The sequence below is a fragment of the Bradyrhizobium sp. Ken51 genome (genome assembly GCF_055807435.1).
Genome location: NZ_JBVVPB010000033.1, coordinates 1 through 55573, shown reverse-complemented (window position 1 = coordinate 55573; position 55573 = coordinate 1). Strand labels below are relative to the sequence as shown.

The window sequence follows — 55573 nt, the reverse complement described above, 5'->3', positions numbered from 1 at the left end:
CGCTCGACGGCAAGGCCGGTCACCCAGGAGACGAGATGCAGATTGCCGTCGCCGATATGGCCGTAATAGACGCTCTCGCATCCCTCGATGCCATCCGCGAGCGCCGCCTTGCAGCGCGTGACGAACTCGTCCATCCGCGCCACGGCGAGGCCGATGTCGTAGGAGATGTGCGGCCCCAGCACCTGGCCGAACTCGGCGCAGATGTCGCGCACGCGCCAGAAGCTTTGCGTTTGCGCCAGCGATTGCGCCACGGCGGCGTCGGCGAGCAGCCCGCGCTCCATCAGCTCTTCGAGCCAGCTTTGGAAGCGCGGCGCGTCGAGGCTCTCGTCGGTGCCCTGCGCTTCGACCAGTACGTAGAGGCCGTGGCCTGCGGCGACCGGCGGCTTGACGCCGGCGCGTTTCGTGATCACGTCCCAGTAATCCGGCCACATCACCTCGAACGCCGACAGCAGCGGGCCGAGCCCGCTTCGCGCGGCGCCGAGCAGCACAATCACCGCGGCATAGTCCTCGAGCGCGCAGAGCGCGGCCATGGTCGAGCGCGGTTTTGGAAACAGCCGCAGCACCACGCGGGTGATGATGCCGAGCGTGCCCTCCGAGCCGATGAACAGATGCTTCAGATCATAGCCGGCATTGTTCTTCATCAGCTTGTTGAGGCTGGTGATGATGGTGCCGTCGGGCAGCACCACTTCGAGCCCGAGCACCAGTTCGCGCGTCATGCCGTAGCGGATCACGCGGTTGCCGCCGGCATTGGTCGAGAGGTTGCCGCCGATCGCGCAGGATCCGCGCGAGCCGAGATCGAGCGGGAAGAAGAATCCGGCTTCGTCGGCCGCCTGCTGGATCGTCTGAAGCGGCGTGCCTGCTTTCACCGTCATCGTCATCGAGGCATGATCGATCTCCTCGATGCCGCTCATGCGCTCCAGCGAGATCGCGACCCAGCCTGCTTCAGGCGATGCGCCGCGGCACAGCCCGGTCAATCCGCCCTGCGGCACGAACGGCAGCTGCGCCTGCCGGCAGGTCAGAATCGCGTCTGCCACGCCTTGCGCGTCGACCGGACGGATCACCGCAAGCGGCGTTTGCGGCAGGCTCGCGCTCCAGTCGTTGCAATTGCGCGCGGGCACGTCGGTGCCAACAAGCACGGCAGCCGCGCCGAGCCTGTCGCGCAAGGCGCCAAGCAACTGGGTCGGCCGTTCAATGGGGGTCACCATGTTCATGCGAGACCTCCTCGGAATCTGGCTGCGTGTCATGCGCGCCATGACGACGGAAAGGATTTGCGCCTTTGTTGTATGTAAGGTACAACGCGAAAAGTAAAGCAAAAACAACGCTTCGGGAAGCCCCCCTCAGATCGTCCGAGATCAGAGGCTTGGTCCGGAGCCACAGCAACGGATGGTGTGATGACGGAGGCGATTCGCGGGTTCTGGGTGGCGTCGGCGACGCCGCTCGCGACGGACGGCAGCGTGGACTCCGCAAAGCTCGCAGCCCACGCCAAGCAACTCTTTGGCAAGGGCGTCGACGGTGTCGTGCTGTTCGGCACCACCGGCGAGGGCACCTCCTTCAATGTCACCGAACGCGTCGCGACCATCGAGGCCGTGCTCAAGGCTGGCGTTGCGCCGGAGCGAATTGGAATCGGCGGCGGCTTCCCCGCGATCAGCGACAGCATCGCATTGACGCGTGCCGTGCTCGGCCTCGGCCTGCGTCACGTGCTGTGTCTGCCGCCTTACTTCGACCGCAGCGTCACCCCTGAAGGCATCGAGGATGCGTTTGCGGTGATCCTCGACGGCGTCGCCGACGATCGCCTGCGGGCCTACCTCTATCATATCCCGCAGATCTCGGGTGTCGCGATCCCGACGAGCGTCGCCGCGAATTTGCGCAAGCGCTACGGCAAGGTCGTTGCAGGCCTGAAAGACTCCAGCGGCGACTTCAAGCAGTTCCAGGCGTTCCGCGCCGCCGCGCCCGAGCTCGCCATCACTGTCGGCAACGAGGTTGACATCACCCGCGCGATCGCCGCCGGCGGTGCCGGCACCATCTGCGGCATGGCCAACATCGCGCCGGAGCTGGTCAAGGCAATGATCGACGGCAAGGATGTCGAAGCACGAATGCAGGCTGCCGTGGACATCGTGGTGAAATCGCCATCCTTCCTCACGACGCTGAAAGCCATCCTCGCGGCACAGACGGGCGATGCGAGCTGGCTGCGCGTGCGGCCGCCGCTCCGGGCCTTGTCCGACGGCACCGCGCTCAAGCGGAAGCTCGACGAATTGATGGTGCCCGCCATCGCGTGAGATCGCGCAAAACCGCCACAGGTGCTGTGAATTCGCGCGCTGCGTGTCGCGCTCGCTGCGCAATCAATCGAGGATTGCCGAATAGCGCGATCGGAATCTAGAACCATTCAACACTAGAGCGATTCAAGGCCGCCTACGGTTCTCTTCGCGTAGCACGACTGTTAGACGCGCCAGCTTCTGCGTCTGACCTGGAAGTGAATCGAAAGTGCGTGTCTATCTGGACGGCCAGCGCGTCAGCGGCCGTCGAACGCTTGCCGGCGATAGCCGCGCGGGTCTTCTCATCGGCGCGGCCGTGCTGCTCGCTGAATGTCCCTCCAGCTCGGCGACCGCGCAGGCCCAATCCGCACTGCCGCCGGTGACGGTGGAGGCGCCGGCACCGCGGCCGAAAGCGGCGCGTGCATCGGAGCAGTCTCCACGCCGTACGCAAGCCGCAGCGCGCCAGCGCAATCGCAATCCAGCCCCCGCAGCGCCGACGCTCTCGGAACGCGCCGCCGCGGAAGCCGCCGCGCAACAAGCCGCAAAGCTCGGCTACCGCGCGATGCCGAGCGCAACCACGTTGCGCAGCGGCGCCTCGCCGCTCGACACCTCGCAGGCCGTCAACATCGTGCCCGCGCAGGTGTTGAAGGACCAGCTCCCGCGCAACATCGACGACGCGCTGATCAACGTTTCCGGCATCACCCAGACCAACACGCTCGCCGGCAGCCAGGACGCAGTGATCCGCCGCGGCTTCGGCGACAACCGCGACGGCTCGATCATGCGCAACGGCATGCCGCTGGTGCAGGGGCGCAGCTTCAATCCCGCAGTCCAGAGCGTCGAAGTGCTGAAGGGACCGGCCTCGCTGCTCTACGGCATCATGGACCCCGGGGGCATCGTCAACACTATCAGCAAGCGGCCGGAGCTGTACCAGCATGGCTCGGTCACGCTGCTCGGCTCGGCCTTCAATGCCTCGAGAACTGGCGCTGACGGCTTGCTCGACATCACCGGTCCGATTGGTGACCAGGGCCTCGCCTATCGCTTCATCGGCTACGGCGTCAGCGAGGATTACTGGCGTAATTTCGGCCGGCATCGCGAGATGCTGGTTGCGCCGTCGCTGGCCTGGTACGGTCAGGACACCACGGTGCAGCTCAACTACGAGCATCGCGAGTTCATCTATCCGTTCGATCGCGGCACGGCGTTCAATCCGGTGACGAAGGCGCCGCTGGCGGTGCCCACGACGCGCCGGCTCGACGAGCCATTCAATAACACATGGGGTACGTCGGACCTGATCCAGGCGTCGGTCGAGCACCGCTTCAATCAGGACTGGAAGCTCTACGCTGGCTACAGCTACAACACGGAAACCTTCAGCGCCAACCAGCTCCGCATCTCCACGCTCAACTTCACGACGGGCGCCGAGACCCGCAGCAACGACGGCACACGGGGCTCGCTCAGCAACGCCAGCTACGGAACGTCCTACATGTCCGGCGGCTTTTGGCTCGGCGACATGCGCAATGATGTGGTGTTCGGTGGCGACGGCCAGTATCGCACGATCTACCGGGACAATCTGATCCGGCAGGCAACTCCCGCCTTCAATGTCTACAATCCCGTTTACGGTCTGATCGGACCGGGAACGACGGTGTCCAATCCAGACAGTGCGCAGACCGACAAGCTCGGCCAATGGTCGATGTTCGTCCAGGACACGCTGCATCTGACAGAGCGGTTCGCGTTGGTCGGCGGCGTGCGGTACATGGATTACGACCAGATCGCCGGGCGCGGGAAGCCGTTCGTCACCAACACCAATGTATCTCAGGACAAGGTGCTCCCGCTTAGCGGCGCCATTTTCAAGCTGACCGACCAGATCTCTCTCTATGCGAGCTACACCGAATCGCTGAAGCCGAATTCGACCATTGCGCCGATCGGCGTCACGATCGGCTCCAATGTCGCGCCGGAAGAAGGCGTGTCATACGAGACCGGCGTGAAGTTCGATTTGAACAAGCGTATCTCCGGAACGCTGGCGCTCTACGATCTCGACAAGAAGAACGTGCAGACGACGAAGACGAACAGCGCCGGCGTGGTGGAACTCCACACCGTGGGCCGTGCGCACTCGCGCGGCGTCGAGTTGGATGTCACCGGCAGGCTCACCGACAGCTGGGCCTTGATCGGCAGTTATGGCTACACCGACGCCCGCGTGACGGCATCCGAGGATTTGACGTTGCTCGGCAAGAAGCTGCAAAACGTCGCCTTGAACACCACCTCGCTCTATCTGGTCTATGACTTCGGCACAGCCCTACCGGGTCAGCTCCGCCTCGGCGGCGGCGCGCGCTATGTTGGGGACCGCCCCGGCGATTCCATCAACACTTTCTTCCTGCCGTCTTATGTGGTCGCCGATATTTTCGCGACGTATGAGACGAAACACCAGAACACGCCGGTGATCTACCAGTTCAACGTCAAGAACCTGTTCGACACCGTCTACTATCCCTCCGCCGTCAATAATTTGAACGTCGCCATCGGCGACGCGCGGCGGGTGTCGCTGTCGGCGACGGTGAAGTTTTAGCGATGGGCATGTCGCGCAGGGACGCTCGCCTGATGACCGCGCCGAGCGGGAAGGCCCGTGCCAATGCGTGACCCCTGGCGCGCGATCAAGGCGACCCTGCTTCGGGTCCATTCCATCGCGGGCCTCGTGCTCGCGTTGCTGCTCGCTGTGATCGCGCTGTCCGGTATGATCATGAGTTTCGAGGACGAGATCGGCGACTATCTGAACAGCGGCATCATGCAGGTCGCGCCGCGCCAGGCAGCGGCGCTGATGCCGGACGAGCTGGTTGCGCGCCTGACCGCGGGGCAGAATGTCGGCAAGGTCTCCGCCGTGACGCTAGCGAGTGATCCGTCCGCCCCGGTGCATGTCCGCTTTGCCCGCGACGAACAGGGCGCGCGGCCGTCCTCGCTCTATGTCGATCCCTATGACGCGCGCGTGCTGGGTGCGCCGCGCGGCGAGGGATTCTTTGCGACCGTGCGCAAGCTGCATCGCTGGCTGTTGATTCCCGGTGACGCCAAGGGCTGGGGGCGCCAGATCACGGGCATCGCGGCGCTCGGCCTCATCGTGATGCTGGTTTCGGGTCTCGTGCTGCGCTGGCCGCGGCGTGCAGGCAGCGTGAAGATGTGGCTGAAGCCAAATCTCGGGCTCAGCGGGCGCGGGTTGCATCGCTCGCTGCATGCGGTGATCGGCACCTGGGTCCTGCCGGTCTATCTGGTGATGACGCTCACCGGGCTCTGGTACTCGTTCGACTGGTACAAGGACGGAGTCGTCTGGCTGCTGTCGCGGCCGCAAGTCGCCGCCGCTAAGATGCAGCTCAGGATGCCTGCAAAGGCGTCGCGTTCGGCCGCCGGCGCCAGCGAGACGGCACAGCCGATCGGCTTTGATCGCGCGTGGGCCGCCTTCCAGCGCGAGGAGGGGAGCCGCTTCTCCAAGGCGTTGCTGACGCTGCCCGCCGGTGCGGGGACGGCGATCCGGATCCGCTCACGGGGGAAAGACTCCACGCTCGATACCACGCGCGACGAATTCCGCATCGACGCCGTCACCGGTCAGCTGGTCTCCGCGGAACGCTACGCCGACAAGACGTTCGGCGAGAAGATCATCGCGAACGTGCTCGACATCCACCGCGGCGCGATTCTGGGTTGGCCCGGCAAGCTCGCGTTCATGGTGGCCGCGGCGCTCATGCCGCTGTTCGCGGTCACCGGCGTCCTGCTCTATCTCTCGCGCCGCAAGCTGCGACGCCCCGCGCAGCCACCGCTCGGCCGGCTCGTGCCGGGCGAGTGATCGCGTCGACTGCCGTTCGGCGATCGCCGAATAGCAGTGACAACGAATCGCGTTGGCGCTGCGGACAAGAAGCACTTGTCGGAGCCTTCGCAAAATGGTTCGATTGGTGAGGTGCATCCTGAAGTGGTGGTTATCTGATGGCGTTGTCCGAACGCGACGAGATCGAAGAGACTGCGCTGCCTGCCGTACTGGTGAGACGCAGTGACCTGCCAGTGCCGCTCGCGCACCCAGCGCGGAGTTTCTTCGGCGGGCTTCCCAGGCTGCCTCCGCAGTTCGAGTGGCCGACGGCGGAGGTCAGAGCGAACCAAACCTTGGAGACCGTCGCGCTCACCTTCGTCGCTCAGATCGACCTGGCCGAAGTCCCGGGCTCCGGTTGGTCGCCGCTGCCGAAGCGAGGCACGCTCTATTTCTTCTGCAGCTCCGTGTTCGTGGGCGAAGGACGTCCGCCTTGCCGTATTCTCTACGGTACTGCTGCGGGTGACGCATATCCCGACCGCGCGCCACCGGCCGATCTAATGCCGCTGGCGGGGACCAATGGTGACGCCCAGGTCAAATGGCTCGATCCGGCGATCGATTTTCATTCCAAGGTCGAATTCAAATATCCACTTTCTTTCCACGTATTCCGGGACTTCTATTTCCATGAGGACGCCGTCGGAGGCGAACTCTTGATCGCAGAATTATGCAAGGCATTGGGTCCCGGGGAGCCGCGAGGACCTGATTTGGTGCAATTCAGAATGGCGTCCGAATACGAGAAGGACGATCATTGGCCATTCAACTGGCTCCTGATCAATCATGTGGTTCGGTCTGTGCTGTCGCACGTCGTTCGCGACCTGACACCCGGATACTCCTACAAGCCGCTCAACGACGAGGGAGCCGCGGAATTGAAGCGCCTTCGCGCTGGCGCAATCGGATGGCTCGAGCGCTGTCGGGCGCTGACTCCAATGGATAACGTGGATGCGGACACAAGAGCGACCTTTCGGGCCTGGTGGACCGACGTCGTGCACACCTACGAGAATGTCCGACAATACGTCTATACGTATTCGTCCACAATCGCGTCGGATCTCGGCAATGCCATCAATCATACGATCCGATGCATGGCGGAGCAGGATGTTAAAGCTCTCGACGACGTGCCTCTCAGCTATCTTACGAATTTCGCGCGTCGAAATCATTGGAAGACCCCGACCGCAAGAGACGGCCAATACCGCCGTTTTAACACCGCCCTGCATCAGATGCTGGGATATGGCAGTGGCCCGCAGAATGCGACGGAGCAGCACTTGGAAGATATATTATTGCTCCAGATGCAAGGTGATCGCGCGTTTCTTGACTGGCACGCCAACATCGGATGCACGCTTCATTTCTGGATCGACCGCGATGCTCTCGATCAGCTCGACTTCGCGAAAGTGGTCGCTACATACGAATGTGATTGAGGTGACGCCGACGCGGTGAACTCGCGACCGTCGAGAGGCGTTCGCGCGCAGGATCTTCCTCCTCGACCATGATGTGTCTGACAAGGGCTATTGAATTTGATTGTGCGCGGCATGGCTAGCCAATGCCGCAACAATGGTTCAAAAGCTCATGGCCACTTCCCAGAGTTCATGCCATGAAGCTCACCACCGTCACCCCCGCCGATATCCGCCGCGCGTTGCTGTTGCGCGAGGAGATCGCGCTGCTCGATCTCAGGCACGAGGCTGGCTTCGCGACCGGTCATCCGCTGTTCGCCGCCAATTTGGCCGCCGATCGGATTGCGATCGAAGCCGAGGTCAGGCTGCCGCGCAAAGATGTGCCGATCGTGCTCTATGATGATGGCGAAGAACTGGTCACTGCCGGCGCCGAGCGCATCGCGGGTCTGGGCTACACGAACATCCGCGCGCTCGACGGCGGGCTGAAGGCCTGGCGCGACGCGGGCTATCAAATCTTCGAGGACGTCAACTCCTACTCAAAAGCCTTTGGCGAGCTGGTCGAGTCGCGCCGGCACACGCCCTCGTTCAGTGCCGACGAGGTGGCAAAACTCATCGCGGACAAGGCTAACATCGCCATCCTCGACGTCCGCCGCTTCGACGAATACGCCACCATGAACATCCCGGGCTCGGTCAGCGTGCCCGGCGCGGAGCTGGTGCTGCGGGCAGGGCAGGCGGCACCCGATGCCGACACCACCATCATCGTCAATTGCGCCGGCCGCACCCGCTCGATCATCGGCACCCAATCGCTGATCAATGCCGGCGTGCCGAACAAGGTCCGGGCGCTGCGCAACGGCACCATCGGCTGGACGCTGGCGCGGCATACGCTCGACCATGGTGCCGACCGGCGTGGTGCGATCGGGTCGTTCGAGGGCGGCCCGGCCAATGCCCGCGACGTCGCCTATCGCGCCGGTGTGCGCCACATCGGCGCGAGCGAGATGGCTGCGCTTGTCGCGCAGACCGATCGCACGCTCTATCGCTTCGATGTGCGTGACGCCGAGGAATATGCGGCCGGCCACCTCCCGGGCTTCCGCCACTATCCCGGCGGCCAGCTCGTGCAGGAAACCGACATGGCCGCACCGGTGCGCGGCGCGCGCATCGTGCTGACCGACGACAAGTGCGTCCGCGCCGACATGACGGCGTCCTGGCTCGCGCAGATGGGTTGGGAGGTCTATGTGCGCGAAGGCGGCTATGACGGCGCGCTCGAAGTCGGTCCGCCGCACGTCCTGCCCAGGCCCGACCCCGCCCACCGCTACCGCCGCCCCTATGAAGGCACCGGCGTCGACGAGCGCGCGATGCAGGCCTATCTCGACTGGGAATATGGTCTGGTCGAACAATTGCGTCTGGACGGAACGCACGGGTTTTACGTGATCTGACGACCGCCCCGCCATCTTCTCCCCGTATCCGAACCCTATTGTGCTGCGCATCCCCCGCGGTCTATGAGCTGCGGCGAAGCTGTGACCCACGGAGATTTCATGCCAGCCCCAGGCCAAAGCCCTGAGCGGAACGCGAAGGCGCTGCTGCTCGAAGGCGTCAACGACAGCGCCGTGGACCTGTTCAGAACTGCGGGTTTCACCAATGTCGAGCGCCTGACCAAGGCGCTGGACGGCGAGGATCTGCGGCGGGCGCTCAAGGGCGTGTCATTGCTCGGCATCCGCTCGCGGACCCAGATTACCGATGAGGTGCTGGAAGCGGCCGACCAGCTTCTCGCCGTCGGCTGCTTCAGCGTCGGCACCAATCAGGTCGATCTGCTGGCGGCGCGCAAGCGCGGTATTCCCGTGTTTAATGCGCCGTTCTCCAACACGCGTAGCGTCGCCGAGCTCGTGATCGGCGAGATCGTGATGCTGCTGCGGCGCATCTTTCCGCGCTCGGTGTCAGCCCATGAGGGCGGCTGGGACAAGTCGGCGACCGGCAGTCGCGAGGTGCGCGGCCGCACCCTCGGCATCATCGGCTACGGCAATATCGGCTCGCAGCTCTCGACGCTGGCGGAGGCGATCGGCATGCGCGTGATCTATTTCGACCGCACCGACAAGCTCCGCCACGGTAACACCGAGCCGGTCGAGAAATTGGAAGAGCTGCTGGCGCAGAGCGACGTCGTCAGCCTGCACGTGCCGGAGACGCCGGAGACCGCCGGGATGATCGGCGAGAAAGAGCTGCGGGCGATGAAGCCCGGCTCCCTCCTGATCAACAACAGCCGCGGCACCGTCGTCGATCTCGACGCGCTGGCGCGGGCTCTGCGCGACGGCCATCTCGCGGGTGCCGCCATCGACGTGTTTCCGGTCGAGCCGTCCTCGAATTCCGACCGCTTCAAGAGCCCGGTGCAGGGCCTCGGCAACGTCATCCTCACGCCGCATATCGGCGGCTCGACCGAGGAGGCGCAGGAGCGCATCGGCGGCGAGGTGGCGCGCAAGCTGGTCGATTTTTTCATCACCGGCTCGACCACGGGGGCAGTGAATTTCCCGGAGGTGCAGTTGCATCTGCGTCCCTCCGGCGCGCGCTTCAGCCACGTCCATCGCAACGTGCCCGGCATGCTGCGCCGGCTCAACGAGGTCTTCCTGCAGCGCGACATCAATATCGCCGCGCAATATCTGGAGACCTCCGGCGATCTCGGTTACGTCGTGCTCGATGCCGACCTCGGCGGCCAGGATTCAGGCGCGCTGCTTGCGCAGATCCGCAGCCTCGAGGGCACCGTCGGCGCGCGGCTGGTGTTCGAGCACTAGCGTCATTGACGGGCGGCCGCAGGTCGCCTTGAATGCGGCCTGCTGGCGGAACGAACAGAAACTCAGGGGGAAACGATGGCGCAAATCCATGTGAAGCTGTGCGCATTGCTGGTGGGCGCAGCGGGCGCGCTGGGCGCGAATTCCGCTTCAGCGGTGACGCTGACTGAGGATGCGGACACCGTCTGCAAGGGCCTCGTCGGCGGCGCTGACGCCGTGAAGATCGATTCGGCGACGTTGCTGGCGCCGTCGCAACTGGCCGTGGCCGAACGCGGCCCGACGCCGTCGGGGCGCGTCACGCCCGCCAATCCCGGCTTCTGCAAGCTGCTCGGCCATATCGATCCCACCGATCCCAAGGCGCCCCCGATCAAGTTTCAGGTCAATTTGCCCGTCGAATGGAACGGCCGCTCGCTGCAATATGGCGGCGGCGGATTCAATGGCGTGCTGATCACGGGCCTGGCGCTGCCGCCGGCCTATCCCTTCGACAAGCCGTCGCCGCTCGCGCGCGGCTTCGTCACCTACGGCACCGATTCCGGTCATGAGTCCAAGCCGGGCGAGCCGCCGCAGCTGTTCGCACTCAACGACGAAGCCTTCGAGAATTTTGCCCATCGCGCCTACAAGAGGGTCCGCGATACCGCAGTCGCGCTGATGCAGCGCGCTTACGGCAAGAGACCTGAGAAGATGTACTTCATGGGTTCTTCCGAAGGCGGCCGCGAAGGCCTCACCATGTCACAGCGCTATCCCGATGATTTCGACGGCATCTTTGCCCGCGTGCCCGTCATCAACTGGGTTGGCCTGCAGCATGCCGGCACGCGCTCGGGGCTCGCGACCATGGGTGAGGGCTGGATCAATCCGGCGCAGGTGAAGCTCGTGGGCGATGCCGTGCGGGCCGCTTGCGACAAGGCCGATGGCTCCGATGACGCGCTGGTGCAAGATCCCGTGTCCTGCAAGGCGGCCTTCAAGGCGGAGACGCTGCGTTGCGCCAGCGGCAAGTCGGGCGATCAGTGCCTCACCGACGCACAGATCAAGGCGATCGACACGTTGCATGCGACCTACAAATTCCCGTTCCCGCTCGCCAACGGTCTCGACGATTATCCGGGCTGGGGCGTGTCGGGCGAGGACACGCCGGCGGTTGGCCCGACCGGCGGCTGGGTCGCGTGGTGGCTCGGCACGGCGCCTCCCGCGCAACCGCCTGCGCCCAATAACGGCATCGCCTGGATCTACGGCGCCGGCGGCATCCAATACGTGTTCGCGCGCGATCCCAAGCTCGACGTGACGACGTATAAGCCCGAACAGCACAAGGCGCGGCTGCTCGAGGTCTCCAGCCTGATGGATTCCACCGACCCCGATCTCAGCCGCTTCCGCGCCCGCGGCGGCCGACTGATCATGCTCGAACACATGGCCGACTACGCGCAGAGCCCCTATGCCGGCATCCGCTATTTCGAGAGCGTCGAACGCAAGCTCGGCAAGGCCGAGACGGCCGAGTTCGCGCGGCTCTACACCGCGCCCGGGGTCGACCACGTCGGCTCCGGCGCGCCGGCCAATGTCGACATGCTGAGCGTGCTGGTCGATTGGGTCGAAAAGGGCAAGGCGCCCGGCGATTTGGAAGTCACCGAGCAGAAGGTGGAAGCGCCGTCCTTTGCGACGCTTCGCGCGCTGCCGCTGTGCCGCTGGCCGGCGTGGCCGCACTACAAGAGCGGCCCGGTGACAGAGGCGGCGAGCTTCACCTGCGCGCCCTAGCAGGCGCGCCACTTCGGAGCGTCACCCCGCCGCCATCGCCTGGGCGCCGCCGAGCAGCTGCGCATTGAGCCGGCCGCCAGAGAACAGCATGTCGTCAAGCGCCTCGTCGATATCGGCGGAGATCACGGTGTTGCCGCCGTCCCGCGCGATGCTTCCTTGCGCCAGCCGCCGCATCAGCTCCCTGATGAAGGCGCAACTCGTGCCTTCGCTGCGACGGGCCGCTTCGGCGATGACCGCGTCCTCGATTGGCAGTCCTTTGCCGTAGAGCCGGACCAGCTTGCCGCGGCCAGTCTCGTCGGGCAGCGGCACTTCGATAGCTTGATCGATGCGGCCGGGGCGACCCGCGAGAGCTCCCTCGAGGTCCTCCGGCCGGTTGGTGGTCAGGACGAACAGGATGTCGGCGTCTTCCTTCAGGCCGTCCATCTCGTTGAGCAGCTTGTTCAGCATGGATTCCTCACACGGCCCCATGTCATCGCGGTCACGGGCGATGAGATCGACATCCTCGATCACCACCATCGACGGCTGGAGCAGCCGTGCCAAGCTCATATAGGCGCCGAGTAGACCGATTTGTTCGGCCGTGATGATCAGCGTCGTATGCCCGGGCAAATGCGTTGCGAGATAGCGGATCGTGTGGGTCTTGCCGGTGCCCGGCGGCCCGTACAGCAAGATGCCTTTGCGTGTCGATTGACCCAGCCGGCGCAGTTGGTCTCGGGTGTTGACGAAGGTCAGAACGTTGCGATCGAGCAGCCGCAGAGTCTGCTCCGGCAGGATCACCTCGTCGCGGGCGACCTGCGGCAAGCGATGCACCGTGATGCCGCGCGAGCGACCGCGATAGTCGGAGTCGGCATCGAGCGACAGGATCTTGCCGCGATAGGTCCGCGCAGCCTGTACGGCTTCTTCCAATTCACTGAAGCATTGCTGGACCAGAGCCGCGCCTGCGGAACCTGCGGGCACGAGAATCTCGATTCGAATTCCGGGCTCGCGACTGTATTCGCGGTGTGCGCAGAGCAAAACCGCATAGCGGAGATTATCCTGCTCACACAGCCACAATCCGTTATCCAGACACTTGACCGGGCTCTTCTCGCCTACGTCGACGTCGGAATATTGCAGTGGGGCAATCGCGATCGCATAGCGGCCCTCCTTGAGCAGTCGTGGAATCGACAGCGTTTCGTAGCGCTGCTCCTCGTTCAATCCCACCAGCCGGATGGCCTTGCCGAAGAGCCGGTCGACCGCGGCCTGGAGATCGACCCGCATGTGGCCGGGAAATTGGCGGATCGTGGTCACGAGCTTGCTGCGCGCCGTGGTGGCAAGGTGCCAGTCGAGAACGTCGCAAGCAAAGTCGAAATCTTCCTCTTGTTCGTTCGAGGGCTCATCCGCCGCACGCATGCAGTCGCTGCACAGCCAGACCGTGCGGCTGCCGATACGCACGTCCATCTGTCCCTCCGGCTTGCCGCAGAGTTCGCAAGGAGTCGTGACCGCCTCAAGCGTGACCTGCAGTTGATGGCCGGCCAGGCCGATGGATTGTTGCGCAGATTTGAAAAGGGCTTCGGCGACGGATTGGGGGTAAGGTCCGCAAACCGCCCTTTCCTTCTGCTCGATCTGGGTGATCAGCGCGGTCGCTTCACGGTCTGATTTGCCGAAAACCTGCCGAAGCAGATCCATCACGAATTGGTCCGGCGTATCATCGTCATTATGAATTACGAGCTGGGTCGGCTGGTTCGGGCCACGCATACTGTTCATCACGAAAGTCTCCGGGACAATCTATGATTGAATAGAACGAATAGGGAACACAAAACGAGGCAACCGTCAAGCGTTGCGGCGGCACCTAATTGCGATTGGTGGGTGAGGTCCTGGTGCGCCGGTGCGGCCTGTTGCTCGACGACTGCCGCGGTACATCGATCCACCTGCCGTCCTTTGACATTCCGAGCCGCTTCGATTATCTATTTCGCATGCGAAATAAGGAGGCCGGCGCGGGGCATCATCGGCTGATCTACCTGCTGAGCGTTGCACAGCGGCGCTTGCAGCGCTGGATGGCGGCGCAGCCTTCGAGCGAGGTCACGCCGGCGCAGGCAGGGCTTCTGTTCATTCTCGGCAAGCAGGACGGCGTGCTCATGGGTGAGGCGGGCACGGCGCTCGATCTGGGGCCGGCCGGCATCTCCGGCCTCGTCGACCGCACGGCAGCTGCAAAGCTGATCGAGCGGCGGGCCGATCGGGAGGACGGGCGCGCCTGGCGCGTCTGGCTGACGCCGAAGGGCCGTGCAGCGCTCGCACAGGCAAAGGCCAACGCGGCACAGGTTAACGCCGCGTTGACGGACGGATTCACCAGTGCGGAGATCGATATCGTCGCGCGCTGGCTGACCAGCATTCAGGACAAATTTCCAAGAGAGCTTTCAAGAGAACTTCCAACAGAGCTTTCGCGAGATCCAGAGGAATAGAGGAGAGACCCATGACCGAGCACGTCCGGATCGAGAACAGCGGCGGAATTCTCACACTCACGCTGGCGCGCCCCGACAAGAAGAACGCGCTGACGGATGCGATGTACGGCAAGCTCGCCGATGCCATCGAATCCGCCGAGTCCGATACATCGGCCCGCGTGATCCTGATCCGTGGCGAAGGCGACATGTTCACTGCCGGCAACGACGTCGGCGAATTCGCCGCGGTCGCAGCGGGCAAGTCGGAAGGAAGCCGCAACGTCGTGCGCTTCATCCAGTCGCTGGCGCGGTGCACCCGGCCTTTGGTCGCCGCGGTGCAGGGCCGCGCCGTCGGCGTCGGCACCACGATGCTGCTGCATTGCGATCTCGTCGTGCTTGCCGACAACGCGCAATTGTCGACGCCCTTCGTCAGCCTAGCGCTGGTGCCGGAAGCCGCCTCCAGCCTGCTGATGCCCGCGCGCATCGGTTACGCACGGGCCTACGAGATGTTCGCGCTCGGCGAGACCGTGCCGGCCAAGTCCGCGCTGGAATGGGGGCTCGCCAACCGCGTGGTGCCGCTCGACAAACTCGATACCGAAGCGCTCGCGCTGGCGCAGCGTCTTGCCCGTCAGCCGGCCGGCGCGCTCACCGCCACCAAGAAGCTGATGCGCAATGGCGAGGCGCTGGTCGCGCAGATGAATGCCGAAGGCGAGCAGTTCGGACTGCGCCTGCGCACCGCCGAGGCGCGCGAGGCCTTCACGGCGTTTGCGGAACGCCGTCCGCCGGATTTCACCAAGGTTGCGTGAGATCCGGGGCTGCAGGAAGGCTTGTCGGGTCGGAAACTCACGCCAATTCGATTAAAACCTTAACGGAACATTGGCATGTCGCGGGCAAGGTGACGCTAGAAAGCGTAGGCCCCGACACCATGGCAATGTTTAAGAAATCGGTAAGTTCGCTCCTGCTGACCTTGATGGCCCTGCTGGCCGCGGGTGCGCTGGCGTCTACGGCGATCCAGATGGTCGGAGCGTTCGGCCGCTACAGCGACAGCCTCGAGACCGCGCGGCTTGCCGCCGCCGACAAGGCGATCTTCCATGGCGTGCTGGCGCTGCGCAACAATCGCGGCGATGCCCAGAGCGCGATCCTCGGCGAGGATGATCCGCGTGCCAAACTCGAGGCGGCGGAGAAGGCCGAGCAGGGCGGCTATGACGCGATCGGCGCCGCGCTTGCCACCGTCGACTTCGCCCGCCGCGACGAACTCTCTGGCACATTGAAGCAAGGCTGGAGCGCCGCCTCCCCGCAATTCCAGCTGTTCTACGATGAAGCCAAGCGCCCGCGCGCCGAACGCAAGATCGAGCGGACCAATTCCTGGTACGATGCCGTCACCAAGGTGATCGAAACGGCCAACCTCGCCTCCACCGCGGTGTCGAACCGTGCCTGGATGGACGACCCCTTCATCGCCCGCATGATCCAGGTCCGGCGCTTCGCCTGGCAGGTGCGCGATCGTTATGGAATCCATTGTTCGTCCCTTCGCTCCAACGTCAACAGCAGCAAGCCGCTCGACGACGCTCAGAAGCGATCAGTGGCGCAATGGGATGGCACGATCACCTCCGGCTGGGCGGGCATGGCCGAGTTGCTGGCTGCGCCCGGCGTGGCGGCAGAGCTGGTGACGGCCGCGACGGACGCGAAGGCCAAGACCGATGGTGCGCTCAAGCAGATCGGCGAGCTCACCAAGAATTTCGACGGCAGCGGCAAGCCCGCGATGCCCGCCGCGGAATGGAATACGCTGTGTCAGTCACCCTTCGCGTCCATCGTCGCGGTGGCGAACAAGGCGCTCGACCAGTCGATCGCGCGGGCGGAGACGGTGCAGGCCAAGGCGCTCACCAATCTCGTCGTGCAGTCGCTCGCGTTCCTGCTCGCGCTGGCCGTGACCCTGGCCGGCATCTACGTGGTGCGCAACCGCCTCATGCACCCGGTGCGCGCCATCCTGGATGCGATCGCCAAGATCAGCGCCCGCGATCACGCGACGCCCGTTCCGCAATCCAGACATCCCGACGAGTTCGGCACCATGGCCGCCGCGCTCGAAAGCCTGCGCGAGAGTGCCGCGACCGCGGAACGCCTGGGTCGGGAGCGCGAAGCGCAGCAGGCGCTGCAGCTCGCCCGCTCCGGCACCGTCGATGCGGCTTGCCGCAGTTTCGACGACACCGTGCAAGCCGTCATTCACAGCGTTGCCGCGTCGACGAAGGAGCTCGATGCCACCGCGACCGACGTGCGCTCGCTGGTTTCGGAATCGAGCAGCCAGACCGCGGCGGTCTCGTCCTCCGCCGAACAGGCCACCAACAATCTCGAGACCATCGCGGCCGCGACCGAAGAGCTCTCGGCGTCCGTCGGCGAGATCTCGGCGCAGGTGCAGGCCAGTGCCCGCGAGGCCCGCGAAGCCGTGTCGCAGGCAGCGCAGACCAATGCGACGGTTGAGATCCTCGATCAGACCGCTGGCCGCATCGGCGAGGTTGTGAAGATGATCAACGCCATCGCAGGGCAGACCAATCTTCTGGCGCTGAACGCCACCATCGAAGCCGCGCGCGCGGGCGAGGCCGGCCGCGGCTTCGCCGTGGTCGCCGGCGAGGTCAAGAGCCTCGCCTCGCAGACGGCGACCGCGACGGAAGAGATCTCCCGCCAGGTCGCGGAGATCCAGGGCGCGACGGGCCAGGCGGTCACTGCCATCCGCGCGATCGGCGGCGCGATCAGCGGCATCGACGAGAAGATGACGGCGATCGCGGCCGCGGTCGAACAGCAGCGCGCGGCCACCACCGAGATCTCCCGCAACTTCCAGCAGGCCGCGCAGGGAACCCGCGAGGTCACCGACACCATCGGCAGCGTCGCCAGACTCAATCAGGAGACGGGCAATGCCGGTTCGGTCCTGTCGGTATCCGTGACGAAAATGTCCGCCGACGCCGATCGTCTCCGCGTAGCGGTCGAGGGCTTTTTGGGCGCGGTGAGGACCGCATAACTTCGACAATCTTCCGTCCCACCGTCGCGCGATCGGCATTGCCGCCGATGCACGCGGCGGGTACATCTGTGAAGCTGCGCGAGCGTCGCGGCAGATGTAAGAGATATCAGGGATGGAGAGTTCGATGCCGGTCACGCCCCAACACAAGGCCCAGCGCCCCTATCGCGGCGTGTTCCCGGTCGCACCCACCATCTTCGACGCGCGCGGCGAGCTCGACCTCGAGGGACAGCGCCGCTGCATCGATTTCATGATCGACGCGGGCTCGAACGGTCTATGCATTCTCGCCAATTTTTCCGAGCAGTTCGTGCTCACGGATGCCGAGCGCGAGACCGTGATGCATGCGGTGCTGGAGCATGTCGCGGGCCGCGTTCCCGTGATCGTCACCACCACGCATTTCAGCTCGGCCGTCTCCGCCGCGCGCAGCCAGCAGGCCGAGGCGGCCGGTGCCGCCATGGTGATGGTCATGCCGCCCTATCACGGCGCAACCTTCCGCGTACCCGAGAAAGGCGTCGTCGAATTCTTCAAGGTGCTGTCGGGCGCGATCAATATTCCGGTCATGATCCAGGATGCGCCTGTCGCCGGTACGCCGCTGTCGGTCGAGTTGCTCGCGCGGCTGGCGCGCGACTTCTCCAACATCCGCTATTTCAAGATCGAGGTGCCGGGCGCCGCGTCAAAGCTGCGCAGCCTGATCGAGGCCGGCGGCAGCGATATTGAGGGTCCCTGGGACGGCGAGGAAGCGATCACGCTGCTCGCCGATCTCGACGCCGGCGCCACCGGCGCGATGACCGGCGGCGGCTACCCCGACGGCATCCGCCAGATCGTCGATCCCTATTTCGCCGGCAAACGCCAAGAGGCGAAAGCCGCCTACGAACGCTGGCTGCCGCTGATCAACTACGAAAACCGCCAGTGCGGCCTGATCGCCTGCAAGGCGATGATGCAGGCCGGCGGCGTGATCAAGTCGGACACGGTGCGGCATCCGTTGCAACCGCTGCATCCGGCGACGCGGGCAGGGCTGCTGGAGCTGGCCAAGGAGCGCGATGCGCTGGCGTTGAGGTGGGGGAAGTAGCCTCTGCCGGCGTCCTGGACAAGCGCGCCCGAAGGTTATGTGTCCCGCCTCCCGTGCGCGATTGCGCACTAGGCCGGGACGACACTGAGTGTGATGCACGGTGTGAGGTGCGCGCCCTGGCCTGATCCCGCCAGCTTCCATCCGGCTGAAAGCGTCGAATTAACGCGGTTCGGGCGGTTTCGCGCAGCCCGGCGATGACATATTGTACGCTCGCCAACCAGGCCCGCGGAGCATATCGAGACATCGCGCAACAACTCTTCATTATGCCGCTATTCCGAAGCAGGTTGGTGCGAACCAACGAAACAGGGAGGCAGTGCCATGACGATGAGGCCGGATCCCACCTTTCACGCATCGCCCAAGCTTGCGATGGAAGCAGCTGCCGAGAACTTTGCCTACACGTTGCTGCTCAGTCCGGATTTTTCAAAACCGGATGCTCTCGCGGTCATCGACGTCAAGCCGGGATCGCCGACCTACAGCCAGATCGTCCACACCGTGACGATGCCCAACAAGGGCGATGAGTTTCATCACTTCGGCTGGAATGCCTGCTCCTCCGCCTTGTCGCCGCTCACTGGGCATGCCTTCATCGAGCGGCGCTATCTCATCATCCCCGGGCTGCGCTCGTCGCGGATTTACATCATCGATACCAAGCCCGATCCGACCAAAGCCAAAATCCACAAGATCATCGAGCCCGAGGAAGTCTTCAAAAAGACCGGCTATTCGCGGCCGCACACCATCCATTGCGGGCCGGACGGCGTCTATGTGAGCACGCTCGGCGGCGGCGGCAAGGACGGCACCAACGGGCCTCCAGGCGTCTTCATCATGGATTGCGAGACGTTCGAGGTCCTTGGACGATGGGAGATCGACCGCGGTCCGCAGACGCTGCACTATGATTTCTGGTGGAACCTGCCGCGCGACTACATGGTGACGAGTGAATGGGCGTTGCCGCCGCAGTTCGAGAACGGGATCGTCGCGGAAGATCTGCTGGCGAACAAATATGGCCATCGTCTCCACTTCTGGGATCTTAGCGCCCGTCGCAACGTGCAGACTATCGACCTCGGCGCCAATCATCAGATGGCGCTGGAGGTACGGCCGGCGCACGATCCGGTTCGCGAATACGGCTTCGTAGGCGTTGTGGTCGACACCACGAATCTCGAAGCATCGATCTGGACTTGGTGGCGCGAAGGCGGAAAATTCCATGCGGAGAAGACGGCGACGATCCCTCCCGAGCCTGCGCCAAAGGAGAAGCTCCCGCCGCTGCTTCAGGGCTTTGGCGCCGTGCCGCCGCTGGTGACCGACATCGATCTGTCGATGGATGATCGTTTTCTCTATGTCTCGTGCTGGGGCACGGGTGAAATGCGCCAGTACGACGTGAGTGATCCGCGAAAGCCGAAGCTTGCGGGCTCGGTTCACATCGGCGGCATCGCGCGCCGCACCCCCCATCCGAACGGCAAGGCATTTGCGGCCGGTCCGCAGATGGTCGAGATCAGCCGGGACGGCAGGCGGGTGTACTGGACCAATTCGCTCTATTCCACCTGGGATGACCAGTTCTATCCCGATGGCGTTCCGGGTGTGGAAGTCATGGCCAATGTCGGTCACAATGGTGGCCTCGAGCTCGACAAGAACTACTTCGTGAGCTTCCCCGACGGATATCGTGCGCACCAGATCAGGCTGGAGGGCGGCGATTGTTCGACGGACTCCTTTTGCTACCCGTCGGCCTAGATTGGGCACACGCGAGCCAGGGCTGGCTGTGGCTCGCTCTTGTTGCGAGCGGTCTCTATCACGGGGTCAATCCGGGAATGGGCTGGCCGCTCGCCGTTTCGGTCGGGCTCATGGACAAGAGCCCGCGCGCGCTCTTTCGTGCGTTGTGGGCTCTGGCGGCCGGACATCTCCTGGCAACACTTCTCGTACTGCTGCCATTCGCGCTCCTGCTCGTGCTGGCCGAGTGGCAGCGCTCGATCCAGCTCGGCGCGAGCCTTCTCCTCATCGGCTTCGGCGTCTATCGGCTGGTCGAGCGGCGCCATCCGCGCGCGCTGGCACGAATTCCGCCGACGCAATTGGCGCTCTGGTCATTTGCCGTTGCCATTGCTCATGGCGCCGCCTTGATGCTCGTGCCGATCTATCTCGGGCTCTGCCAGGCCTTCGAACTCGATGCCGGCCATGAGGCCGCTGGCGCGTTGATGAAGGCGAGTCTCGGGATGGCGGTGCTGGTGTCTTTGGTGCACGTTGCCGCCATGGTCAGCGCCGGCGGATGCCTGGCATGGCTGGTCTACCGCCATCTGGGATTGAGGTTCGTCTCGCGAAGCTGGTTCAATCTGGATGTAATCTGGGCGACCAGCCTCATTCTGGTTGGCGTTGTGGCGCTCGGTTTCAATCTCGCGAGCTGGCACTGACGCTTACTGCGTCAAGGCCCACTCGCCGATGATGCGGAAGCGAGCTTTGGCGTCATCCTGCTTGAACAGCGCGACGCGATCGATCGCAAGCGTCTTGAGACCGAGAGCAGCAAACCTTCCCCGCAGCATGTCCAGAATCGGGCCGCGGCGCTCCGCCTCGAGCCGCCCCGTCAGTGTCATGTGGAAACGGAATTCCTCCATCACGTAAGGGTAGCCCCAGCGATCGAGATAGTCGCGCTGCCGCTCGCTGAGCTTCTCGGGCTTGCGACGCGCGCGATCCTCCGCCGTCAGGGCGGTGCGAAAGCCGTCGAACGCGCGGACGCAATCGGCGGCGAGCTCTTGGAGCGCACCGACCGGATCAGCCGGAATGACCGCAATAAAACCACTGATGGAATCGACGATAGGGCGAATCACCGGGATCGTCCGCGCCTCGCCGGCGAAGGCCGCGCAGGCCGCCAAGAGCTCCGCCTCTGTCCTGTCCGGCGCGAGCGCCATCGGCGCCTTCAGCGTGCCGTGAAAACCGTACTTGCGGGGATCGGCGGTGATGTCGCGCCAGTCCGGCGCGGGACGCGATGCGTCAGCGGGAAAGGGCAGCTCGTTGCCGGTATAGGCATCGTAGCCGAGCAACTCCGCGCCGAAGCGGGTGAGGGCGCTGTCGACGCCTGCGGCAAAATAGATCGCGTAGCGGGGGAAACTTGTCATCGTCCGAGCATAGCGGGTTTATGCCGCGACGACAGCTTCGCGCGGGGTAGCTGCCATGCCGAGCAACCGCGTCGCGTCGGTGAGATGCACGAGCTTGCCGCCTGATATCACGGCGATCAGCCGCGGCCGCAGCGGCACGCTGTCGTCGACCAGCAGGATGTCCGCGCGTCGGCCTTCCGCGAGCACGCCGCGATCGGCAAGGCCGGCCGCGCGCGCGGGCGCGGCGGAGACCAGGTTCCAGGCCTTGGTCAGCGGCAGCACGCCATCGGCGGCGAGGCGGAACGCAGCGAGCAGCTGCGCGGGATAGTAATAGTCCGAGGCCAGCACTGAGCAGAGCCCTTTGGCAATCATGTCGGATGCCTTGGTCCAGCCGGTGTGGCTGCCGCCGCGCACGACGTTCGGCGCGCCGTAGACGATGGCGTCGCCGTGGCTTGCCGCCTCCCGCGCCGTCTCCTCGTTGATCGGAAACTCTGCGATCGCCACGCCCATGGCGCGAAAGCCCTGGCGCATCACCGGCGTCGCATCGTCATGCGAGAGCATCCGCACGTCGGCGGCGCGTGCCGCCGCGGCCAACCGTGACACGGAAGCCGGCACTTCACTGGCGCGGGAGAGCACACGCCCGACGAGGCGGTCGAACTCCTCGCTCGACAGTCCGGTGCGCTCCACCATGCGATTGCGCTTGCGGGGCTTGGCCATGTCCCCGACCGTGCCGTCCATGTGGTCGTTGAAGGCGAACAGGTCGACGCGGCCCTCGCTGAGCCACTGGCTGATCTCGGTTTCGGCGTCGAGATTGTAGGTCTCGTGGCGCAGATGAAAGCGGGTGTCGGCGGCGAATTGCGGGCGCTGCCGTTCGATCGCCTCCATCAGGCCGCGCGCATTGTCGGCGCTGCGCAGGCCCGGCTCCCACGAACAGGTCGTGGCGTGAAACACCGTGGTGATGCCGTTGCTGATCGCCTGGCGGTCGCTGTCGGCGAGCGCCACGTCGATCGGAAAGTCGACCCCGGCGCGCGGCATCATCTGCCGCTCGAAGGCATCGCCATGCAGATCGACGATGCCCGGCAGGACCAGCAGATCGCGCGCGTCGATCGCAAGCCGGGCCCGGCCGCGCGAGGCATCGATCTCTGCAATGTCCGTTCCGGACACGAGAAGCGACGTTTCGGCGAACTCGGAGCCGATCAGGGCCCGCCCGCCCTCTAGGAATATGTCTGTCACGCGACCGCGCTTCGTTTGCTGGCAGAAGAGGGTGCCCCTGCTTCGTATGCCGTGAGGAAATCCTCAATCCCGAGCTTGCGGAAATTGGGCAGGGCTTCACGCAACTTGTCGTGATCCCAATCCCACCAGGCGAGCCTCGCAAGCCGCCCCGCAACCTCTTCCGAGAACCGCCGCCGAACGATGCGCGCCGGATTGCCGGCAACGATGGTGTAGGCCGGAACGTCCCTGGTGACGATGGCGCCGGCCGCGATCACCGCGCCGGTGCCGATGTTGCGGCCCGGCAGCACGATCGCGCCATGGCCGATCCAGACGTCGTGGCCGATATGGACGTGGTGCTGGCGCCGCCAGTCGAAGAATTCCGTGTCGTCGCTCTCGCCTTCGAAGTAGGCGCTCGAACGATAGGTGAAGTGCGCCTGCGTGGCGCGGTGCATCGGGTGATTGCCCGGATTGATTCGCGTCATCGCCGCGATCGAGCAGAATTTTCCGATGGTCGTGTAGGTGATCTGGGCGTCGTTCACGACATAGGAGTAATCGCCCATCGTCACCTCGTGCAGCATCGTGCGCGCGCCGACCTCGGTGTAGGCCCCAAGCCTGGTGTCGTGCAGCGTCGCCGAGGGATCGATGGTCGGCTGGACCGAAAGAGCTTTGGCGGCCATGTTGCTATCCGAACGAGTGGGCGGGCGTTTCTCTTCGAGTGGCTTGATGACAATGTCATGACGACACGATGACAGCGGATGAGGTGTGGATGAGGTGTGTAGGATCGCCGCACCGCAATGTCCGTGTCACACAAGTGTCAAGCGCCGGCGTTAGCGGTGGGTCCCAGCTACTCTGGAGCCCTGCATGCTGGTGGTTGAAGGTCTGACGTGTCGCTTCGGCATGAAAGCCGCGGTGGACGATGCCTCGTTTCAAGTTTCTCCCGGCGGTTTCGTCGGCGTGATCGGACGGTCCGGCGCCGGCAAGTCGACCCTGCTGCGGACCATCAACCGTCTCGCGACCCCTTCGCAGGGCCGCATCCTGTTCGACGGCCTCGACGTCACGGCGCTGCGCGGCAAGGAGCTGCGGCAGTGGCGGGCGCGCTCGGCGATGATCTTTCAGCAGTTCAATCTGGTCGGCCGGCTCGATGTCCTCACCAACGTCCTGATGGGACGGCTTGCGACGATGCCGGCCTGGCGCTCGCTGTCGCAGACCTGGCCCGAGCAGGATAAGGCGCTGGCGATGTCCGCGCTCGAACAGTTCGACATCGCCCCGCTCGCGGCCCAGCGCGCCGATCAGCTCTCCGGCGGCCAGCAGCAGCGCGTCGCGATCGCCCGGGCGCTGGTGCAGCAGCCCGACATCATCCTCGCCGACGAGCCGATTGCCTCGCTCGATCCGCGCAACACCAAGATCGTGATGGATGCGCTACTGCGCATCAACAAGCACTTCGGCATCACCGTGCTCTGCAATCTGCATTCGCTCGACCTGGCGCGCAGCTTTTGCGACCGCCTGATCGGCATGGCGCAGGGGCGCGTGGTGTTCGACGGCGCGCCGGCGGAGTTGACCGAGCACGTTGCGCGCGAGCTCTACGATCTCGAAGCCGCCGATGTCATGGGCAGCACGCCTGCGCCGGTGCGAGAGGGCATTCCAGCGCTTGGAACGGCGGCCGCCGCCTGAGCCGCGCCGCATCAACAGTCACCAGTTTTGCGTCAACCGACCCCAACCGATGAAGAGGGTATCATGATCACTCGCAGATTGATTCTTGCCGGCGCCGCCGCGCTCGCGTTCACGACTTCAGCCTCCGCCGAGGACTGGAAGGCCAAATATCCCGAACTGACCTTCGCGGTCATTCCGGCGGAAAACGCCTCGGGCGTGACCGAGCGCTGGGCGCCGTTCATGAACTATCTCTCCAAGGAACTGGGCGTGAAGGTCACGCTGCGCATCGCCAACGACTACGCGGCCGTGATCGAAGGCCAGCGCGCCGGCAACATCCACATCGCGAGCTACGGCTCGGCGTCGTTCGCCCGAGCCCGCCTCACCGGCGTCAAAACCGACGCCTTCGCCAACGACATCAACGCCGACGGCTCCACTGGTTATTACTCGGCGTTCTTCGTCAAGGCGAGCAGCCCCTACAAGAGCATCGACCAGCTCAAGGGCAAGAACCTCGGCCTCGTCGACCCGAACTCGACCTCCGGCAACAACGTGCCGCGCTTCGAGCTCGACAAGTTGGGCATCGCGGACGCCGACACCTATTTCAGCAAGGTCGTCTTCACCGGCAGCCATGAGAACGCGATCCTGGCGCTGGCGCAGGGCACGGTCGACGTTGCCGCCAACCAGTGGACCAGCGACGACGATTCGACGCTGGCGCAGATGCTGACCAAGGGCATGCTGAAGAATGCCGACGGCTCGGCGATGAAGAAGGACGATTTCCGCATCATCCACAAGTCGGCGCCGATCATCAACGGTCCCTATGCCTACAATTCCGATCTGCCGGAAGAGGCCAAGGCCGCGATCGCGAAGGCGTTCTTCGACGCGCCGGCCAAGGACAAGGCTGCGTTCGATCGCCTCCAGGACGGCCAGAAGAAGGGTTTTCATCCCGCGACCACCAAGGATTGGGATGGCACGATCGAGCTGATCAAGTTCGTCGATGCGCTGCGTAAGAAGAAGGCGTCCTGAGTTTCGGGACGACGCACTGGAGCCGGGTCGATGGACCCGGCTCTTTCTCTTTGATTGACCATTTTTCCTGGCCAAGATGACCGTCGCGGTTTCGATCCTTCCCGAGCAGCAGCTCGCCGTGCTCAACGCCGCCTATCGCCAGGCGGTCGCGCGCAAGCGGCTCCGACTCCTCTTTGGAGCCGTGATCTTCGCCGCAGCACTGCTTCTCGCGGCGATCGGCGCGGAAGTGAATCTGCGCACGCTGTTCGCCCATTACGGCAATTTCATCAGCTATTTCGACCGCATCCTCACACTCGACACCGGCCAGCGGGTCTGGACCGATGTCGGCGAATGGCTCTGGGGCTGGCGCAAATGGTTGAAGATGCTGGGCGAGACCCTGCTGATCTCCTATGTCGGCACACTGATCGGCGCGACTTTTGCTTTTTGCCTGAACTTCTTCGCGGCTGAAAACACCTCGCCCGCGCCCTGGGTGCGTTTCGTGGTGCGGCGTCTGCTCGAATTCGCGCGCACGGTGCCCGGCATCGTGTTTGCGCTGATCTTCGTGATCGCGTTCGGCCTCGGACCGATGGCGGGCGTGCTGGCAATCGCGATTCACTCCACCGGCGCGCTCGGAAAGCTGTTCTCGGAGATCGTCGAGAACGCCGACATGAAACCGGTCGAAGGCGTCCGCTCGACCGGCGCGAGCTGGCTCTCCTGCATGCGCTTCGCCATCCTGCCGCAGGTCACGGCAGGCTATGCCAGCTACGCGCTGCTGCGTTTCGAGATCAATGTCCGCGAGGCCTCCGTGATGGGCTTCGTCGGTGCCGGTGGCATCGGCCAGGAGCTCGTCGTCGCCATCCGCAAGTTCTATTACTCGGACGTCAGCGCGATCCTGCTCACCATCATCGTCACGGTCTTCATCATCGACATCAGCACCGGCTGGCTGCGCGGCTGCCTGTTCGGCAAGGAGGCGCGGACGTGACGGGGCCGCAGCAGATCGACACGCGAGAGCTTCGCGCGCGCTACCCTGATGTGTTCGACCGGCCGGCCTCGGCGCGGCTCGCCATGCCGGCGATGATCGTCGCGGCGCTCGCGATCCTGGTCTATGGCTTGGTCGATCTCGATTTCTCGCCCTCGCGCTTCGTCGCGGGGCTCAGCCAGCTCGGCTGGATCAGCCTGATGATGATCCCGCCGGATCCCGGCTCGTCGCTGCCGATCTATCTGAAGGCGCTGGGCGAGACGCTGTCGATCGCGCTGCTCGGCACGACGCTGGCCGCACTGTTCGCGCTGCCGGTCAGCCTTCTTGCCGCGCGTAACGTCGTGCCGTCGAGCATTTTGCGCTTCCCGATTCGACGTTTCCTGGATTCGATCCGCGGCGTCGACACGCTGATCTGGGCGCTGGTGTGGATCAACGTGGTCGGGCTCGGCCCGTTTGCCGGCGTGCTCGCCATCGCCGTGTCGGATTTCGGTGCCTTCGGAAAACTGTTCTCGGAGGCGATCGAGGGCGCCGACCAGAAGCAGGTCGAGGGCATCCGCGCCTCCGGCGGCAGTGCGCTGCACGAGATACGCTTCGGTCTGCTGCCGCAGGTCCTGCCTGTGATCGCCGGTCAGGTGCTCTATTTCATCGAGTCGAACACGCGCTCCGCCACCATCATCGGCATCGTCGGCGCCGGCGGCATCGGCCTCCAGCTCGCCGAGCAGATTCGCGTGCTGGAATGGCAGAAGGTGTCGTTCCTGATCCTGATGATCCTGGTCGCGGTCGCCGCGATCGATTTCGTCTCGGGCAAACTCCGCTTTGCGATCATCGGCCGAAGGGCGGTGGCCTGATCATCGATCTCGTAGGGTGGGCAAAGCGAAGCGTGCCCACCACTTCAATCGCAGCGTTGGATAGATGGTGGGCACGGCGCAAGCGCGCCTTTGCCCACCCTACGACTCCACCAGAAACTCCACCCGCTCCGCGGCAAAGCGCGAATGCTTGGTCACCAGCGGCTTACCGTCGAGATCTTGGTCGGTGGCGTCGACCACCAGGATCGGCCGTCCCAGCGCCAGATCGAGCCGTGCGGCGTCGGTTGCATCGACAATGCCGGCGGTGATCCGGGTCGCGCCGCGGCGATAGTCGCGGACGCCGTAATGCTCGAGCAATTTCGTCATCGACCGGGTCGCGGCAAAGATCTCGCCCGCACCCGGGAACAGCTGTGCCGACAGCCACGTCGTGGAGACGCAGATCGGCGTGCGGTCGGCGAGGCGCATCGCCTCGATCCGCACCAGCGGTGCGCCGGCCTTCAATCCAAGTTCGCGCGCGAGTTCGCGGGTCGCGACATCATCCGACGCCTCGATCAACCGGCCATGCGGTTCGCGGCCGTCCGCGCCGACGATCTCGGAGAAACGCGTCCGCGAGCGCAGCGGATAAGCGAGCTTCTGCGCCTCGACATAGGTTCCGCTGCCGCGCTCGGCCCGCACGATGCCGCGCTCGGCCAGCGCAGCCAGCGCACGTCGCACCGTGTGGCGGTTCACGCGATAGGTTTCGGCGATCTCGACCTCGCCCGGCAGCTTGTCGCCGGCGGCAAAGCGGCCGTCGGCGATGCCGCGCTCGATGCCGTCGGCAACGAGGCGCCACAACGCGACGCCGGAGGAGGCTGTGTCCTGCATGCTCATGTGGCCGGGAAGCTACTCCAGAAATCACGCCTTTGTCACGAAACAGTCATGGCGCTCCGGTATCAAGTTGTCTAGTATCATAGACAACTTGGATTCGGCAAGTTCTTCAGAAAAGGTCGGTGGAATTGGTGACCCAGCACAACAATCAGCAAGCCCAGCGCCAGGCCGCAATGGCCGTGCTGGCGCACGCGGAGGCGGGCGAGATCGCCGCTCGCCTCCGCGCTCTCGCCCTGCCGGCGCATCAGGATCTGCGTGCGCCGGAAAACGGCCTCGTCATGCTGCGTGGCCGCGTCGGTGGCGACGGTGCGCCGTTCAATCTCGGCGAAGCCACGGTGTCGCGCGCTGCGGTGCGGCTTGCGAGTGGCGAGGTCGGCTTCGGTTACACGCTCGGTCGCGACGGTGAGAAGGCGCGGCTGATCGCGCTGTGCGATGCGCTGGTGCAGTCCAGTGATTTCAGTGGCGCGGTTGAGCGGGAAATCATCGCGCCATTGCGTGAGCAGCTGATGATCAGGCGCAAGCAGGTGGCGGCCGAGACCGCTGCGACGAAGGTTGATTTCTACACCATGGTGCGCGGTGAAGGGTGAGATCATGACCACGATTGCGGAACTGCCGCCGGGGTTCGCCGACAAGGTGCTGTCGGCGCAATCGACCTTTCGCTCGGTCATGGACGCGATGGCGCGGCCGGGCTCGGTCCAGCGCATCGTGCCGACATCAGGAGCGCCTCAGACGATGATGCGCGGCACGGCCGCGATCGCGCTGACGCTGTTCGATCACGACACGCCGCTCTGGCTCGATGCGCGCATGTCGGAAAGCACCGACCTCGTGAAATGGCTGAAATTCCACACCGGCGCGCCGGTGGTGCAGGATTCCTCGATCGCAAGCTTCGCGCTGATCAGCGACGGCGGGGCGCTGCCTTCGCTCGAGCGCTTCGCGCTGGGCACCAGCGAATATCCGGATCGGTCGACCACGCTGATTCTTCAGGTCGAGAGCCTGGATTCGGGGCGCGGCTTCGCGCTGCGCGGCCCCGGCATCGACGGTGTCGCGACGCTTCAGGCGTCGATCAAGCCGTTCGACCTGTTCGAGCGCCTGCGCGTCAACGAAGCGCTGTTTCCGCGCGGCGTTGATGTGGTGCTGGTCGCCGATAACGCCGTGGTTGCGATCCCGCGCACCACGCGCGTCGTGAGCAAGGGAAGCTAAGCATGTATGTCGCAGTCAAAGGCGGCGAGCGCGCCATCGAGAACGCCCATCGCCTGCTCGCCAGTGCGCGGCGCGGCGATCAAAGCGTGCCGGAAATCTCCCTCGACCAGATTTCGGAGCAGCTCGGCCTCGCCGTGGACCGCGTCATGAGCGAAGGCTCGCTCTACGACCGCGAGCTTGCGGCGCTCGCCATCAAGCAGGCGCGCGGCGATCTGATCGAGGCGATCTTTCTGGTCCGCGCCTTCCGCGCCACCCTGCCGCGCTTCGGCGCCAGCGAGCCGGTCGAGACCGGCGCGATGCGGGTGCGGCGGCGGGTGTCATCGACCTTCAAGGACATTCCCGGGGGCCAGATCCTCGGCCCGACTTTCGATTATACCCACCGCCTGCTCGATCCCTCGCTCGCCGACGGCTTTGTGCCGGAAGCGCCGGCGACGGCCGAAGCATCCACGGCGCCGACGCCGCGCGTGACTGACATTCTCGGCCGCGACGGGCTGATCGAATCCTCGCCGCAAGCGGAAGAGGGCGCCAGCGTCGGCGACCTCACCCGCGAGCCGCTGAACTTTCCGGCGGATCGTGACCTGCGCCTGCAAAATCTCGCGCGTGGCGACGAAGGGTTCTTGCTGGCGATGGGCTATTCCACCCAGCGCGGCTACGGCCGCAACCATCCCTTCGCCGGCGAGATTCGCTTCGGTGAGGTCGAGGTGGAATTTTCGGCGGAAGACGTCGGTTTCGCCGTGCCGCTCGGCTCGATCGAGCTCACCGAGTGTCAGATGGTCAACCAGTTCAAGGGCTCCGCGACCGAAGCGCCGTGCTTCACGCGCGGTTATGGCCTTGCCTTCGGCCAGAGCGAGCGCAAGACGATGTCGATGGCGCTGGTCGATCGCGCGCTGCGTGCCCGCGAGCTCGGCGAGGAGGCGCTCGCACCGGCGCAAGACGAGGAATTCGTGATGTCGCATTCGGACAACGTCCAGGCGACCGGCTTCGTCGAGCATCTGAAGCTGCCGCATTATGTCGACTTCCAGTCCGAGCTCGGCCTGTTGCGCAAGCTGCGCAAGGAATTCACTGATGCCAATGCGCCCGACGCCATGAAGGAGGCCGCGGAATGAACGCGCCCGCCTACAATTTCGCCTATCTCGACGAACAGACCAAGCGGATGATCCGTCGTGCGATCCTCAAGGCGATCGCGATCCCCGGCTATCAGGTGCCGTTCGCCAGCCGCGAGATGCCGATGCCCTATGGCTGGGGCACCGGCGGCGTCCAGGTCACCGCTGCGATCCTCGGGCCGCAGGACGTGCTGAAGGTGATCGACCAGGGCTCCGACGACACCACCAACGCGATCTCGATCCGAAAGTTCTTTGCCAAGACCGCCGGCGTCGCCACGACGACGGCCACAGAAGATGCGACCGTGATCCAGACCCGCCACCGCATTCCGGAGACGTCGCTGCACGAGAATCAGGTGCTAGTCTATCAGGTGCCGATCCCGGAGCCCTTACGTTTCCTCGAGCCGCGCGAGACCGAGACGCGGCGCATGCATGCGCTCGCCGAATACGGCCTGATGCATGTGAAGCTCTACGAGGACATCGCCCGCTTCGGCCACATCGCGACGGCTTACGCCTATCCGGTGAAGGTCAATGCGCGCTATGTCATGGACCCGTCGCCGACGCCGAAATTCGACAATCCCAAGATGGACAATTGCCCGGCGCTGCAACTGTTCGGCGCCGGCCGCGAGAAGCGCATCTACGCAATCCCGCCCTATACGCAAGTCGTGTCGCTCGACTTCGAGGACCATCCCTTCGAGCCCTATCGCTTCAACGCGCCGTGTGCACTTTGCGCCGCGGAAAATTCCTATCTCGACGAGATCGTCACCGACGACAAGGGCGGGCGCATGTTCGTCTGCTCCGACACCGATTATTGCGAGGGCCGCCAGGCCGCCGGCCATCACGGCAGCCTCAGCGCCGCGCCGTACAAGGAGAAGGCGCAGGAGGCATCGAATGGCTGATCAAGACATGCTCGAGAATGACGAGCCACTGCTCGTTGCCGAGTCGCTCAGCAAATCTTATGGCCGCATCGCCGCGTGCCGCGATGTCTCGTTCTCGCTCTATCCCGGCGAAGTGCTGGCAATCGTCGGCGAATCCGGCTCGGGCAAATCGACGCTGCTCCAGCTCCTGTCGGGCCAGCTAGCGGCCAGCAGCGGCCAGGTGTCCTACCGGATGCGCGACGGCGTCGCCCGCGATCTCGCTACGCTGGGCGAGGCCGAACGACGCTTCCTGTTCCGCACCGATTGGGGCTTCGTCCACCAGGACCCCGCGCAGGGGCTGCGCATGGCGGTCTCGGCCGGCGCCAATGTCGGCGAGCGGCTGATGGCGGTGGGCTGGAATCACTACGGTCGCATCCGCGATACCGCGTCGGACTGGCTGACCCGCGTCGAGATCGACATCGCACGCATCGACGATGCGCCGCGGACCTATTCCGGCGGCATGCGCCAGCGTCTCCAGATCGCCCGCAACTTGGTCACCGAGCCGCGGCTGGTGTTCATGGACGAGCCGACCGGCGGCCTCGATGTTTCCGTGCAGGCCCGCCTGCTCGACCTCGTGCGCAGCCTGGTCGCCGAGCTGCATCTCGCGGTCATCATCGTCACCCATGATCTCGCGGTCGCGCGCCTGTTGTCGCACCGCGTGATGGTGATGAAGGGCGGCCGCGTCATCGAGACGGGCCTCACCGATCAGGTGCTCGACGATCCCCGCGAGCCCTACACCCAACTCCTCGTCTCCTCGATTCTGCCGCCATGAGCCTTCCAGGAAGAGTTTTCCAATGACCGCCATGATCGACATCACTGATGCCAACAAGAGCTTTACGATGCACCTGCAGGGCGGCATCGAATTGCCTGTTGTCAGCGGCGTGACCTTCCACGTCAACCCGGGCGAATGCGTCGTGCTGTCGGGGCCATCAGGCGCCGGAAAATCATCGATCCTGAAGATGATCTTCGGCAATTATCGCTGCGATTCCGGCCGCATCGGCATTCGCCATCGCGGCGAGGTGATCGATCTCGCCACCGCCGAGCCGCGGGAGGTCCTCAACATCCGCCGCGCCACCATCGGCTATGTCAGCCAGTTCCTGCGCGCGGTGCCGCGGGTTGCCACCATCGACGTGGTCGCCGAGCCCCTGATCGTCAACGGTCTGGCGCGCGCTGAGGCGCAAGCCCGTGCTGGCGAATTGCTGCATCGGCTCAATATCCCCGAGCGGCTCTGGCAGCTTCCGCCCGCGACCTTCTCCGGCGGCGAGCAGCAGCGCGTCAACATCGCGCGCGGCTTCATCTCGGATCTGCCGATCCTGCTGCTCGACGAGCCCACCGCCTCGCTCGACGCCGCCAACCGCGCTGTCGTGGTCGAACTAGTCGCCGAGAAGAAGCGCCAGGGCGTCGCCATGGTCGCCATTGTCCATGACGACGAAATCCGTCATCAGATTGCCGACCGCATCGTCGACGTCACCAGCTTCGCCGCCGCGGCCTGAAGGAAATGGATATGAACGCCAAGAAGGACATCGTGATCGCCAACGCCAGGATCGTGCTGGCGGAACGCGTGATCGAACAGGGCTGGCTCGCCCTCGCCGATGGACGCATCGCCGAGATCGGTGAGGGCAGGGCGCCTGCGGGGTCAGAGGATGCCGGCGGCGATTTGATCATGCCCGGCCTGATCGAGCTCCACACGGACCATCTCGAGGCGCATTACGTGCCGCGGCCAAAAGTGTTCTGGAATCCGGTCGCGGCCGTCGTCTCCTATGATGGCCAGCTCGCGACATCGGGCATTACCACGGTGTTCGACTCGCTCCGGGTCTGGCGCGAGGACGGCGCCGAGGAAGTCGACGGGCGCGCCGGCGTGCTTGCCGCGGCGATCACGACCGCGCGCGATGCCGACCTGCTGCGCGCCGATCACTTCCTGCATCTGCGCTGCGAAATCCCGATGCCGAGCGTGGTCGAGGAGGCCAGGGAACTGATCGACCGTCCCGACGTGCGGCTGATGTCGCTAATGGACCACACCCCCGGCCAGCGCCAGTTCCGCGACGAAGGCAAGCTGCGCGACTATTATCGCGGCAAGGGCGGCGGCAAGACCGACGCCCAGCTCGACGAACTGTTCGCGAAACGTTTCGAGTATCAGAAGGCCTATGCCGCGACCAACATGCGCGAGATCGTGGCGCTGGCACATAAGTACAAGATCCCGCTGGCGAGCCATGACGATACCACCGAGGAGAACGTCGTCGACGCCGTGCGCGATGGCGTTTCGGTGGCGGAATTCCCGACCACGTTGGAGGCCGCGCGCGGCCTGCACGAGGCCGGGATCGACATCCTGATGGGTGCGCCGAACGTCGTGCGCGGCGGCTCGCATTCCGGCAACATCGCCGCGGTCGATCTCGCCCGCGAGGGCCTGCTCGACATCCTGTCGTCGGACTACATTCCCTCGAGCCTTCTGATGGCTGCGCTGCATTTGCCCGAGCACGTGCCCGCGATCAGCCTTGCGGCGGCGATCCGCACCGTGACGAAGGCGCCCGCCGAGGCGGTCGGCCTGTCCGACCGCGGTGAGATTTCCGTCGGCAAGCGTGCCGATCTGATTCGCGTGCACGTCGCAGGCCACGTCCCTGCGGTCCGTAGCGTCTGGCGCGAAGGGGGCCGTGTCGCATGAGCGAGACCGTCACTGTGGCGGGAACGCAGACGGGCGCGGTCGGGCCGGGGCGGCTCGTGCTCGTGGTCGGCCCCAGCGGAGCCGGCAAGGACACGCTGCTGCGGCTGGCGCGGGCGGCGTGCATCGAGGATCACGACATCGTCTTCCCGCGCCGTGTCGTGACGCGCGAATCGTCGGCCGACGAAGACAATATTGCGGTGAGCCCTGACGAATTCCGTCGCGCGCACGAGCATGGCGAATTCGCCGTGCATTGGGAGGCGCATGGGCATTGCTACGCGCTGCAGCTCGACCTCAACGACGACATTCGTGCCGGCCGCGCCGTCGTCGCCAATGTTTCGCGCACCGTGATCGGCGCGCTGCGCCAGACCTATGCAAACGTCGTGGTGGTCGCGATCACTGCGCCGCCGGATGTGCTGGCGCAGCGGCTTGCCGCTCGCGCCCGGCACAGTGACGGCAGTATCGCCGAAAGGCTGACGCGCAACGTCGACGACGCATCGGCGCAGGCCGATGTCACCATTCTCAACGCGGGCAGCGCGGAGTATCATGGCCGTCAGCTTCTGCGCGTGATCCGGAATCAAGGCTGGCACGAATAGCCGGCACAGCAAGGAGACTGGAATGTCGGTGATCGAAACGGTCGAGCAGCTGGAGGCAATCTACGGCGTCACCAACGACGCCTCGACCGTGAAAGTCGCCGACCATGTCACCCCGCTCTATCGCGTCTTTATCGAAAAGGCGCCGTTCGCCGCGCTCGCCACCATCGGACCCGAAGGGATCGACTGCTCGCCGCGCGGCGATCTCTCCGGCTTCGTCCGCATTCATGACCCGAAGACGCTGATGCTGCCGGATCGCCGCGGCAACAACCGGGTCGATTCCTTGCGCAACATCGTACGCGATCCCAGGGTATCGCTGATGTTCCTGATCCCCGGCTCCGGCAATGCGGTCCGAGCCAATGGCCGGGCCTTTCTTTCCATCGATCCCGAACTGCTGGCCTCGTTCAAGGTCGAAGGCAAGGCGCCGCGCAGCGTGATGGTGATGACGGTCGACGAAATCTACTTCCAGTGCGCCCGCGCCATCGTCCGCTCCGATCTCTGGAATCCCGACAAGCGCATCGACCCCAAGACGCTGCCGACACCCGGCCAGATCCTCGCCGAGATGGGCGAGAACAGGGTCGGCGGCGCGGAGTACGATCGCATCTGGCCCGAGCGTGCGGCCGCGACGATGTGGTGAGTTCGTTCTTCCCCTCTCTCCTTGCGGGAGAGGGTGGCTCGCCGCGTAGCAGCGAGACGGGTGAGGGGTCTCTGTCCTCACGGAAAACGTTATGCGCGGACACAACCCCTCATCCGGCGCTTCGCGCCACCTTCTCCCGCAAGGGGAGAAGGGAAGAAGGGGGAGAACGTGCTCTCCGAGCGGAGCCGGCGCGCGAATTGATCAACTCCGGCGGCGCGCCCTGGTGCGTGCCGCCTTCTTTGCGGCGGTGGAGCGCGCCTTGGCGCCCTTGGTGCGGCTCGCCTTGCGCGCGGTGGCTGAACGCGACGCGGCCGTTCGTCGGCTCGCGGCGCGCTTGCCCTGTTTCGACAATGCGCTCCGCGATGCGGTCGAGCGCGGCTCCTTCTTCAAAACCTTTTCGACGGCTCGCGATACGCGCGGCCGGCGTTTCGGGGTGCGCTTGCCCTGACCGACCTCATAGGCATATTTGGCGCTGCGTCGCGTCGCCTTCTTGACGCGCCCTTTCCGCGGCGGCGGGAGATCGACGCCGGCGCGGCGCGCTTCCGACAGACCGATGGCGATGGCCTGTTTCGTCGAGCGCGCGCCATGCTTGCCCTTGCGGATCTTGTCGATCTGGTCCTTGACGAATTCGCCGGCCTGCGTGGTTGCCGATTTACCGGCACGCTTGTCTTGCCTGGCTTTGCGAATGACTTCCTGTCTTGGCATGGGTTCTGTTCCCTCTGGATATTCACAGGGATATCTGACCGCAACGCGCAAGATGGACGATTGATCCTTTCAGTTCCTGAGCGCCACCAGCAATTCATCCGGGCGCTCGGCCATGATCATGTGACCGGCGCCGGGTACCACGACGGTCTTCGCATGCGGGATCGCCGCCGCGAGTGTCTTGCCGGCCTTCACCGGCGTCATCATGTCCCGCTCGCCGAGGATGAGCGTCGTAGGCACCTTCACGCTCGCGGCGGCTTGAAGCGCATTCGCGTAAGCATTGCAGGCCGACAAATCCCTGAACAGCACGCCCGGCTCGCAGTGTTTCAACACAGCCTGCGCTCCGCCATGCATCCACAGCCCCGGTGCGAGGCTGCCGCCGAGCTCGGCGTTGAAGCCGAGGCCCCAGATCGAGACCATGTCGTTTGCGTCCTGCGAATTGGCCTCGGCCGCCTTCAGCAGATCCGGGCCGACCGTCATGGTCGCGGCCGTGCCGATCAGGCTGAGTGCGGACACCTTGTCGGGGTGACGTGCGGCCGTCTCCAGCGAGATCAGCGATCCCATGGAATGGCCGATCAGATGCGCTTTCGTAACTCCGGCCGCATCGAGCAGGGCCGCCGTCCAGTCGGCCATCTCGGCGATGCTTGCGAGCGAAGGTCCGGGCGAACGGCCGTGGCCGGGCATATCAGGTGCCAGCACGCCAAAGCCGTGATGTGCGAACCAGCGCGTATGCAGCGCCCAGGTCGAATGATCGAAGCCGGCGCCATGGAGGAAGACGACCGCGGGCAGGGATCTGTCGAAGTCGCGGCCGCCGGTTGCGACCAGCACCTCGGCGCCGTTGACGGAGAGCTTCATGGTGTCAGACCTTTTGCGAGATGCGCAGCGCCTGCGCGAGATCGTCGATGATGTCGCTTGCGGTCTCGATGCCGACCGAGAGCCGCACCAGCTCCTCGCCAATGCCGGAGGCCTTGAGCTGCTCGGTGTCCATCTGCTGGTGCGTGGTTGACGCCGGGTGGATCACCAGCGTCTTGGCGTCGCCGACATTGGCGAGATGGCTGATCATGCGCAGCGATTCGATGAACTTGCGGCCAGCAGGCCGGCCGCCCTTGATGCCGAAGGAGACGATCGAGCCGGCGCCGCGCGGCAGCAGTGTCTTTGCCAGCTGGTAGTCCGCGTGGTCCTCGAGCGAGGGATGCAGCACCCAATCCACGGCCTTGTTGGCCTTCAGCGCTTCCAGCACGAGGTGCGTGTTCTGGATGTGGCGGTCCATGCGTACGCCGAGCGTCTCGACGCCCTGCAACAGCTGGAACGCGTTGGTCGGCGACAGACAGGCGCCGAAATCGCGCAGGCCTTCGGTCCGCGCGCGCATGATGAAGGCCGCGGTGCCGAATTGCTCGTCGAAGACAATGCCGTGATAGCCGCCATAGGGCTCGGTCAGTACGCCGAATTTTCCGGATGAACGCCAATCGAACCGGCCGCCGTCGACGATGGCGCCGCCGATCGCGATGCCGTGGCCGCCGATCCATTTGGTCGCCGAGTGCATGACGATGTCGGCGCCGAGCTCGATCGGGCGGCTGAGATAGGGGGTGGCAAACGTGTTGTCGATCAGCAGCGGAATTTTCGCATCGTGCGCGATCGCCGCGACCTTCGGAATATCAAGAACCTCAAGCCCGGGATTGCCGATGGTCTCGCCGATCACCAGCTTCGTGTTCGGCCTGATCGCCGCGCGAAACGCTTCGAGATCGCGCGGCTTGACGAAGCTGGTGGTGATGCCGAAGCGCGGCAGCGTGTGCGCCAGAAGGTTGATGGTGCCGCCATAGAGCGAGCTCGACGCGACGATATGGTCGCCGGCGTTCAGAAGCGTCGCGATGGCCAGATGCAGCGCGGCCATGCCGCTCGCGGTGCAGATCGCGCCGACGCCGCCCTCCAGCGCCGCCAGCCGTTCCTCGAGCACGCCGGTGGTCGGATTGGAAATGCGCGTATAGATGTGACCCGCGCGCTCGAGATTGAACAACGCTGCGGCGTGATCGGAATCCTGGAACACGTAGGACGTGGTCTGGTAGATCGGCACGGCGCGGGCGCCGGTCGCGGGATCCGGATGCTGGCCCGCATGCAGGCTCAGGGTCTCGAAGGCGGGCGGTTTTGGCGCGGGCATGCGGGGCCTCGTTGCTCGGTCGGCGGAGGCGGCTCTTGTGCCACAAAACGGCGCGCGAAGTCAGCCCATTGACAGGGTTGCCTAACCCCGGATCGCCTGCTCGATGATCCGCGCCTCCCGCAGCAGGATCTCCGCGACCTCCTGTTCGCGGCGTGGGCCGAGCCTCGTGCGAACGGCGGAGACGGTCATCGCGGCAGCGGGGCGGCCGTCCGGGGTCTTGATCCAGGTCGAGATCGATTTCGTGCCCTGCACGAGACCAATTTCCCTCATACCGTACCCCAGCCGCCTCGCGGCTGTGACCTGGCCCAGCACCATCGCAGCGTCGGTCTGGTAGGCCTCGAATCGCTTCTCATTGGCTACGACGATTTTGCGCGCGTCCTGGGCCGGCATCGCGGCCAAGATGGCAACGCCTGCGCTGGAGACGCCGAGCGGCCGGCGCGCGCCGACTTCGATCGACAGCACCTGGATCGGATAGATTCCGATCCTGCGATCGACGCACAGCGTGTCGTTGCCGGTCCGCACCGTCAGGAACAGCGTGTCGCCGATCTCGGTGGAGGCGCGTTGCAGCGACGGATTTGCGGCGATCAGCAGCCGCGACGGCCGGGCCCGGGCGAGCGCGAGCTCCGGCACCTGGTTGCCGATCGCGTAGCGCCCGGTTTTGTCGTGCCGTTCGACGATGCCTTCCTCGATCAGCACGTGCACGATGCGGTGCACGGTCGGGCGGATGAGGCCGGTCGCCTGCACCACCTCGACCAGCGGCACGCCGTCTTCGCGGCCCGCGGCAAGAATGCGCAGCACCGCGAGCGCGCGCCGGATCGCCTGCGCCCCCTGTCGCGGCTCCGTCATGCGGCGGGCGGATTTCGCGGAAGTGGTCTTGTCCATAATATGGACAAGAACGCCACAATTCGCTCGACAGGTAAAGCGCGCATCTGGAGATTGCGCCCCGAATCGAGATGCCGTGTACGAATTCAGGCAAATCGACGTAAAATTGGAAGCGCCGCCGGGAGGTTAACATGAGATTAATCTGGATTGCCATAGCTGCCGCAGCGGCGATGTTGACGGGACCGGCGTGGGGCCAGCAATGGCCGTCGCGCAACGTCAAGCTGATCGTGCCCTATCCGGCCGGCGGCAATGTCGACAGCGCCGCGCGCATTATCGCCGACAAGCTCCAGGAAAAGCTCGGCCAGCCCTTCATCATCGAGAACAAGGCGGGTGCCGGCGGCATGATCGCGGGCGAGGCCTTCGCGAAGTCCGCGCCCGACGGCTACACGCTGTTCGTCGGCGCGAACGGCCCGGTGCTGTTCGCGACCGAAATCAATAAGCGCGACGTCTATAGCTGGAAGAAGGATTTCCTGCCGATCACGACGATCTCCATGACGCCGCTGGTGCTCGAGGTTCATCCTTCCGTGCAGGCGACGAATTTCAAGGAATTCATCGACCTCGCCAAGCGCGAGCCCGGCAAGCTGACGATGGCCTCGCCCGGTCCCGGCACCACCAACCATCTGCTCAGCGAGCTGATGCAGTCCAGCCTCGATCTGCAATGGGTCACCGCGCACTATCGCGGCAATGCGCCAGCGGTCAACGATCTGCTCGGCGGGCAGGTGCAGTTCGCGTTCGACCAGCTCACGGTCAGCCTGCAGCACATCAAGGCCGGCCTGTTCCGGGCGCTGGCCGTCACCAGCCCGCACCGCCTGAAGTCGCTGCCCGACGTGCCGACCTTCGCCGAGCTCGGCTACAAGGACTTTGACGGCCAGACCTTCACCGGCCTGTTCGCACCGGCAGGCACGCCGGCGCCCGTGGTCGACAAGCTGCACGAGGCGCTGACCGCGATTTTGAAGGACCCGGCCGTGGTCGACAAGTTCGAGAAGCTCGGCGGCGAAGCCGTCGCGATGACCCCCGACGAATTCAAGGCCTATCTCGAACGCGAGGACGCCAAATGGATTCCGATCGTGCGCAAGGCCAACATCAAGGCGGATTGATCGATGCGGATCGACCCCACCGAGCTCGGCGCCGAACGCATCTACCGGCTGATGACCGGCATCGTGGTGCCGCGCCCCATTGCCTGGGTGACGAGCCTGTCCCGCGCAGGCGTGCTCAACCTCGCGCCGTTCAGCGCCTTCACCTTCGTCTCGCAGAAGCCGCCGATGCTGGCCATCAGCGTCGGCCGCAAGGGCGCGGACTACAAGGACACCGCGCATAACATTCTCGACACCGAGGAATATGTCATCCACATCGCCGATACCCCGCTGATGCAGGCCGTGCACGACTCGTCGGTCGAGCACCCGCCTGAGATCAGCGAGGTCGCGGAGTTGGGTCTCGAGACGATCCCGAGCGAGCGCATCAAGGTGCCGCGGCTCAGCATTGCACCCGTCGCGATGGAATGCCGCTTCCGGCAGTGCCTCGAATTCGGCGACGCCCGCAGCCGCCTGATCGTCGGCGAAGTCGTGATGTTCCACCTCCGCGATGGCCTCGTGAACGACGGCAAGGTCGAAACCGCGGCGCTCGATCCGATCGCACGCGTCGGCGGCCCGCGCTACGCCCGGCTCGGCGAGATCGTGACGCTGCGCGGCGTGTTCCAGACTCCCAAATCGAAAGACTGAGCGCGCCGCCCCTGCGCGCGCCACAAGACCATTGGAGAACGACCATGCGACTCCTGAGTTATCTCGTGGACGGAGAGCCGCGCTACGGTGCCGCCATCGACGGCGGTGTCGTCGACCTGACCCGGCGGATCGGCCGTGACTTCTCCGATGTGAGGGCGCTGATCGCGGCCAATGCGCTGGCCGACGCGCAGGAAGCCGTCGCCGGACAAAAGCCGGACTACGCACTCGACGATCTCGTGCTGCTTCCGCCGGTGCTGGCGCCGGAAAAGCTCTGGTGCATCGGTGTCAATTACGCCGAGCGCAATGCGGAGTATAAAGACAGCTCCGACCTGCCCAAATATCCCAGCCTGTTCGTGCGCAGCATGTCCTCGATGACAGGCTCCGGTCAGCCGCTGGAGAAGCCTGAGATCTCCGATCAGCTCGACTACGAAGGCGAGCTCGTCATCGTGATCGGCCAGGGTGGCCGGCACATCCCGCGCGAAAAGGCCTGGTCCCACATTTTCGGCATGACGCTGTGCAACGAGGGCACGATCCGCGACTGGCTGCGCCACGGCAAGTTCAATGTCACGCAAGGCAAGAATTTCGACCGCTCCGGCAGCATCGGTCCGTGGATCGTCACATCGGACGAGCTCGACCCGCGCGGGCCTCATGACATCGTCACGCGCGTGAACGGCGAGGTGCGGCAGCAGGACACCACCGAGCGGCTGATGTTCCCGTTCGATTTTCTGATCTCCTATCTCTCGACCTTCGCAACCCTCAAGCCCGGCGACATGATCGTGACGGGCACGCCGACCGGGGCAGGCGCCCGCTTCGACCCGCCGCGCTGGCTGAAAGTCGGCGATGTCGTCGAGGTCGAATCCAGCCGCATCGGCGTGCTGCGCAACACCGTCGCGGCGGAGAGCTGAGCCATGCTGGATGCCGCCACCATCGAACGCCTTGCCGCGCGGCTCGACGAAGCCGAGCGCACCAAGACGCTGATCACGATGTTCACGAAAGATTGTCCCGATTTCAGCATCGAGGATGCCTATGCCGTTCAGCGCGCCTGGACAAAACTTCAGCTCGGTCGCGGCCGGGTCATCAAGGGCCACAAGATCGGCCTGACCTCGAAGGCGATGCAGAACGCGGTCGGCATTTCCGAGCCCGACTACGGCGTGCTGTTCGCCGACATGTTCTATGCCGATGCCACGCCTATCCCGTTCGACCGCTTTCACGCACCGCGAATCGAAGTCGAACTCGCCTTCGTGTTGAAGGCGCCGCTGCGCGGGCCCGATTGCACCATCTTCGACGTGCTCAACGCCACCGACTACGTGACCCCGGCGCTGGAGATTCTGGAGACGCGCATGCACCGCGTCGATCCCGAAACTGGCAAGGCGCGAAAGGTCATGGACACGATCTCGGACAACGCGGCGAACGCCGCGCTGGTGCTCGGCGGCCGGCCGTTCCGTTCGATGGATGCGGACATGCGCTGGATCGGCGCGCTGCTGTTCCGCAACGGCGAGGTCGAGGAAACCGGGCTTGCCGCCGGTGTGCTCAATCATCCCGCCAACGGCATCGCTTGGCTCGCCAACCGCCTCGCGCCGCATGACGAGCATCTCGCCGCCGGCGAGGTGGTGCTGGCGGGATCGTTCACGCGGCCGGTCGACATCCGCCGCGGCGACACTTTTCATGCCGACTATGGCGCGTTCGGCTCGGTGTCGTGCCAGTTCGTCTGAACCAATAAGCAAGAGGGATCGCACAATGATTGGTCAAACGCGGCGCAAGAGCATCCATATCGGCGGCTTCAAGCACGCCAACCCGATTCCGAACGCCTGCCGCATCGGCAACCTCGTGATGTCGGGCGTCATCCTCGGCCGCGATGCGGCCGGCACAATGCCCGAGAGCCTGGACGCGCAATGCGCCAACATGTTCGCGCATATGAAGGCGACGGTCGAGGCCGCCGGCGGCACCACGGACGACATCATTAAGATGACGGTGTGGCTGAAGGACCGTACGCAACGCGGGCCCGTGAATGTCGAGTGGCTGAAGATGTTTCCGGACGAGCATTCGCGCCCGGCGCGCCACGCGCTGCCGATGGACAACATGGACGGCGACGCGCTGGTGCAGTGCGACTTCACCGCCATGATCGACTGAGGGAGTTTTGCGCATGCCGACCTATCTGCCGTTCGACCCGAATCCGCGCCGCCCGGTCAAGGCGCCGCCGCCCAAAACCGTCGACAGCCAGTTTCACGTCCTGGGTCCCGTGGACAAATATCCGGAACGTCCGGGTGCGGCCTATCGGATGCCGACCGCGACCTGGGAAGCGGCGCTGCGCGTGCACAAGACGCTCGGCATCGAGCGCGGCATCATCGTGCAGACCACCACCTATGGCGCCGATCATGCCGTCGTTCTCGACGGTCTCGCCGCGATGGGCCCGAACTATCGCGGCTGCGCCAACGCCCTGGTGTTCGCCGAGGCGAACGACGCTTATCTCGCAAAGCTGCATGACGCAGGTGTTCGCGGCGCGCGCTTCAGCTTCCGCCAGGAGCTCGGCGCCGTGCTGTCGGATGCCGATTTCGCCCGCGCCATTGCGCGCATCCGCGAGCTCGGCTGGTACGTCAAGATCCAGCCCGAGAAGGACGGCATCGTCTCCAGCGTCGCCAAATACGAGAATCTCGACGTGCCCGTGCTGATCGACCACATGGCGCGGCCCGATCCGGAAGCCGGCAGCAACGATCCGAATTTGCGCAAGATGCTCGAGCTGCTCGCCAAGGGCAATTTCTGGGTGATGCTGTCGCTCGGCGAGAAGACCTCGAAGCTCGGCCCACCCTACGATGACGTCATCCCGATCGCGCGCGCCTATATCGAGGCGGCGGTCGACCGCTGCGTTTGGGCCAGCGACTGGCCGCATCCGGTCTCGGTCAAGCAGCCGCCCAACGACGCCGATCTGCTGGAGCTGATGTACCGCTACGCGCCTGATCAGACGGAGCTGGAGAAGATCTTGGTGCACAATCCGGCAAAGCTGTTCGGCTTTCCGGATTGAGGGGAGAGCGGGCACCAAGGCTTCCACAACGTCATGGCCGGGCTAGTCCCGGCCATCCACGCGTCGCCACGCGGCACTAAGAACGTGGATGCCCGGGACAAGCCCGGGCATGACGACCTCGTGAACTGCACCCACTGCGCTCACGCGGCCGGCTGTGAAGCCAGCCTGTCGCGCACCCCAGCCGCAATCTCGAACGAGCGCAGGCGCGCGGCGTGGTCGTAGATCTGGCCCGTGGTCATCAATTCGTCCGCGCCGGTCTCCGCGATCAGCGCCTTCAGCTTCTGCTCGACCACGGCAGGCGAGCCGACCGCCGAGCAGGACAGCGACTGGCCCACCATCGCCTTCTCAGCCGGCGACCACAGCGCGTCCATGTCGTCGACCGGCGGCGGCAGCGGGCCGGGCGTGCCGCGGCGCAGATTGATGAACTGCTGCTGCAGCGATGAGAACATGCGCTGCGCGTCCGCGTCGCTGTCGGCGGCGAACACGTTGACTCCGACCATCGCGTAGGGCTTGTCGAGCTGCGCCGAGGGCTCGAACCGCGCGCGATACTCCCGCAGCGCCGGCATCATCATCTGCGGCGCGAAATGCGAGGCGAACGCGAACGGCAGGCCGAGCATGCCTGCGAGCTGCGCGCCAAAGGTGCTGGATCCCAGGATCCACAGCGGCACCTTCGTCCCCATGCCCGGCACGGCGCGGATGGCCTGGTTCGGCTGCACGTCGCCGAGCAGCGCCTGCAGCTCCAGCACGTCCTGCGGAAAATTCTCGGAACTGGTGGCGAGATCGCGCCGCAGCGCGCGCGCGGTGAACTGGTCGGTGCCTGGCGCGCGGCCGAGCCCGAGATCGATCCGCCCGGGATAGAGCGAGGCCAGCGTGCCGAACTGCTCGGCGATGACCAACGGCGAATGGTTCGGCAGCATGATCCCGCCGGACCCGACCCGGATCGTTTTTGTCCCGCCCGCGACATGCCCGATCACCACCGACGTCGCCGCGCTCGCGATGCCCGTCATGTTGTGATGCTCGGCCAGCCAGAAGCGCTTGTAGCCCCAGGCTTCCGCATGCTGGGCGAGATCGAGCGAATTGCGAAATGCCTGTGATGCGTCTCCGCCCTGACGGATGGGAGCGAGGTCGAGTACGGAGAAAGGGATCATGGGCGGGTCCGGACGGCGCGTGCGATGGGAACGTGGACTCGACATGTAGGAGCCGGCCGCAGGAATACCAGCCGAAGCGATCATTGTGCTGCGCCGCCTCCTTACGCGGAGGCGAAGTCCTCGCTGCTGATGCATGCGGCAAATCCGCCTGCACTGAAACCGCGGGCCGCATTGCGGCGTTGCCGGCCGGTTTGGTCAATGGCGACGATTTTCATTTCGGGGGCTTTCTTTGGACAGATTCAACATCGGCGTTCATGTCGTTGCGCTGGCTGCGGCCTTCGCGCTCGCCGTTCCCATTGGCTGGGATCGCGAGAAGCGGGCGCGAAGCGCGGGCTTGCGCACCTTTCCGCTGGTCGCAATGGCAAGCTGCGGCTTCGTGCAGGCCAGCGAAAGCCTGCTCGTGCATTCGCCTGACGGGATGGCAAAGGTGATCGAGGGCCTCATCACCGGCATCGGCTTCATCGGCGGTGGCGCTATTCTCAAGCAGGGAAATTCGGTGCAGGGCACCGCGACGGCCGCGAGCCTCTGGGCGACCGGCGCCATCGGCGTCTCCGTCGGGCTCGGCGCTTACGATGTCGCGGTGACGGTCGCCGTATTCACGTTCTTGACGCTTCGCTTGTTGACGCTGGTCAAGGAAGACGACGATCATTGATGCATATGCGGGCGGCCTGCACCCCGTTCACAACACCGTCATTGCGACCCGTTGCGCCCCTCGGCCCAACTGGGCGTCTGGCGCCTGTTGTTGTACACTCACTAACCCAATCGACGCTCGCCAGGAGGAACCGACATGACCGCGGTCGTACTTAATCGCCGGAGCCTCCTCGCCGCGGGCGGCTCGATCGTAGCAACCGGGGTCTTGGCAACCGGTGTTCCCGGCCTGCTGTTGCCGGCCCGCGCGGACGGCCTTGCACCGACCGAAACGATGTCGGGCGGGGCGAACAATTACCGCAAGGGCGCGGCGATCGTGGAGCGGATCGGCAAGGGCGGCTTCTGGATGAGTGGCACCGTCCGCCGCGCCGGCGACGGGGCTCCACTGGCTGGGCAGCGCATCCAGATCTGGGCGCACACCACCGAAGGCCAAGAGCACGAGCCGCAGAGTCATGGGGCCACGCTGACCGACAAGGACGGCAAGTTCCGGCTCGAGATGCCGCAGATCATTCCCATCTTCGGTCAGCCGCATGGCCACCTCGCCTATGACAGCGGCGAGTTCAAAACAGTCTTTCTGCGGCCGGTGATGCGGAGCGCAAAGGAAACCAGCCTCGAGGCGCACTTCGTCCTGCAGGCGGCCTGATCGCATTGGAGATGCAGGGGCGGAGATCGGCCCGGGCGCCCCTGATCTGGGTCGCCCTTGCCTTGGCCATCGGCGTGCCGATCGCGCTCGCTGCGGGAAGCGAACAGCTCGCATGGCGCGGCCCGGTCTACATCCTCGCCGGCTTCGCCGGGATCATTGCGCTCGGTCTCGTGCTCGTTCAGCCCCTGCTGATCGGCGGATATCTGCCGGGCCTGTCGGCCTATCGCGGCCGGCGCGCCCATCAGTGGATCGGCGGCGCGCTCGCTCTGGCGATGGTGATCCATGTCGCCGGCCTCTGGATCACCAGTCCGCCCGATATGATCGACGCTCTGACCTATACCTCACCGACGCCGTTCTCCCCCTTCGGCGTGAACGCCATGTGGGCCATCTTCATCGTCGCGCTTCTGGCGCCACTCCGCCGGCGATTGGGCCTGCGGCTGCGCACCTGGCGCATCGTCCATATTCCGCTCGCGATCGTCATCGTCGCAGGCAGCGTCGCCCATTGCCTGCTGATCGAGGGGACAATGGAGACGGTGTCGAAGGGGGCGCTGTGCGCAGCCGTGCTCGCGGCGACCGTCAAGGTCATGGTTGATCTCTGGAGAAGGCGAACGTTGCGCGGCGAGAGTGTTGCGCGGCAGTAAGCGTAGGGTGGGCAAAGGCGCGTAGCGCCGTGCCCACCATCTATCTATCAATAGTGGTTGGTGGGCACGCTTCGCTTTGCCCACCCTACGAGCTACGAAATTTTCACTGACCGCCTTGTTCCAACACGTTGAGCATCGTCAGCGCCGATGTCTCCTCTGCTTGCCGCTGATGGCGCCGAGGCTTATCCATCACGAGATGGCCGTCAGTGTCCCCGACCTGAAAGCATTCCTGCTCGCCACACCGTTCTTCGGCGGTATCCCGGATCAAAGTCTCGACCTCCTGATGTCGATGTTGGTCGAGTGCCGATTTGATACCGGAGCAACCGTCGTGACGGAGGGCGATCCCGGACGCTCGCTGTTCATCGTCAAGTCCGGCCGGCTGGCGGTGAGCAAACGGGCGAATTCGGGAAGCGTCATCCCGATTTCCGTTCTGGAGCCCGGCGATTTCTTCGGTGAAATGACGCTGATCGAAATGCAGAATCGATCCGCCACGGTGGTCGCGGAGAGTCCGACCGTGCTTTACGAGCTGACGGCCCAGAAGCTCTACGCCTGCTACAAGGCCGATATCCACGCCTACGTGATCGTCCTGCAGAACATCAATCGCGAGCTTTGCCGACGGCTGCGCCGCAGCGACGATCGCTTTGCGGGGTATCAGATGGGTGACGAGAAGTGATCAAGTGATAATGCGTAAGGATGGGTAGAGCACTTGCGAAACCCATCATGTTTCGCCACCGCACGATGCTTCGATGGGTTTCGCTTCGCTCTACCCATCCTACGAGTTTGCGATCATGCATGCTTGGCCACCGAACAATTCCTTAGCTGCGCCGGGACTTGACGAGGCGGGTGGCTCCTTTGGCCCCTGCAACTCCACCTAGAGCAAAGCAAACGAGGATTCCAATGAGCACAACGAGCGTCCAATCGCCATGAATGCCTCCCTTTACGCGACTCAGAACCGAGGTTCCGATCAGCATAGCCGCGAATCCGAGAACGGCTCCACAAAGCGTGAAGCCCACCAATCGCGCGAGCAGGACGATCGATGACGTTCGTTTCACGCCACTCATTTGTGGGAATGCTCTAATTTGTGCCCGGCTCCGGGATGATGCGCATTTGGCCAAGCATCCCTTTCCATCCGCAGTTCGGACATCGGACCGCGGCTCTTTCATCGTCGTGAGGATTTGCGCCTTCTTGATAGTCAAAGCCAGGGCTTTGACATTCTGGGCAACAACCCATCCCAATTCGCTTGACGATCTTTTCCCACGCCATTCGACTATTCCAGATTGCCGAATATTAGTTGCTCGCAGTGACGCTGAGACCCCCTGTCGCAGGATTGCCTCTTGGATTCGCCGAGTATGTCGAAAGCAGCACGCGTGGCCAAGGGCGACCCGTCGGGCAAAACACCCGCCTCCCGCAAAACCCCGTCAATCCCCTCCCATAAAAATATTCCACTTTACCGAAATTCGGAATCGCAGTATCAATCCGTCATCCCGGTCCAGGGAGAGGGGCGATCGTCCGTCGTAACGAAACGTGGATCGGGGAGCGGTGGACGCGGCAGCGTCGGGCACGAAGGCGGGACCAGGGCGAGATGAACCTCGTGAGGTCTTGCCTAGGGTGCGGACGAACGGCGCCAACGCCCTGCGAAGCCCTTTGGGCGAAGCAGGACGTGTCCGGCGAAGCCTTTGGGCGAAGCCGGATCGCTGCGTACGGCAAAATCGTGTGGTCCTGGCCGTCGTTGCTACGGTCAAGCCTTGCGGAGATGCATCGGGGCTCTACCGGGTCTCAATGCATCGTCAATTCGCAAGGCGACGGCGACAAAAAGGAACTCGTCGCCGGGGAGAGCGCGGCATAAGCCGTCAACCCACTGCGCAGGGAGAGTATTTGCTCGGAAAGTACAGATATATCAATGCATTGATGTGGGTGTGTCTACATTCGTGTCGCGATTTTCGAGGCGTTCTGGCTGATAAATTTATATGAAGTCCTATCGAGCCCTGTGGATGCGGTGAAGTCTGGCGGCGGGTGTAGCGGTCGGGCTACAATCAACGGATGACGAATCTGATGTCCAAGATCCTGCTTGCGTTGGCCGCGATAGCCGTTCTGGCGACGGACGCCTCGGCTGACGTGCTGAGGTGCAAAATCGAAGGCTTCAGCGACAGCATTTTCATCACGTCTCCCCCCGATACGAATCAGAACGACGGTCAATACGCGCGGATCGGCATCTCGCCCGGCATTGGAAACAAGGCTTTTGCTTTCGGCGACCGCATGGGGGCTCACGTATTCGTCGAATTGAATGCCGACGGTACGCCGGTTGGGCTGTTGACGGTGCAGAAGGACATGCGCGTGATCAATTCACGTCAGTCAATCGATCCTTCAGGCATAGTTTTTGCGCCATCCCAAAGTGCGGGTGTGTGTACTCGATGCGAGTCGCTAAAGGCCTGTTTGCCGCGATGACCAAGACGGTAATCGCATTTGCTGACGCTCGCGCTCCTTCGGGCTAGGGCCTATCCGCTTATTCGGTGATCGACGGGGGAGCAGGTTATGTTTGAAGGAATTAAGAAGCGATGGGCTGAAGCGCGAGCAATCGAAGCAAAAAAGGAAGTCGAAGATACATTGCAGCGCTGGGACCGAATGAACGCGCTGGACCAGCAGCTAGTTACATCAGCTTTCGAAGCAATGATGTCCGAAATACCTGCCTCATTGGAAAATAGCGCTAAGGCCGCGATGTCAAAAGGTATAATGGCAGCAGCACGGACAGCCTTCTCGACTCGCGGTGACAACCTGATGGCCCATACGAGCCGGGTGAGCGCATTTGGCGGGGCGCTAGTGTCTCTCTACTTGGAGTGTCAAACATTGCCCGGTGAGCAAGCCACCCGCACGATCACCCTGATAGATGATTGGAAGCGGCGGACGCCGGGCTGATCGCAATGGGCGAGAGCAAACAAAAGCGCCGCGCGCATGCCACCGTTCTGGACGCCTGCCCGTGGTGCATCTACTGCGGCGGCAACATTCCTGCGAGGACTGTCGATCATGTTCCGCCGATTATCATGTTCACGCAGCGCCGACGTCCAAAGGGTCTTGAATTTGGAAGTTGCGAACGGTGCAACGGCGGCACCAAGCATGCTGATCTGGTCGCGGCTATGGTCGGCCGATCCATGCCGGATTCAGAAACGGAGGCGGGCCGCGCGGAGGTGAAGAACATCTTTTCAGCAATCAACAACAACATTCCCGGCCTTCTCCAGGAAATGTACATCCCTCCCGAGCAGCAATCGGCTGCAGGGTGGCGTAAGGAAAATGGCGGGTTGCTTCGCACCGATGGGCCGCTGGTCTCGTCTCACATGCAGACCTTCGCGTTTAAGATCGGATTTTCCCTCTACTACGAACTCACAAAGAAAGTTTTGCCGACCTCTGGTGGCGTTGTTGGGAGGTGGTTTTCAAATGTTGACCGCCTTGATGGCACATTTCCCCAGAGCGTTTTTGAGCACCTGTTGCCACCGACCACGTTGCGCCAAGGAAAGTTCGAGGTCTCGAATCAGTTCGAATATCAGTGGCGGCTCGCGGAGGGTGACCGCATGGCAATGTTTCTCGCCACCTTTCGTCAATCGTTCGCCGTGCTTGCCTTCGCTGCGACCGATAGGGGCCTGCTGGATGCCGAGACCAAGCATCCATTTGAAATCTGCGCGCCCGGTGAACTGATGAGCGTCCTCCGCCGCGAAGCGTCCCGTGCCGAAACAACGATCAGCGCAAGAGCTAGGTAATAATGGACAAGTTTGCCGAGGCCTTGATGAAGTTCAGCGGCTCTTTGGTCGCGCAGTACGACACTGTATTTGAGCATCGCGGAAATGCGGGCGACTCGCGAGAAAGCGCGGTCAGCGAATATCTGCGCAAAGTTATGCCCTCTAATTTTGGTTTTTCCAAAGGCGAAATGTTCGACTCTGCGGGAGCTAACTCCGGCGAGGTCGATCTCATCATCTACGACTCCGTCTTCTCGCCGATCTTCAGCGATGGGTCGGGCAAGATTTTAGCACCCTTCGAATCGTGTTTCGGAGCGATTGAATGCAAGTCGACTCTGACCATTACCGAGCTAAAGGACTGCATTCGAAAAATTGAGAAATACCGTTCCATGAAGCGGAGCGTAAAAATTTCGAATGCAGCGCAATTGCTGCCCTACGTCCGAGTCGAGGCGGGCCCGGGCATGAAAATCGGAGAGTCCTATAACGTCCCGTTGTTCGGTGTCTTCGCGTTTGACAACAAGATTGCGCTGGACACGCTTTTGGACATGTTGAAGCTCGATGTGGCAATCGACTACCTCGTTGTTCCAGGCAAGTTCATTTACATTGCGAGAACGTCCGCACAGCCCGCACTAATTGGCACAAACCATGTGATCGCGGAAACCGAAAAAGCTGTCGCCGTCTGGATCATGTATCTGCAGACGATGCTTAGTGGGATCAAGCTCATCGGCATTGACACTCATAGCTTGCTGCAGCGCCTCACCGCTGAAATGCCCGTGCGCCGGTTAATGTTCGGGCCAGCGGATCGCAATGCGTCAATCCCTTCATCATAGTCCCACTTACTCGCTAAGGCACCACGCAGGCTCGCACCGCCTTATCGGATGATCCCGAGATCAGCCGCGCGGCCTTTGACGTCTTTTGCGGCTTTGAGCGGATGCCTTGGTTGCCATCGACCACCGCGCTGTGCGCTCGCCGATCAGAGCGTCCTCTGTGTGCTAAGCTGGCCCGCATGAATGAGCGCGCCCAGCAGCGCTTCGGCTAGCTGATCTCCGACTTCGTTGGGGGCTGCGAATAATTTCGAGCGCCCGTTTCACCTCGTGGTGCTCGACGCGCGGGGCGCGTGCTCGGTGACGCGATTCGGAAACGCAGGTATCGAAGGGGTTCGCAGCGGCCTCTCGCGGACGAACCGGCTGACGATGCAGTGACCGTCCAAATAGCCTGTGAATAACCGGGACAAGCCTCGTAATCCTGTCGCTGCTACCCTGCATTGTGTCACCGTTTACGCTCGCGATTCGCAGGTGAGCACCCATGTTTGCATTCGTCTTAATGCCCTTCGACGCTGCTTTCGATGATGTCTACAAACTCGGGATTAAAGAGACGGCTGAGAAGCTAGGTATCCGAGCCGAGCGGGTTGATGAGCAGATATTTCACAAAGAGAATATCCTAGAGCGCATCTACAACCAGATTGATGCTGCGGATCTTATCATTGCCGACCTGACCGGGCGTAACCCCAACGTATTTTACGAAACCGGATACGCTCACGCCAAGAGCAAACTCTGCCTACTTCTTACTTCCAGAGCCGACGACATTCCGTTCGATCTCAAGCATCATCGTCACCTGATTTACGGCGACTCAATACAAAACCTGAGGCAAGCGCTTGAAAAGGATCTCGAATGGCTCAAGTCCGAGTTCACCAATCGGCAATCGGTGCTAACGGTGCGATTGAACCGGATATGGGGCCTGCTAGAGAAAAGCAGTTGGCGGGCCAGTGCCAAGGTTGATCTGGTATTCGACTTAAACAATGACACGACAGTCGCCTCTCCCGAGATCGAGGCCATCTACTTCGAAGCGGGAAGAGGATGGACATTCACCCAAGACGGCCAAGAATGTGCCGCGCGCCCGAGCGCAGTCGCTAAAGATTGGAGCAGCTATTTTGTTCGGACACCGGTCCGACGGCTGCAGGCCAAGTCGTGGGCCCAAATTAAAATCACAGGCGAAAGAACATTAGAGACAACTTTCGAAAGTGAAAAAGAGGTTGTTTTTAAAGACAGCTACAAGATTGCAGGACGAGCCACAGTTCGCATTGTAACTAATGAAGGCACGTTCGATTTCCCTATCGAGTTGGATGTTGAGGTAGAAGAGTACCCGTTTTAACCGCGAGAGGACGCGCGAGTTGGGATCGAGGCCGTTGTGGCAGTTCTTGCGCCTGCAACTGCCGGGTTCATGAGATGAAGTTGCAGCCGCGAGAGCACACGGCGGTCTATGGCGACTCCCCCGCGAACCATGCATTGCGACCACTTCAAGCTGTTGGCAGATCGCGCCGCTTGGCTGCGGACCAAAGGTTAGCCCAATACCAGCAAATACGCGAGGAAGCTGAAAGAACGCCGAGCCCAATGAATGCGACAATGAAAACGAGGTGTGGCGCTGCCATGCTGCCCCCCGATGGTTCGCAAATCACTTTCGAATCATACGCCTTATTCCCGCAGTTGCAATCCGCACAACCAGATCGTGGAGGCAACCCCGCCCGAAGAAACTACGGAGTCGCCAGCCCGATTTTAGGAACGGCGCACATCACGCGGCCTCGTTGCAAATCGACGCGTCCCACGGTTGGTATTGGGCGAGCTTTGAAAATTTAATCAGGCCAAAAATATCAATCGTTGCAAGGCCAGATCAACCGTCTCTCGAAGCTGATTTTCCGCGCTACCTTGGAGTTCTTTACTCCAACCTGCGGCAGGCATTGAATCGGCGCAGGCCCTGTCAGAGCCCCTAGGCATCCTTGAACACGTCGCGTCGTAGGCCCCAAAGCCCCGCATGACGTCTAGGCGATCCGGTCTCTTCTGACAGGGCGACCGGGTCGCCGCTTGTGCAGCGAGGAGGCTTCCGCATGCTCAATGTTTCGATTAACGGCAAAAAGATCTTCCATTGGGAGGGCGATGCCGACACCGTCGCACGGATGGACCAGGAAATTGCTCGGCTGGCGGCGAAGGGCAATGTCACGAAACAGGCGCTGGCGCATTCGATGCTGCACACAGTCGTCACAAAAGGCCGCTTCATTCCGGGAGTAGACCCGGGGCCTCAGATGATGATGCTGACGTGGCTGGTGCTGACGATGCCGACCCATAATCCGGATCATCCGGGCAACGTCGGCGACTATGTCGAGATGTGGAATTTCGACTGCGACATCGTCGCTGCGCCCGATAACCTCAACGGATTCGAAGCGAAGCTCGTGGCCGACTTCGATAAGCGGGGCGTCGCCTGAAGTGAGGCGAGCTTTGTGAGGCTCCTGATCAAGAGAGGTTAGAGGAACTGAAGTGGGTGCCATCTCGGCCATCATCATCGATGGCGATGCTGAGGGGATTGAAGTGACACCATGACCGACGAAGATGATGACGATGACGACGACTGCACCGTGGCGATACCGCAGTTCGATTTCGATGATGGCGTCTGCAGCATCGACTTCCATCCAGTAGTGGCGTGGGGCGTCGAAGGCCACCCCGATCATGGCCGGATCATTCCGATCTACGATTACGGCGGCGACGACTGCGAACCGGACGGTCTCTACGCCATCGGCTATCCCACCGGCGGGTTCCGTTTTCCGGACGGCGAGCATTGCTGCCTGGACGATCTGTTTGAGGCTTTCCAAAAGCGGCTGAAGCAGCCATGACCAGCGCAGCACCCAGCAAGCCGACTAAACGCCAGCTCGCGCTGATCGCCTGGACGATCAGCAACCCACCGCCTGGCTCCAGTTTTGGCGAGCAGAACATGCTTAGCCAAAAAATGACGTATCTGCTCACTGACAGCGAACAAGAGCAGGTCGCGCAATTCGTCCGAGACAAGCCGGCGATGCTGAAGGCGCTGAAGCGGCGAGCTTCAAAGCCGTGGCGGTGACAGGATTAGTGGCGACGCTTCTTCGCGCCCGTGTCGGGAATGATGTGGCTGGCATCCGGCTCTTCGATTCCTGCGTCGATGTCCGGCGACCTATTGCAGGCGCACGGATCACCGGCACCACATTGACAGCCAAGCTCTTCGCTCCAGGCCCGGTCCGGGTGGTTCTCGCAGACAAAGCCGATGCCGAAGCAGATGGGACAGTTGGGATTGATCATGGCATGGAAAAGCGCGCGGGCCTTGCTCCAAAGATCGCAAGCATACCGCGCGCCTCGGTTACACCGCCAATTGTTTGCGAACGGCGGCGGCCGAATTGCCTACTTTGTCGACGGCCTTCTGCAGCTCGTCCTTCGAGACACCAAGCGCCTTAGTCCAATACTTGACCTCGAAGTCTTCATGCATGTTGATCTTGCTACGGTCGCGCTGGTCCCGTTTGGTGAGACTGTCGCTCATCTTCCTCCTCCATCGCCTGGACGAGCCGCTCATCATCGAGATCGGCCAGCAGGTCATTGATCGTGTTTTCGGCGTCCCTCGGCCCGGGCTCGACATAGCGAGCCAGGATGGCCTGGGCTTCTTTTACCGCTTGGGTTACGCGATCCGGCATGCCGGTACTCCACTCACTGGTGGAGAAAACGCCGTCAGGAACGCCGCGTTCCTTTGCTGAGCCCCTTGAATGAGCTGGCCCGTAGCAGGCCCTCGGAGGTGATGTCCCGGTATTCGATGTCGGCGTAGAACTTCGGCTCGACCCATGTCGCCTTCGGTTTCTTGACGGGTTTGGTGAGCTTCTGCTTCGGGCTGACGACGGTATCGAGAGCCTTGCGGATCTCCGCCGACTTCGTCCGGCTCCAGCCCGTGCCGACCTTCCCCATATAGCGCAGCTCCTTCCCTTCCTGCTTGCCGAGGTAGAGGGCCGCAACGCCGGACGGGTCCTTGACGAAACCGACGACAGGGAATTTTTCGCGCTGCACCGTCTTGATCTTCTGCCAGGCCTCAACCCGGTCCGACCGGTAAGGGGCATCCACTCGCTTGGAGACGATGCCCTCGTAGTTGAGCTTGCTCGCCGCCTCGAACAACGCCTGACCGTCACCTTCATGGTGCTCGCTGTAGAAGATCGGTGCTTCCAGCCCGTTCTCGTCTATGAGCTGCTTCAGCAGCTCTTTCCGAGCAAGCTGCGCATATTTCCGGAGGTCTACGCCGTCCAGCCACAGGAGATCGAAGGCGAAGAAAACGAGGCGGTCCTGGTCGCCTCTGCCGAGGTC

General features: G+C 63.7%; 58 protein-coding genes (1 of these 58 cut by a window edge). 44 read left to right on the top strand and 14 right to left on the bottom strand.

The window, feature by feature from the left end; all coding sequences use genetic code 11:
- On the bottom strand, window positions 1–1211 hold the 5' portion of the coding sequence (locus tag AC0L27_RS34560; RefSeq protein ID WP_354209617.1) for an FAD-binding oxidoreductase. Its footprint begins 202 nt before the window's first position; 1211 of the gene's 1413 nt are visible here — the first part of the coding sequence; the start codon lies at window positions 1209–1211; the stop codon falls past the left edge of the window.
- 180 nt (window positions 1212–1391) lie between these two features.
- On the opposite strand from AC0L27_RS34560, the gene AC0L27_RS34555 reads away from it, so the two are divergent.
- The 7 genes from AC0L27_RS34555 (at window position 1392) to AC0L27_RS34525 (ending at window position 11980) form a co-directional block, all read left to right on the top strand.
- Window positions 1392–2276, top strand: coding sequence for a dihydrodipicolinate synthase family protein (locus AC0L27_RS34555; protein WP_354209616.1), 885 nt, complete (start codon window positions 1392–1394; stop codon window positions 2274–2276).
- A gap of 205 nt (window positions 2277–2481) precedes the next feature.
- The gene (locus tag AC0L27_RS34550) at window positions 2482–4806 is read left to right on the top strand and encodes a TonB-dependent siderophore receptor (protein ID WP_354209615.1); all 2325 of its coding nucleotides are present in this window, start codon (window positions 2482–2484) and stop codon (window positions 4804–4806) included.
- Window positions 4807–4869: 63 nt separating this feature from the next.
- Complete coding sequence (locus AC0L27_RS34545; RefSeq protein WP_354209614.1) at window positions 4870–6066, top strand: PepSY-associated TM helix domain-containing protein; 1197 nt, start codon at window positions 4870–4872, stop codon at window positions 6064–6066.
- 137 nt (window positions 6067–6203) lie between these two features.
- Complete coding sequence (locus AC0L27_RS34540; protein ID WP_354209613.1) at window positions 6204–7493, top strand: DUF1963 domain-containing protein; 1290 nt, start codon at window positions 6204–6206, stop codon at window positions 7491–7493.
- A gap of 173 nt (window positions 7494–7666) precedes the next feature.
- Window positions 7667–8899 carry a rhodanese-like domain-containing protein gene (locus AC0L27_RS34535; protein WP_354209612.1) on the top strand — a complete coding sequence of 411 codons (1233 nt, stop codon included), beginning with the start codon at window positions 7667–7669 and terminating at the stop codon, window positions 8897–8899.
- Window positions 8900–8998: 99 nt separating this feature from the next.
- Complete coding sequence (serA, locus tag AC0L27_RS34530; RefSeq protein WP_354209610.1) at window positions 8999–10243, top strand: phosphoglycerate dehydrogenase; 1245 nt, start codon at window positions 8999–9001, stop codon at window positions 10241–10243.
- 75 nt (window positions 10244–10318) lie between these two features.
- Window positions 10319–11980, top strand: coding sequence for a tannase/feruloyl esterase family alpha/beta hydrolase (locus tag AC0L27_RS34525; RefSeq protein WP_354209609.1), 1662 nt, complete (start codon window positions 10319–10321; stop codon window positions 11978–11980).
- 21 nt (window positions 11981–12001) lie between these two features.
- Here the strand turns inward: AC0L27_RS34525 and AC0L27_RS34520 are convergent, their stop codons facing one another.
- Window positions 12002–13720 carry an ATP-dependent Clp protease adaptor ClpS gene (locus AC0L27_RS34520; RefSeq protein WP_354209608.1) on the bottom strand — a complete coding sequence of 573 codons (1719 nt, stop codon included), beginning with the start codon at window positions 13718–13720 and terminating at the stop codon, window positions 12002–12004.
- 209 nt (window positions 13721–13929) lie between these two features.
- Between AC0L27_RS34520 and AC0L27_RS34515 the strand changes: the two genes are divergently transcribed.
- The 6 genes from AC0L27_RS34515 (at window position 13930) to AC0L27_RS34490 (ending at window position 20854) form a co-directional block, all read left to right on the top strand.
- Window positions 13930–14415 carry a MarR family winged helix-turn-helix transcriptional regulator gene (locus AC0L27_RS34515; RefSeq protein ID WP_354209627.1) on the top strand — a complete coding sequence of 162 codons (486 nt, stop codon included), beginning with the start codon at window positions 13930–13932 and terminating at the stop codon, window positions 14413–14415.
- Window positions 14416–14426: 11 nt separating this feature from the next.
- Window positions 14427–15197: an enoyl-CoA hydratase gene (locus AC0L27_RS34510; protein ID WP_354209607.1), complete on the top strand. Its 771-nt coding sequence runs from the start codon at window positions 14427–14429 to the stop codon at window positions 15195–15197.
- Window positions 15198–15316: 119 nt separating this feature from the next.
- Window positions 15317–17398 carry a methyl-accepting chemotaxis protein gene (locus AC0L27_RS34505; RefSeq protein WP_354209606.1) on the top strand — a complete coding sequence of 694 codons (2082 nt, stop codon included), beginning with the start codon at window positions 15317–15319 and terminating at the stop codon, window positions 17396–17398.
- A gap of 124 nt (window positions 17399–17522) precedes the next feature.
- Window positions 17523–18464 carry a dihydrodipicolinate synthase family protein gene (locus tag AC0L27_RS34500; RefSeq protein WP_354209605.1) on the top strand — a complete coding sequence of 314 codons (942 nt, stop codon included), beginning with the start codon at window positions 17523–17525 and terminating at the stop codon, window positions 18462–18464.
- A 318-nt stretch (window positions 18465–18782) separates the two neighbouring features.
- On the top strand, window positions 18783–20183 hold the full coding sequence (locus tag AC0L27_RS34495; protein ID WP_354209604.1) for a selenium-binding protein SBP56-related protein: 1401 nt from the start codon (window positions 18783–18785) through the stop codon (window positions 20181–20183).
- Between the two features lie 77 nt (window positions 20184–20260).
- Complete coding sequence (locus AC0L27_RS34490; RefSeq protein WP_354209626.1) at window positions 20261–20854, top strand: hypothetical protein; 594 nt, start codon at window positions 20261–20263, stop codon at window positions 20852–20854.
- Window positions 20855–20857: 3 nt separating this feature from the next.
- Here the strand turns inward: AC0L27_RS34490 and AC0L27_RS34485 are convergent, their stop codons facing one another.
- Genes AC0L27_RS34485 through AC0L27_RS34475 form a run of 3 tightly spaced genes read right to left on the bottom strand, consistent with a single transcriptional unit; the run spans window position 20858 to window position 23424 of the window.
- Window positions 20858–21556 (bottom strand): DUF1045 domain-containing protein, encoded by a 699-nt coding sequence (locus tag AC0L27_RS34485; RefSeq protein ID WP_354209603.1) that lies wholly within the window; start codon window positions 21554–21556, stop codon window positions 20858–20860.
- A gap of 18 nt (window positions 21557–21574) precedes the next feature.
- Window positions 21575–22768, bottom strand: a complete 1194-nt coding sequence (locus AC0L27_RS34480; RefSeq protein ID WP_354209602.1) for an alpha-D-ribose 1-methylphosphonate 5-triphosphate diphosphatase — start codon at window positions 22766–22768, stop codon at window positions 21575–21577.
- Window positions 22765–23424, bottom strand: coding sequence for an LbetaH domain-containing protein (locus AC0L27_RS34475; RefSeq protein WP_354209601.1), 660 nt, complete (start codon window positions 23422–23424; stop codon window positions 22765–22767). The genes AC0L27_RS34480 and AC0L27_RS34475 overlap by 4 nt, the downstream gene beginning before the upstream one ends.
- A gap of 184 nt (window positions 23425–23608) precedes the next feature.
- Here AC0L27_RS34475 and phnC point away from each other — a divergent pair, with 184 nt between their 5' ends.
- The 4 genes from phnC (at window position 23609) to phnE (AC0L27_RS34455) (ending at window position 27223) form a co-directional block, all read left to right on the top strand.
- Window positions 23609–24418, top strand: a complete 810-nt coding sequence (gene phnC, locus AC0L27_RS34470; protein WP_473322206.1) for a phosphonate ABC transporter ATP-binding protein — start codon at window positions 23609–23611, stop codon at window positions 24416–24418.
- A gap of 63 nt (window positions 24419–24481) precedes the next feature.
- Window positions 24482–25417 (top strand): phosphonate ABC transporter substrate-binding protein, encoded by a 936-nt coding sequence (phnD, locus tag AC0L27_RS34465; protein WP_354209599.1) that lies wholly within the window; start codon window positions 24482–24484, stop codon window positions 25415–25417.
- A 76-nt stretch (window positions 25418–25493) separates the two neighbouring features.
- Window positions 25494–26378: a phosphonate ABC transporter, permease protein PhnE gene (gene phnE / locus AC0L27_RS34460; RefSeq protein ID WP_354209598.1), complete on the top strand. Its 885-nt coding sequence runs from the start codon at window positions 25494–25496 to the stop codon at window positions 26376–26378.
- Complete coding sequence (phnE, locus tag AC0L27_RS34455; RefSeq protein WP_354209597.1) at window positions 26375–27223, top strand: phosphonate ABC transporter, permease protein PhnE; 849 nt, start codon at window positions 26375–26377, stop codon at window positions 27221–27223. The genes phnE (AC0L27_RS34460) and phnE (AC0L27_RS34455) overlap by 4 nt, the downstream gene beginning before the upstream one ends.
- Before the next feature lie 99 nt (window positions 27224–27322).
- Here the strand turns inward: phnE (AC0L27_RS34455) and phnF are convergent, their stop codons facing one another.
- A complete protein-coding gene (gene phnF, locus AC0L27_RS34450; protein ID WP_354209596.1) occupies window positions 27323–28051 on the bottom strand; it encodes a phosphonate metabolism transcriptional regulator PhnF in 729 nt (242 codons plus the stop codon).
- A 119-nt stretch (window positions 28052–28170) separates the two neighbouring features.
- Between phnF and phnG the strand changes: the two genes are divergently transcribed.
- Genes phnG through AC0L27_RS34405 form a run of 9 tightly spaced genes read left to right on the top strand, consistent with a single transcriptional unit; the run spans window position 28171 to window position 35151 of the window.
- Window positions 28171–28635, top strand: coding sequence for a phosphonate C-P lyase system protein PhnG (gene phnG, locus AC0L27_RS34445; RefSeq protein ID WP_354209595.1), 465 nt, complete (start codon window positions 28171–28173; stop codon window positions 28633–28635).
- Between the two features lie 4 nt (window positions 28636–28639).
- Entirely contained in the window at window positions 28640–29248 is a 609-nt protein-coding gene (gene phnH, locus AC0L27_RS34440) for a phosphonate C-P lyase system protein PhnH (protein ID WP_354209594.1), read from the top strand.
- Window positions 29249–29250: 2 nt separating this feature from the next.
- Entirely contained in the window at window positions 29251–30354 is a 1104-nt protein-coding gene (locus AC0L27_RS34435; RefSeq protein WP_354062733.1) for a carbon-phosphorus lyase complex subunit, read from the top strand.
- The gene (locus tag AC0L27_RS34430; RefSeq protein WP_473322198.1) at window positions 30351–31247 is read left to right on the top strand and encodes an alpha-D-ribose 1-methylphosphonate 5-phosphate C-P-lyase PhnJ; all 897 of its coding nucleotides are present in this window, start codon (window positions 30351–30353) and stop codon (window positions 31245–31247) included. The genes AC0L27_RS34435 and AC0L27_RS34430 overlap by 4 nt, the downstream gene beginning before the upstream one ends.
- The gene (phnK, locus tag AC0L27_RS34425) at window positions 31240–32037 is read left to right on the top strand and encodes a phosphonate C-P lyase system protein PhnK (protein WP_354209592.1); all 798 of its coding nucleotides are present in this window, start codon (window positions 31240–31242) and stop codon (window positions 32035–32037) included. Before AC0L27_RS34430 ends, phnK begins: the two co-directional genes overlap by 8 nt.
- A 22-nt stretch (window positions 32038–32059) precedes the next feature.
- Window positions 32060–32758 carry a phosphonate C-P lyase system protein PhnL gene (gene phnL / locus AC0L27_RS34420; protein ID WP_354209591.1) on the top strand — a complete coding sequence of 233 codons (699 nt, stop codon included), beginning with the start codon at window positions 32060–32062 and terminating at the stop codon, window positions 32756–32758.
- 11 nt (window positions 32759–32769) lie between these two features.
- Complete coding sequence (locus AC0L27_RS34415) at window positions 32770–33924, top strand: alpha-D-ribose 1-methylphosphonate 5-triphosphate diphosphatase (protein ID WP_354209590.1); 1155 nt, start codon at window positions 32770–32772, stop codon at window positions 33922–33924.
- Window positions 33921–34517 (top strand): phosphonate metabolism protein/1,5-bisphosphokinase (PRPP-forming) PhnN, encoded by a 597-nt coding sequence (phnN, locus tag AC0L27_RS34410; protein WP_354209589.1) that lies wholly within the window; start codon window positions 33921–33923, stop codon window positions 34515–34517. The genes AC0L27_RS34415 and phnN overlap by 4 nt, the downstream gene beginning before the upstream one ends.
- Window positions 34518–34539: 22 nt before the next feature.
- On the top strand, window positions 34540–35151 hold the full coding sequence (locus tag AC0L27_RS34405) for a pyridoxamine 5'-phosphate oxidase family protein (RefSeq protein WP_473322193.1): 612 nt from the start codon (window positions 34540–34542) through the stop codon (window positions 35149–35151).
- Between the two features lie 201 nt (window positions 35152–35352).
- Here AC0L27_RS34405 and AC0L27_RS34400 read toward each other — a convergent pair whose 3' ends face one another.
- From AC0L27_RS34400 to AC0L27_RS34385, 4 genes are all read right to left on the bottom strand, one after another.
- Complete coding sequence (locus AC0L27_RS34400) at window positions 35353–35856, bottom strand: DUF6496 domain-containing protein (RefSeq protein WP_354209587.1); 504 nt, start codon at window positions 35854–35856, stop codon at window positions 35353–35355.
- Between the two features lie 69 nt (window positions 35857–35925).
- Window positions 35926–36708 carry an alpha/beta fold hydrolase gene (locus tag AC0L27_RS34395; RefSeq protein ID WP_473322192.1) on the bottom strand — a complete coding sequence of 261 codons (783 nt, stop codon included), beginning with the start codon at window positions 36706–36708 and terminating at the stop codon, window positions 35926–35928.
- Between the two features lie 4 nt (window positions 36709–36712).
- The gene (locus AC0L27_RS34390; protein WP_354209585.1) at window positions 36713–38008 is read right to left on the bottom strand and encodes an O-acetylhomoserine aminocarboxypropyltransferase; all 1296 of its coding nucleotides are present in this window, start codon (window positions 38006–38008) and stop codon (window positions 36713–36715) included.
- Between the two features lie 81 nt (window positions 38009–38089).
- Entirely contained in the window at window positions 38090–38890 is an 801-nt protein-coding gene (locus tag AC0L27_RS34385; protein WP_354209584.1) for an IclR family transcriptional regulator, read from the bottom strand.
- A 131-nt stretch (window positions 38891–39021) separates the two neighbouring features.
- Here AC0L27_RS34385 and AC0L27_RS34380 point away from each other — a divergent pair, with 131 nt between their 5' ends.
- The 6 genes from AC0L27_RS34380 to AC0L27_RS34355 are packed head-to-tail and all read left to right on the top strand — an operon-like array spanning window position 39022 to window position 43627.
- Window positions 39022–39987 carry a Bug family tripartite tricarboxylate transporter substrate binding protein gene (locus tag AC0L27_RS34380; protein ID WP_354101175.1) on the top strand — a complete coding sequence of 322 codons (966 nt, stop codon included), beginning with the start codon at window positions 39022–39024 and terminating at the stop codon, window positions 39985–39987.
- A 3-nt stretch (window positions 39988–39990) separates the two neighbouring features.
- The gene (locus AC0L27_RS34375) at window positions 39991–40608 is read left to right on the top strand and encodes a flavin reductase family protein (protein ID WP_354209583.1); all 618 of its coding nucleotides are present in this window, start codon (window positions 39991–39993) and stop codon (window positions 40606–40608) included.
- Between the two features lie 44 nt (window positions 40609–40652).
- Window positions 40653–41513: a fumarylacetoacetate hydrolase family protein gene (locus tag AC0L27_RS34370; protein ID WP_354209582.1), complete on the top strand. Its 861-nt coding sequence runs from the start codon at window positions 40653–40655 to the stop codon at window positions 41511–41513.
- A gap of 3 nt (window positions 41514–41516) precedes the next feature.
- Window positions 41517–42320, top strand: coding sequence for a 2-oxo-hept-4-ene-1,7-dioate hydratase (gene hpaH / locus AC0L27_RS34365; RefSeq protein WP_354209581.1), 804 nt, complete (start codon window positions 41517–41519; stop codon window positions 42318–42320).
- Window positions 42321–42345: 25 nt separating this feature from the next.
- Entirely contained in the window at window positions 42346–42738 is a 393-nt protein-coding gene (locus AC0L27_RS34360; RefSeq protein ID WP_354209580.1) for a RidA family protein, read from the top strand.
- A gap of 13 nt (window positions 42739–42751) precedes the next feature.
- On the top strand, window positions 42752–43627 hold the full coding sequence (locus AC0L27_RS34355; RefSeq protein WP_354209579.1) for an amidohydrolase family protein: 876 nt from the start codon (window positions 42752–42754) through the stop codon (window positions 43625–43627).
- A 140-nt stretch (window positions 43628–43767) separates the two neighbouring features.
- On the opposite strand, the gene AC0L27_RS34350 is transcribed toward AC0L27_RS34355, so the two are convergent.
- Window positions 43768–44775 carry an LLM class flavin-dependent oxidoreductase gene (locus AC0L27_RS34350; RefSeq protein WP_354209578.1) on the bottom strand — a complete coding sequence of 336 codons (1008 nt, stop codon included), beginning with the start codon at window positions 44773–44775 and terminating at the stop codon, window positions 43768–43770.
- Between the two features lie 229 nt (window positions 44776–45004).
- On the opposite strand from AC0L27_RS34350, the gene AC0L27_RS34345 reads away from it, so the two are divergent.
- From AC0L27_RS34345 to AC0L27_RS34290, 12 genes are all read left to right on the top strand, one after another.
- Window positions 45005–45427, top strand: coding sequence for an MgtC/SapB family protein (locus AC0L27_RS34345; RefSeq protein ID WP_275174002.1), 423 nt, complete (start codon window positions 45005–45007; stop codon window positions 45425–45427).
- A 135-nt stretch (window positions 45428–45562) separates the two neighbouring features.
- Window positions 45563–46066 carry a peptidase associated/transthyretin-like domain-containing protein gene (locus AC0L27_RS34340; RefSeq protein ID WP_354209577.1) on the top strand — a complete coding sequence of 168 codons (504 nt, stop codon included), beginning with the start codon at window positions 45563–45565 and terminating at the stop codon, window positions 46064–46066.
- A gap of 11 nt (window positions 46067–46077) precedes the next feature.
- Window positions 46078–46707, top strand: a complete 630-nt coding sequence (locus AC0L27_RS34335; RefSeq protein ID WP_473322189.1) for a ferric reductase-like transmembrane domain-containing protein — start codon at window positions 46078–46080, stop codon at window positions 46705–46707.
- A gap of 196 nt (window positions 46708–46903) precedes the next feature.
- On the top strand, window positions 46904–47380 hold the full coding sequence (locus tag AC0L27_RS34330; protein WP_354209575.1) for a Crp/Fnr family transcriptional regulator: 477 nt from the start codon (window positions 46904–46906) through the stop codon (window positions 47378–47380).
- A 1379-nt stretch (window positions 47381–48759) separates the two neighbouring features.
- Entirely contained in the window at window positions 48760–49152 is a 393-nt protein-coding gene (locus tag AC0L27_RS34325) for a hypothetical protein (protein ID WP_473322188.1), read from the top strand.
- 87 nt (window positions 49153–49239) lie between these two features.
- The gene (locus AC0L27_RS34320) at window positions 49240–49620 is read left to right on the top strand and encodes a hypothetical protein (protein WP_473322186.1); all 381 of its coding nucleotides are present in this window, start codon (window positions 49240–49242) and stop codon (window positions 49618–49620) included.
- On the top strand, window positions 49596–50456 hold the full coding sequence (locus AC0L27_RS34315; RefSeq protein ID WP_473322185.1) for a hypothetical protein: 861 nt from the start codon (window positions 49596–49598) through the stop codon (window positions 50454–50456). The genes AC0L27_RS34320 and AC0L27_RS34315 overlap by 25 nt, the downstream gene beginning before the upstream one ends.
- Before the next feature lie 2 nt (window positions 50457–50458).
- Window positions 50459–51262, top strand: a complete 804-nt coding sequence (locus tag AC0L27_RS34310) for a DUF6602 domain-containing protein (RefSeq protein WP_473322183.1) — start codon at window positions 50459–50461, stop codon at window positions 51260–51262.
- 475 nt (window positions 51263–51737) lie between these two features.
- Window positions 51738–52583 (top strand): hypothetical protein, encoded by an 846-nt coding sequence (locus AC0L27_RS34305; RefSeq protein ID WP_473322182.1) that lies wholly within the window; start codon window positions 51738–51740, stop codon window positions 52581–52583.
- Between the two features lie 730 nt (window positions 52584–53313).
- Window positions 53314–53688: a hypothetical protein gene (locus AC0L27_RS34300; protein WP_473322181.1), complete on the top strand. Its 375-nt coding sequence runs from the start codon at window positions 53314–53316 to the stop codon at window positions 53686–53688.
- 111 nt (window positions 53689–53799) lie between these two features.
- On the top strand, window positions 53800–54093 hold the full coding sequence (locus tag AC0L27_RS34295; protein WP_473322179.1) for a hypothetical protein: 294 nt from the start codon (window positions 53800–53802) through the stop codon (window positions 54091–54093).
- Complete coding sequence (locus AC0L27_RS34290; protein ID WP_473322177.1) at window positions 54090–54317, top strand: hypothetical protein; 228 nt, start codon at window positions 54090–54092, stop codon at window positions 54315–54317. Before AC0L27_RS34295 ends, AC0L27_RS34290 begins: the two co-directional genes overlap by 4 nt.
- 5 nt (window positions 54318–54322) lie before the next feature.
- On the opposite strand, the gene AC0L27_RS34285 is transcribed toward AC0L27_RS34290, so the two are convergent.
- The 3 genes from AC0L27_RS34285 to AC0L27_RS34275 form a co-directional block, all read right to left on the bottom strand.
- Window positions 54323–54532 carry a hypothetical protein gene (locus AC0L27_RS34285; protein WP_473322176.1) on the bottom strand — a complete coding sequence of 70 codons (210 nt, stop codon included), beginning with the start codon at window positions 54530–54532 and terminating at the stop codon, window positions 54323–54325.
- 58 nt (window positions 54533–54590) lie between these two features.
- Window positions 54591–54767 carry a DUF3606 domain-containing protein gene (locus AC0L27_RS34280; protein WP_106946516.1) on the bottom strand — a complete coding sequence of 59 codons (177 nt, stop codon included), beginning with the start codon at window positions 54765–54767 and terminating at the stop codon, window positions 54591–54593.
- 185 nt (window positions 54768–54952) lie between these two features.
- Window positions 54953–55573 (bottom strand): ATP dependent DNA ligase (locus AC0L27_RS34275; protein WP_473322174.1); only part of this gene is annotated, 621 nt, incomplete at its 5' end.

Coding starts and splice junctions, on each gene's coding strand:
- AC0L27_RS34390 (WP_354209585.1), bottom strand. CDS start 38,008: ATGCCCGCGCCAAAACCGCCCGCCTTCGAGACCCTGAGCCTGCATGCG.
- AC0L27_RS34545 (WP_354209614.1), top strand. CDS start 4,870: ATGCGTGACCCCTGGCGCGCGATCAAGGCGACCCTGCTTCGGGTCCAT.
- AC0L27_RS34335 (WP_473322189.1), top strand. CDS start 46,078: ATGCAGGGGCGGAGATCGGCCCGGGCGCCCCTGATCTGGGTCGCCCTT.
- AC0L27_RS34520 (WP_354209608.1), bottom strand. CDS start 13,720: ATGAACAGTATGCGTGGCCCGAACCAGCCGACCCAGCTCGTAATTCAT.
- serA (WP_354209610.1), top strand. CDS start 8,999: ATGCCAGCCCCAGGCCAAAGCCCTGAGCGGAACGCGAAGGCGCTGCTG.
- AC0L27_RS34500 (WP_354209605.1), top strand. CDS start 17,523: ATGCCGGTCACGCCCCAACACAAGGCCCAGCGCCCCTATCGCGGCGTG.
- phnN (WP_354209589.1), top strand. CDS start 33,921: ATGAGCGAGACCGTCACTGTGGCGGGAACGCAGACGGGCGCGGTCGGG.
- AC0L27_RS34485 (WP_354209603.1), bottom strand. CDS start 21,556: ATGACAAGTTTCCCCCGCTACGCGATCTATTTTGCCGCAGGCGTCGAC.
- AC0L27_RS34405 (WP_473322193.1), top strand. CDS start 34,540: ATGTCGGTGATCGAAACGGTCGAGCAGCTGGAGGCAATCTACGGCGTC.
- AC0L27_RS34505 (WP_354209606.1), top strand. CDS start 15,317: ATGGCAATGTTTAAGAAATCGGTAAGTTCGCTCCTGCTGACCTTGATG.
- hpaH (WP_354209581.1), top strand. CDS start 41,517: ATGCTGGATGCCGCCACCATCGAACGCCTTGCCGCGCGGCTCGACGAA.
- phnD (WP_354209599.1), top strand. CDS start 24,482: ATGATCACTCGCAGATTGATTCTTGCCGGCGCCGCCGCGCTCGCGTTC.
- AC0L27_RS34310 (WP_473322183.1), top strand. CDS start 50,459: ATGGACAAGTTTGCCGAGGCCTTGATGAAGTTCAGCGGCTCTTTGGTC.
- AC0L27_RS34370 (WP_354209582.1), top strand. CDS start 40,653: ATGCGACTCCTGAGTTATCTCGTGGACGGAGAGCCGCGCTACGGTGCC.
- AC0L27_RS34535 (WP_354209612.1), top strand. CDS start 7,667: ATGAAGCTCACCACCGTCACCCCCGCCGATATCCGCCGCGCGTTGCTG.
- phnC (WP_473322206.1), top strand. CDS start 23,609: ATGCTGGTGGTTGAAGGTCTGACGTGTCGCTTCGGCATGAAAGCCGCG.
- AC0L27_RS34375 (WP_354209583.1), top strand. CDS start 39,991: ATGCGGATCGACCCCACCGAGCTCGGCGCCGAACGCATCTACCGGCTG.
- AC0L27_RS34415 (WP_354209590.1), top strand. CDS start 32,770: ATGAACGCCAAGAAGGACATCGTGATCGCCAACGCCAGGATCGTGCTG.
- AC0L27_RS34340 (WP_354209577.1), top strand. CDS start 45,563: ATGACCGCGGTCGTACTTAATCGCCGGAGCCTCCTCGCCGCGGGCGGC.
- AC0L27_RS34285 (WP_473322176.1), bottom strand. CDS start 54,532: ATGATCAATCCCAACTGTCCCATCTGCTTCGGCATCGGCTTTGTCTGC.
- AC0L27_RS34280 (WP_106946516.1), bottom strand. CDS start 54,767: ATGAGCGACAGTCTCACCAAACGGGACCAGCGCGACCGTAGCAAGATC.
- AC0L27_RS34510 (WP_354209607.1), top strand. CDS start 14,427: ATGACCGAGCACGTCCGGATCGAGAACAGCGGCGGAATTCTCACACTC.
- AC0L27_RS34305 (WP_473322182.1), top strand. CDS start 51,738: ATGTTTGCATTCGTCTTAATGCCCTTCGACGCTGCTTTCGATGATGTC.
- AC0L27_RS34290 (WP_473322177.1), top strand. CDS start 54,090: ATGACCAGCGCAGCACCCAGCAAGCCGACTAAACGCCAGCTCGCGCTG.
- phnH (WP_354209594.1), top strand. CDS start 28,640: ATGACCACGATTGCGGAACTGCCGCCGGGGTTCGCCGACAAGGTGCTG.
- AC0L27_RS34525 (WP_354209609.1), top strand. CDS start 10,319: ATGGCGCAAATCCATGTGAAGCTGTGCGCATTGCTGGTGGGCGCAGCG.
- AC0L27_RS34360 (WP_354209580.1), top strand. CDS start 42,346: ATGATTGGTCAAACGCGGCGCAAGAGCATCCATATCGGCGGCTTCAAG.
- AC0L27_RS34295 (WP_473322179.1), top strand. CDS start 53,800: ATGACCGACGAAGATGATGACGATGACGACGACTGCACCGTGGCGATA.
- AC0L27_RS34350 (WP_354209578.1), bottom strand. CDS start 44,775: ATGATCCCTTTCTCCGTACTCGACCTCGCTCCCATCCGTCAGGGCGGA.
- AC0L27_RS34435 (WP_354062733.1), top strand. CDS start 29,251: ATGTATGTCGCAGTCAAAGGCGGCGAGCGCGCCATCGAGAACGCCCAT.
- AC0L27_RS34540 (WP_354209613.1), top strand. CDS start 6,204: ATGGCGTTGTCCGAACGCGACGAGATCGAAGAGACTGCGCTGCCTGCC.
- phnE (WP_354209598.1), top strand. CDS start 25,494: ATGACCGTCGCGGTTTCGATCCTTCCCGAGCAGCAGCTCGCCGTGCTC.
- AC0L27_RS34380 (WP_354101175.1), top strand. CDS start 39,022: ATGAGATTAATCTGGATTGCCATAGCTGCCGCAGCGGCGATGTTGACG.
- AC0L27_RS34555 (WP_354209616.1), top strand. CDS start 1,392: ATGACGGAGGCGATTCGCGGGTTCTGGGTGGCGTCGGCGACGCCGCTC.
- AC0L27_RS34515 (WP_354209627.1), top strand. CDS start 13,930: ATGCGAAATAAGGAGGCCGGCGCGGGGCATCATCGGCTGATCTACCTG.
- AC0L27_RS34385 (WP_354209584.1), bottom strand. CDS start 38,890: ATGGACAAGACCACTTCCGCGAAATCCGCCCGCCGCATGACGGAGCCG.
- AC0L27_RS34430 (WP_473322198.1), top strand. CDS start 30,351: ATGAACGCGCCCGCCTACAATTTCGCCTATCTCGACGAACAGACCAAG.
- phnK (WP_354209592.1), top strand. CDS start 31,240: ATGGCTGATCAAGACATGCTCGAGAATGACGAGCCACTGCTCGTTGCC.
- AC0L27_RS34320 (WP_473322186.1), top strand. CDS start 49,240: ATGTTTGAAGGAATTAAGAAGCGATGGGCTGAAGCGCGAGCAATCGAA.
- AC0L27_RS34330 (WP_354209575.1), top strand. CDS start 46,904: ATGGCCGTCAGTGTCCCCGACCTGAAAGCATTCCTGCTCGCCACACCG.
- AC0L27_RS34495 (WP_354209604.1), top strand. CDS start 18,783: ATGACGATGAGGCCGGATCCCACCTTTCACGCATCGCCCAAGCTTGCG.
- AC0L27_RS34395 (WP_473322192.1), bottom strand. CDS start 36,708: ATGAAGCTCTCCGTCAACGGCGCCGAGGTGCTGGTCGCAACCGGCGGC.
- AC0L27_RS34490 (WP_354209626.1), top strand. CDS start 20,261: ATGGGCTGGCCGCTCGCCGTTTCGGTCGGGCTCATGGACAAGAGCCCG.
- AC0L27_RS34300 (WP_473322181.1), top strand. CDS start 53,314: ATGCTCAATGTTTCGATTAACGGCAAAAAGATCTTCCATTGGGAGGGC.
- phnF (WP_354209596.1), bottom strand. CDS start 28,051: ATGAGCATGCAGGACACAGCCTCCTCCGGCGTCGCGTTGTGGCGCCTC.
- AC0L27_RS34475 (WP_354209601.1), bottom strand. CDS start 23,424: ATGGCCGCCAAAGCTCTTTCGGTCCAGCCGACCATCGATCCCTCGGCG.
- AC0L27_RS34355 (WP_354209579.1), top strand. CDS start 42,752: ATGCCGACCTATCTGCCGTTCGACCCGAATCCGCGCCGCCCGGTCAAG.
- AC0L27_RS34325 (WP_473322188.1), top strand. CDS start 48,760: ATGTCCAAGATCCTGCTTGCGTTGGCCGCGATAGCCGTTCTGGCGACG.
- phnL (WP_354209591.1), top strand. CDS start 32,060: ATGACCGCCATGATCGACATCACTGATGCCAACAAGAGCTTTACGATG.
- AC0L27_RS34400 (WP_354209587.1), bottom strand. CDS start 35,856: ATGCCAAGACAGGAAGTCATTCGCAAAGCCAGGCAAGACAAGCGTGCC.